At 40.0% G+C, this 57,671-nt stretch carries 48 protein-coding genes, 1 tRNA gene and 1 pseudogene (1 of these 50 running past the window's edge); 24 read left to right on the top strand and 26 right to left on the bottom strand.

Annotated elements, in window-relative coordinates:
- A protein-coding gene (locus tag BMY70_RS08925) for a CusA/CzcA family heavy metal efflux RND transporter (RefSeq protein WP_090334842.1) crosses the window boundary here: on the top strand, positions 1 to 2,046 show its end. 2,289 nt of this gene lie to the left of the window's left edge; the window shows 2,046 of its 4,335 coding nt (coding positions 2,290–4,335); its start codon lies off the left edge, out of view; its stop codon occupies positions 2,044 to 2,046.
- Positions 2,047 to 2,106: 60 nt separating this feature from the next.
- On the top strand, positions 2,107 to 3,303 hold the full coding sequence (locus tag BMY70_RS08920; RefSeq protein ID WP_090334841.1) for an efflux RND transporter periplasmic adaptor subunit: 1,197 nt from the start codon (positions 2,107 to 2,109) through the stop codon (positions 3,301 to 3,303).
- A 66-nt stretch (positions 3,304 to 3,369) separates the two neighbouring features.
- Here the strand turns inward: BMY70_RS08920 and BMY70_RS08915 are convergent, their stop codons facing one another.
- The 12 genes from BMY70_RS08915 to BMY70_RS08860 form a co-directional block, all read right to left on the bottom strand.
- Positions 3,370 to 4,044, bottom strand: a complete 675-nt coding sequence (locus BMY70_RS08915; protein WP_090334840.1) for an outer membrane beta-barrel protein — start codon at positions 4,042 to 4,044, stop codon at positions 3,370 to 3,372.
- Positions 4,045 to 4,154: 110 nt separating this feature from the next.
- Positions 4,155 to 4,706, bottom strand: a complete 552-nt coding sequence (locus BMY70_RS08910; RefSeq protein ID WP_177196989.1) for a DoxX family membrane protein — start codon at positions 4,704 to 4,706, stop codon at positions 4,155 to 4,157.
- Between the two features lie 145 nt (positions 4,707 to 4,851).
- Positions 4,852 to 6,108 carry an NAD(P)/FAD-dependent oxidoreductase gene (locus BMY70_RS08905; RefSeq protein WP_090334839.1) on the bottom strand — a complete coding sequence of 419 codons (1,257 nt, stop codon included), beginning with the start codon at positions 6,106 to 6,108 and terminating at the stop codon, positions 4,852 to 4,854.
- 188 nt (positions 6,109 to 6,296) lie between these two features.
- The gene (locus tag BMY70_RS08900) at positions 6,297 to 7,781 is read right to left on the bottom strand and encodes a RagB/SusD family nutrient uptake outer membrane protein (protein ID WP_090334838.1); all 1,485 of its coding nucleotides are present in this window, start codon (positions 7,779 to 7,781) and stop codon (positions 6,297 to 6,299) included.
- Between the two features lie 30 nt (positions 7,782 to 7,811).
- Positions 7,812 to 10,949: a SusC/RagA family TonB-linked outer membrane protein gene (locus tag BMY70_RS08895; RefSeq protein WP_090334837.1), complete on the bottom strand. Its 3,138-nt coding sequence runs from the start codon at positions 10,947 to 10,949 to the stop codon at positions 7,812 to 7,814.
- Between the two features lie 199 nt (positions 10,950 to 11,148).
- Entirely contained in the window at positions 11,149 to 13,746 is a 2,598-nt protein-coding gene (locus BMY70_RS08890) for a TonB-dependent receptor (protein WP_090334836.1), read from the bottom strand.
- Positions 13,747 to 13,855: 109 nt separating this feature from the next.
- Positions 13,856 to 14,308, bottom strand: a complete 453-nt coding sequence (locus BMY70_RS08885; RefSeq protein WP_090334835.1) for an SRPBCC domain-containing protein — start codon at positions 14,306 to 14,308, stop codon at positions 13,856 to 13,858.
- Positions 14,309 to 14,331: 23 nt separating this feature from the next.
- A complete protein-coding gene (locus BMY70_RS08880; RefSeq protein ID WP_229209543.1) occupies positions 14,332 to 15,804 on the bottom strand; it encodes a BNR-4 repeat-containing protein in 1,473 nt (490 codons plus the stop codon).
- A 141-nt stretch (positions 15,805 to 15,945) separates the two neighbouring features.
- Positions 15,946 to 17,763 carry a RagB/SusD family nutrient uptake outer membrane protein gene (locus tag BMY70_RS08875; protein WP_090334833.1) on the bottom strand — a complete coding sequence of 606 codons (1,818 nt, stop codon included), beginning with the start codon at positions 17,761 to 17,763 and terminating at the stop codon, positions 15,946 to 15,948.
- Between the two features lie 27 nt (positions 17,764 to 17,790).
- On the bottom strand, positions 17,791 to 21,264 hold the full coding sequence (locus BMY70_RS08870; RefSeq protein WP_229209542.1) for a TonB-dependent receptor: 3,474 nt from the start codon (positions 21,262 to 21,264) through the stop codon (positions 17,791 to 17,793).
- Positions 21,265 to 21,484: 220 nt separating this feature from the next.
- Positions 21,485 to 22,489 carry a FecR family protein gene (locus BMY70_RS08865; RefSeq protein WP_090334832.1) on the bottom strand — a complete coding sequence of 335 codons (1,005 nt, stop codon included), beginning with the start codon at positions 22,487 to 22,489 and terminating at the stop codon, positions 21,485 to 21,487.
- Positions 22,490 to 22,596: 107 nt separating this feature from the next.
- Positions 22,597 to 23,178: an RNA polymerase sigma factor gene (locus BMY70_RS08860; protein ID WP_177196988.1), complete on the bottom strand. Its 582-nt coding sequence runs from the start codon at positions 23,176 to 23,178 to the stop codon at positions 22,597 to 22,599.
- Between the two features lie 246 nt (positions 23,179 to 23,424).
- Between BMY70_RS08860 and BMY70_RS08855 the strand changes: the two genes are divergently transcribed.
- From BMY70_RS08855 to BMY70_RS08825, 7 genes are all read left to right on the top strand, one after another.
- Positions 23,425 to 25,413, top strand: a complete 1,989-nt coding sequence (locus BMY70_RS08855) for a maltotransferase domain-containing protein (RefSeq protein WP_090334830.1) — start codon at positions 23,425 to 23,427, stop codon at positions 25,411 to 25,413.
- Positions 25,414 to 25,531: 118 nt separating this feature from the next.
- Positions 25,532 to 26,737: a dipeptidase gene (locus BMY70_RS08850; protein WP_090334829.1), complete on the top strand. Its 1,206-nt coding sequence runs from the start codon at positions 25,532 to 25,534 to the stop codon at positions 26,735 to 26,737.
- A 162-nt stretch (positions 26,738 to 26,899) separates the two neighbouring features.
- Complete coding sequence (glgB, locus tag BMY70_RS08845; RefSeq protein ID WP_090334828.1) at positions 26,900 to 28,897, top strand: 1,4-alpha-glucan branching protein GlgB; 1,998 nt, start codon at positions 26,900 to 26,902, stop codon at positions 28,895 to 28,897.
- 210 nt (positions 28,898 to 29,107) lie between these two features.
- Positions 29,108 to 29,341 (top strand): hypothetical protein, encoded by a 234-nt coding sequence (locus tag BMY70_RS08840; protein WP_090334827.1) that lies wholly within the window; start codon positions 29,108 to 29,110, stop codon positions 29,339 to 29,341.
- 84 nt (positions 29,342 to 29,425) lie between these two features.
- Complete coding sequence (locus BMY70_RS08835; RefSeq protein ID WP_090335465.1) at positions 29,426 to 30,109, top strand: hypothetical protein; 684 nt, start codon at positions 29,426 to 29,428, stop codon at positions 30,107 to 30,109.
- 24 nt (positions 30,110 to 30,133) lie between these two features.
- Complete coding sequence (locus BMY70_RS08830) at positions 30,134 to 30,805, top strand: NUDIX hydrolase (RefSeq protein ID WP_090334826.1); 672 nt, start codon at positions 30,134 to 30,136, stop codon at positions 30,803 to 30,805.
- Between the two features lie 102 nt (positions 30,806 to 30,907).
- A tRNA-Arg gene (locus BMY70_RS08825) sits at positions 30,908 to 30,982 on the top strand.
- 733 nt (positions 30,983 to 31,715) lie between these two features.
- Here BMY70_RS08825 and BMY70_RS31260 read toward each other — a convergent pair.
- Both BMY70_RS31260 and BMY70_RS30845 read right to left on the bottom strand, forming a co-directional pair.
- A pseudogene (locus BMY70_RS31260) lies at positions 31,716 to 32,498 on the bottom strand (recombinase family protein); the annotation flags it as partial.
- Between the two features lie 64 nt (positions 32,499 to 32,562).
- Positions 32,563 to 32,724, bottom strand: coding sequence for a hypothetical protein (locus BMY70_RS30845; RefSeq protein ID WP_177196987.1), 162 nt, complete (start codon positions 32,722 to 32,724; stop codon positions 32,563 to 32,565).
- Between the two features lie 421 nt (positions 32,725 to 33,145).
- Between BMY70_RS30845 and BMY70_RS08815 the strand changes: the two genes are divergently transcribed.
- The gene (locus BMY70_RS08815; RefSeq protein ID WP_090334825.1) at positions 33,146 to 34,543 is read left to right on the top strand and encodes a site-specific integrase; all 1,398 of its coding nucleotides are present in this window, start codon (positions 33,146 to 33,148) and stop codon (positions 34,541 to 34,543) included.
- A gap of 531 nt (positions 34,544 to 35,074) precedes the next feature.
- On the opposite strand, the gene BMY70_RS08810 is transcribed toward BMY70_RS08815, so the two are convergent.
- From BMY70_RS08810 to qatC, 3 genes are all read right to left on the bottom strand, one after another.
- Positions 35,075 to 35,884, bottom strand: a complete 810-nt coding sequence (locus BMY70_RS08810) for a hypothetical protein (RefSeq protein ID WP_090334824.1) — start codon at positions 35,882 to 35,884, stop codon at positions 35,075 to 35,077.
- A 122-nt stretch (positions 35,885 to 36,006) separates the two neighbouring features.
- Positions 36,007 to 36,753 carry a Qat anti-phage system TatD family nuclease QatD gene (qatD, locus tag BMY70_RS08805; RefSeq protein ID WP_090334823.1) on the bottom strand — a complete coding sequence of 249 codons (747 nt, stop codon included), beginning with the start codon at positions 36,751 to 36,753 and terminating at the stop codon, positions 36,007 to 36,009.
- On the bottom strand, positions 36,750 to 37,943 hold the full coding sequence (gene qatC, locus BMY70_RS08800) for a Qat anti-phage system QueC-like protein QatC (protein ID WP_090334822.1): 1,194 nt from the start codon (positions 37,941 to 37,943) through the stop codon (positions 36,750 to 36,752). Before qatC ends, qatD begins: the two co-directional genes overlap by 4 nt.
- Before the next feature lie 130 nt (positions 37,944 to 38,073).
- Between qatC and BMY70_RS08795 the strand changes: the two genes are divergently transcribed.
- Complete coding sequence (locus tag BMY70_RS08795) at positions 38,074 to 38,466, top strand: transposase (RefSeq protein ID WP_090334821.1); 393 nt, start codon at positions 38,074 to 38,076, stop codon at positions 38,464 to 38,466.
- Positions 38,467 to 38,471: 5 nt separating this feature from the next.
- Complete coding sequence (locus tag BMY70_RS08790; RefSeq protein WP_090334820.1) at positions 38,472 to 39,386, top strand: IS3 family transposase; 915 nt, start codon at positions 38,472 to 38,474, stop codon at positions 39,384 to 39,386.
- A gap of 249 nt (positions 39,387 to 39,635) precedes the next feature.
- Here BMY70_RS08790 and BMY70_RS08785 read toward each other — a convergent pair whose 3' ends face one another.
- A complete protein-coding gene (locus BMY70_RS08785) occupies positions 39,636 to 41,003 on the bottom strand; it encodes an IS110 family RNA-guided transposase (protein ID WP_090334819.1) in 1,368 nt (455 codons plus the stop codon).
- A gap of 461 nt (positions 41,004 to 41,464) precedes the next feature.
- Here BMY70_RS08785 and BMY70_RS31255 point away from each other — a divergent pair, with 461 nt between their 5' ends.
- From BMY70_RS31255 to BMY70_RS08765, 4 genes are all read left to right on the top strand, one after another.
- The gene (locus BMY70_RS31255) at positions 41,465 to 41,707 is read left to right on the top strand and encodes a recombinase family protein (RefSeq protein WP_262485741.1); all 243 of its coding nucleotides are present in this window, start codon (positions 41,465 to 41,467) and stop codon (positions 41,705 to 41,707) included.
- Between the two features lie 323 nt (positions 41,708 to 42,030).
- On the top strand, positions 42,031 to 43,269 hold the full coding sequence (locus BMY70_RS08775; protein ID WP_090334818.1) for a Spi family protease inhibitor: 1,239 nt from the start codon (positions 42,031 to 42,033) through the stop codon (positions 43,267 to 43,269).
- 26 nt (positions 43,270 to 43,295) lie between these two features.
- A complete protein-coding gene (locus BMY70_RS08770) occupies positions 43,296 to 43,748 on the top strand; it encodes a hypothetical protein (RefSeq protein WP_090334817.1) in 453 nt (150 codons plus the stop codon).
- Between the two features lie 58 nt (positions 43,749 to 43,806).
- Complete coding sequence (locus BMY70_RS08765; RefSeq protein ID WP_090334816.1) at positions 43,807 to 44,367, top strand: hypothetical protein; 561 nt, start codon at positions 43,807 to 43,809, stop codon at positions 44,365 to 44,367.
- Between the two features lie 542 nt (positions 44,368 to 44,909).
- Here BMY70_RS08765 and BMY70_RS08760 read toward each other — a convergent pair.
- Positions 44,910 to 45,350 carry a hypothetical protein gene (locus BMY70_RS08760; RefSeq protein ID WP_090334815.1) on the bottom strand — a complete coding sequence of 147 codons (441 nt, stop codon included), beginning with the start codon at positions 45,348 to 45,350 and terminating at the stop codon, positions 44,910 to 44,912.
- A gap of 104 nt (positions 45,351 to 45,454) precedes the next feature.
- Complete coding sequence (locus tag BMY70_RS08755) at positions 45,455 to 46,825, bottom strand: hypothetical protein (RefSeq protein WP_090334814.1); 1,371 nt, start codon at positions 46,823 to 46,825, stop codon at positions 45,455 to 45,457.
- Positions 46,826 to 47,199: 374 nt separating this feature from the next.
- Between BMY70_RS08755 and BMY70_RS08750 the strand changes: the two genes are divergently transcribed.
- The 4 genes from BMY70_RS08750 to BMY70_RS08735 all read left to right on the top strand — a co-directional run bounded on the left by BMY70_RS08750 (position 47,200) and on the right by BMY70_RS08735 (position 51,713).
- The gene (locus BMY70_RS08750; protein WP_090334813.1) at positions 47,200 to 48,840 is read left to right on the top strand and encodes an ATP-dependent nuclease; all 1,641 of its coding nucleotides are present in this window, start codon (positions 47,200 to 47,202) and stop codon (positions 48,838 to 48,840) included.
- The gene (locus BMY70_RS08745; protein ID WP_090334812.1) at positions 48,827 to 49,993 is read left to right on the top strand and encodes a UvrD-helicase domain-containing protein; all 1,167 of its coding nucleotides are present in this window, start codon (positions 48,827 to 48,829) and stop codon (positions 49,991 to 49,993) included. The genes BMY70_RS08750 and BMY70_RS08745 overlap by 14 nt, the downstream gene beginning before the upstream one ends.
- A gap of 887 nt (positions 49,994 to 50,880) precedes the next feature.
- Positions 50,881 to 51,261 carry a response regulator gene (locus BMY70_RS08740; protein WP_090334811.1) on the top strand — a complete coding sequence of 127 codons (381 nt, stop codon included), beginning with the start codon at positions 50,881 to 50,883 and terminating at the stop codon, positions 51,259 to 51,261.
- A 140-nt stretch (positions 51,262 to 51,401) separates the two neighbouring features.
- Positions 51,402 to 51,713 (top strand): helix-turn-helix domain-containing protein, encoded by a 312-nt coding sequence (locus BMY70_RS08735; protein ID WP_229209540.1) that lies wholly within the window; start codon positions 51,402 to 51,404, stop codon positions 51,711 to 51,713.
- Positions 51,714 to 51,869: 156 nt separating this feature from the next.
- Here BMY70_RS08735 and BMY70_RS08730 read toward each other — a convergent pair whose 3' ends face one another.
- A complete protein-coding gene (locus BMY70_RS08730) occupies positions 51,870 to 52,658 on the bottom strand; it encodes a hypothetical protein (RefSeq protein WP_090334810.1) in 789 nt (262 codons plus the stop codon).
- Positions 52,659 to 52,930: 272 nt separating this feature from the next.
- Here BMY70_RS08730 and BMY70_RS08725 point away from each other — a divergent pair, with 272 nt between their 5' ends.
- The 3 genes from BMY70_RS08725 to BMY70_RS08715 are packed head-to-tail and all read left to right on the top strand — an operon-like array spanning position 52,931 to position 53,885.
- Positions 52,931 to 53,158, top strand: coding sequence for a DUF6965 family protein (locus tag BMY70_RS08725; RefSeq protein ID WP_090334809.1), 228 nt, complete (start codon positions 52,931 to 52,933; stop codon positions 53,156 to 53,158).
- 7 nt (positions 53,159 to 53,165) lie between these two features.
- Positions 53,166 to 53,357, top strand: a complete 192-nt coding sequence (locus tag BMY70_RS08720; RefSeq protein ID WP_090334808.1) for a hypothetical protein — start codon at positions 53,166 to 53,168, stop codon at positions 53,355 to 53,357.
- Positions 53,358 to 53,390: 33 nt separating this feature from the next.
- Complete coding sequence (locus BMY70_RS08715; protein WP_090334807.1) at positions 53,391 to 53,885, top strand: nuclear transport factor 2 family protein; 495 nt, start codon at positions 53,391 to 53,393, stop codon at positions 53,883 to 53,885.
- A gap of 226 nt (positions 53,886 to 54,111) precedes the next feature.
- Here BMY70_RS08715 and BMY70_RS08710 read toward each other — a convergent pair whose 3' ends face one another.
- Together BMY70_RS08710 and BMY70_RS08705 are read right to left on the bottom strand one after the other, a co-directional pair.
- Positions 54,112 to 55,074, bottom strand: coding sequence for an NAD(P)-dependent oxidoreductase (locus BMY70_RS08710; protein WP_090334806.1), 963 nt, complete (start codon positions 55,072 to 55,074; stop codon positions 54,112 to 54,114).
- 9 nt (positions 55,075 to 55,083) lie between these two features.
- Entirely contained in the window at positions 55,084 to 55,506 is a 423-nt protein-coding gene (locus BMY70_RS08705) for a DUF2000 domain-containing protein (protein WP_090334805.1), read from the bottom strand.
- Positions 55,507 to 55,627: 121 nt separating this feature from the next.
- Between BMY70_RS08705 and BMY70_RS08700 the strand changes: the two genes are divergently transcribed.
- Positions 55,628 to 56,116 (top strand): Lrp/AsnC family transcriptional regulator, encoded by a 489-nt coding sequence (locus tag BMY70_RS08700; protein ID WP_229209539.1) that lies wholly within the window; start codon positions 55,628 to 55,630, stop codon positions 56,114 to 56,116.
- A gap of 74 nt (positions 56,117 to 56,190) precedes the next feature.
- Here BMY70_RS08700 and BMY70_RS08695 read toward each other — a convergent pair whose 3' ends face one another.
- The 3 genes from BMY70_RS08695 to BMY70_RS08690 all read right to left on the bottom strand — a co-directional run.
- Positions 56,191 to 56,868, bottom strand: coding sequence for a helix-turn-helix domain-containing protein (locus BMY70_RS08695; protein ID WP_229209538.1), 678 nt, complete (start codon positions 56,866 to 56,868; stop codon positions 56,191 to 56,193).
- Between the two features lie 39 nt (positions 56,869 to 56,907).
- Positions 56,908 to 57,114 (bottom strand): hypothetical protein, encoded by a 207-nt coding sequence (locus BMY70_RS31250; RefSeq protein ID WP_229209537.1) that lies wholly within the window; start codon positions 57,112 to 57,114, stop codon positions 56,908 to 56,910.
- Between the two features lie 292 nt (positions 57,115 to 57,406).
- Positions 57,407 to 57,671 (bottom strand): integrase core domain-containing protein (locus BMY70_RS08690; RefSeq protein ID WP_143072073.1); only part of this gene is annotated, 265 nt, incomplete at its 5' end.

Here is a 57,671-nt window from a genome sequence, read left to right as displayed (position 1 = left end):
TTTGAAGGTGAACGTCGTTTTGATCTTGTGATTCGTCTTGATACGCTACATCGGACAGACTTGAAAGACATAAGGAATTTGTATGTGACGATTCCAAACGGTGGTTCTGTTCCCCTGGGTGAATTGGCAGAGATTACCTATGAAGAAGCGCCTGCACAGATTTCCCGTGACAATACGAAACGACGGATCACGATCGGTATCAATGTTTTGAACCGGGATGTAGAAAGTGTTGTAAATGACATTCAGGCAAAAATTGAAAAAGGAGTGATTCTGACGCCTGGGTATTATTATTCTTACGGAGGACAGTTTGAAAATTTGCAGCAAGCACGCCAGCGGTTATCAATTGCGGTACCAATCTCATTGCTGCTGATTTTTGTTCTGCTGTATTTTACTTTCAAAAGGCTGACCGAAGCGCTGATAATTTTTACAGCCGTTCCGCTTTCCGCAATTGGAGGAATCTGGGCGCTGTGGATACGCGATATGCCGTTTAGTATTTCTGCCGGTGTAGGATTTATCGCACTTTTTGGGGTGGCGGTTCTAAATGGAATTGTGTTGATCAGTTATTTCGATCAGCTCGAAAAGGAAGGAGTCGGGTCGCTTCGGGAACGGATTGTAGCAGGTGTCAAGGCTCGATTCAGGCCAGTAATTATGACGGCAGGTGTGGCATCACTCGGTTTTTTACCTATGGCATTGTCAACTTCGGCCGGTGCAGAAGTGCAGCGCCCACTGGCAACTGTCGTGATCGGCGGCTTGATTTCCGCGACTTTATTGACCTTGATCGTGCTTCCCGTTTTATACAGTCTGGTGAAGGAGCGGGTTGAAAATCGGAAAAGGGCGGGTCGGGTATTAGTTTCAGGAATGATCCTGATCGTTATACTTTCTTTACCAGAAGCAGAGGTTCAGGCGCAGAGAGTTTTGTCACTTGATCAGGCTGTAAAGGAAGCAACGACTCAAAATCTTGCTGTTAAATCAGGAGAACTAATTGTTGAAAGACAGCAGGCTTTGGTCGGTGCTTCATTTAATCCTGCGAAAACAGATCTGGATGTACAGTATGGCCAGACACAGGCCAGAAATTCAGATTACACTGCTACGGCCATTCAGTCTTTTGCCCCGATCAGTGTTTATAAAACTCAGAAAAGACTTTCAGAAGCGAATGCCCAAAGTGCAAGGTATCAATTAGATGCCGATAAATGGCGTTTGTCAAATGAAGTAAAACGGGCTTACTATCAGCTGGTTTATGATCAGAAATTGCTCGTTTTTCTTCGTGAGCAAAGTGATCTTTATCAGCAATCTTCTCGTGCAGCCGATATTCGTTTCAAAACTGGTGAAACAAACCGACTGGAACAGGTTACGGCGCAAAGCCGCTATCAAAATTTGTTGCAAAGGATCAGAAGTTCACAGAGAGAACAGCAGATCCATTATGCTTCGCTAAAACTTCTTCTTCACACGCGGGACAGCATTTCGATTGATACAAATACTGTTTTTAAAAGACTCTCAGACAATTTGGTGATGCCGAATTTAACGGCCGACTCAAATCCGTTCCTGAATGTTTTGCAGCAGAACATCACTAACAGCCAGATTCAAACGCGCCTTGAACAAAGGAATACTCTACCGGATTGGCGCATCGGCGTTATCAATCAATCGATTGCAAAGGAAAATAATTTTAATGTGCTGCATGCCGGTTTATCGTTTCACATCTTTAACAAAGCACAAAAAGCAAAAATTCAATCCGCTAAAATTCAGGAGCAAGTAAACGAAACTCAGTTGGCTTCGGTAAAAGAGCAACTGATTACTGAGCTTGAATCGATGGAAACAAGGCAGAAAAATCTGGCAGCTACACTTCAATATTATGAAGAGTATGCACTTCCACAGGCTGATCTCATTCGTCAGACAGCATTATCCACTTTCAAAGGTGGCGAAATTGGATATCTGGAATTTTTTGCGGCGATCCAGCAGGCGTATCAATTGCAGGAAGAATATCTGGTCAATGTCCTTGATTATGATTTTAACCTGATCAGGATAGAAGAAATTATCGGAGAAAAGTAGGCGTAACTCATAAAAGCATTGCCGGGAAGCAACCGGAATCAAAAATAATTTGCTATCGCAATGAAAACATTTAAAAGAATTTCGCGAAAAGGCCTTTGGTACACCGGCCTCATTTCGACAATTTGTTTTGCAGGAATTTCCTGTGAATCTAAAAAAGAAGAAGCTGAAGCTGACGAAAAAAAAACGCTTGTTGATACGTCACAGATTGATCAGATTTCGCTGACACAACAGCAATATCAATCGATTGGTATTCAGGTTGGTAAAGTTAAAATGGAAACGGTCAGCGATGAGGTGAAGGCAAATGGTATCGTTGAGCTTCCGCCGGAAAATCAAGCGACTCTTAGTTTGCCAATCAGTGGAAAAATTAATTATATGAAGGGAATTCCTGGCCAGCCTGTAAGAAAAGGAGAATTGCTGGCGACGCTGGAAAGTTTTGAATTTATACAATTACAGCAGGATTATCTTCAAAATGCAAGTCAGCTGGCGTACCAGGAAAAGGAACTGGAACGTCAGCGTACGCTGAGCAGTGAAAACGTAGGGGCGCGGAAAAATTTTGAACAGGCCCAGGCTAATCATCGTTCGACGAAAGCTTTGCTGCAATCGCTGGAAGCGAAGCTGAAAATTCTTGGCCTCACCACTGAAACCTTAAATAAAAAAGGAATCACTCCGTCTGTTCGCATTATCTCTTCGGTGAATGGTTATATCACGGCTGCGAATGTAAATCTTGGAAAAGAGGTGGCAGCAGGCCAGTCGATGTTTGAGTTGGCTGATAAAACGGATATGCATATTTCTTTGACCGTTTTTGAGCAGGATGCTCCGAAAATCAGGAAAGATCAGGTGGTAATGGTGCAATTCAACAATGGTTCGCAACCAGTTAAGGCGCATGTGCTGATGGTTGGCAAAGTGCTGGAAGGAGAAACGAGAACGCTGAACGTACACGCGCATATCGATGATCGTAAGCAGCAAGAAAAGCTTGTTCCAGGCGCTTATGTGAATGCTAAAATCCAGACAGGTAATCGGCAGGCGACGATGGTTCCGGCTGCGTCAGTGGTAAGAAAAGGAGCAAGTGGTTTTATTTATTTCGAAGAAAAACCGAAAGAATTTCGTCGCATTCCAATAGAAATCGGAAGTGCGACAAAAGACAATCTGGTGGAAATTATCTCAGATACTATTTTTGAAAACCAGCAATTAGTGACGAAAGGGGCCTATCTAATCGATGCTGAATTTGCAAAACGAAGCGAGCCGGCAGGGGAATAATTTTATGCAAGTCTGCTGATCATTAATCCAGATATCAATGCAGAAAACGACTGGAATTACGAGTTTCTAAAATGTAATCCCAGTCGTTATCTGAATATTTCTTGTTTTAATATCGTCGTAATAGTAATGATCTTCGTATTGGTGTTTCATTTTGTAAGTACCTATCCCTTCATTTAATCTGATTGATAGCGGTATAGAGATTTTCCAAATATCAAATTCTACTCCCATTCCCGCCAAAACACCAACCCGATCCTGAGAAGTTTGCGAGTGCATGTCTATTTTTTCACGACCAGGAAAACACATGGCTGGTTCGTATCGGCATATCGTTCCGTTTATATCAATATCAAATGAAATTCGTGATCTGAAATTTAGCCCGGCCTCTACAAACGGACGAATTTTACCGGTCAAGAAAGTATACCGCAGCAGTAATGGTATATTGATAGATTGAATTTTATAATCATATGATGTATTGTTCTCCCTATTTGTTCGTATGTAATTACTCCAGTTTGGCTGAACATGAAAGGATAAACCTGATTTTTCTGGTGACAATTTGTAGGATAGATCAAGCCCAAGAGCTACACCCTTCACGGTTTTGATTTTTTCGTACGAAAAAGTTTCACCAAAAACATGAATTCCACCCATTAAGCTAAAATGCACTTTTCGTTCTGAAACCTCTGTTTGCGCCAGTACCAGATTCGTCAGGAAACATAAAAGCAGAGTTGGTAAAAGTTTGTTTCTCATATCGTTGAATTTTGATTTTATTCTTTACGACACAAAAAAAGATCATATAGTTGTAGGGATAGCTAAAATGTGAGATGCAGTTGCATCTGGCAGGGACTTACCTATTATGATCAATGAACCACCGTCATATTTTTATAAACATTCGGAACGCGTTTCCCAAGCGTACTGCGCAGGCTTTGTGGTTTTGCAACAATTCTTGCACCTGTCCACGTCGATGCGATCACCATTCCGGCAGCAATCAGAATAATGTCCTTGATTATATATTGTGCAGCAAGGGTAGGTGCGTGAAAAGGTCCCGGAAATAATTCAGCCGGGAAAAATAACAGAGGAGACATGGCCCCGATCATTTGAACAGCCAGAAGCCATACACCGACACGCAAAAACATTCCGGATAAAAAACAGAATCCAATTATGCACTCAAGCGTTGCAACAAATATCATGGCGCCGTGACCTGAGAAAATTCCTAACGTTAGAACGTTCGTCGTTCTTGTCGCAAGTGATTCAATAGGACTGATGCCGTTAAAATATTTGAGTATCCCAAATGCAACAAAAACAATTCCCATCGAAAATCGCAGGATACCTATACTATGAGCAACCAGCCATTTGTTGATATTTGTGTCGAGTTTGTCAAAGCGGTCGAAAAGATTTACAAGCGTTCGCATAGCAGGTTGATTTAACAGATGTTCATTGATGACATGATATACCATCTACGCCAAAATCTGATAAATAGATTGTCGCTTGTGAATCAAGTTTACAACCTGTTAGAGAATATTCTTCCAAGTTTTAACTATGCCGTTTAATTCGCTGTCAATAATTTTTTGGCCTGAATATCATTCTCAGCGATTGATCATTTTTTAAATAGGAGACAAACCAGTTATAGAGCGTTTTTACCCGGTTGCGATAATGGATCAGAGAAACCAAGTGTATAAAAAGCCACGCGATCCAGGCAATAAAACCTTTGAAATGGATTTTTGGCTTTGGTAAATCAGCCACCGCCTTACTTTTTCCGATAATCGCCATGGAACCTTTGTCCTGATAGCGGAAAGATTGGAGACTTCTCCCTTTTTGAATATTTACAAAATTTTTAGCCAGATTTATTCCTTGCTGCAAAGCTACCTGAGCTACTTGCGGATGTCCCATTTCATAGGCAGGATCGGTTGTCTGAAAGCTGGTGTCCCCGATTGCATAAACAGATTGCATGCCAATAATTTCATTATATTCATTCACGTTCAGTCTGTTTCCACGGCCGTAACATTCAGCCGGAATTCCGTCGAATTTTTGTGAAGTGATTCCAGCTGCCCATAGAAGATTGTAAGAATTAATCGAATCTCCGTCTTTAAAGAAAACTTGCCCGTCAACGAAATCACTGACCCTGCATTTTAACTTAATTTTTACGCCCATTCTTCTTAGCTCGTCGTGGGTATGTCGCTGCGACTTTTCACTCATGTGGGATAATAACGATTCGCCGCCATCTATCAGATAAATTTCCGTTTTGATACCTTCAAGTTCAGGATAATCATTTCTGAGAATGCTGTTTCTCATTTCGGCTAAAATCCCGGAGATTTCAACGCCGGTAGGACCGCCGCCGGTTACTACAATTGTCGTCAATTTCTCTTTTTCAAGTTCGTCGGTTGTTACAGTAGCTTTTTCAAGACGCTGAAGCAGGATATTTCGCATTGCCATGGCGTCGTCCAAAGTCTTCATTGGAATAGCATTTTCCTGAACATTTTTCATGTCAAAAAAATTGGTTACCGTTCCGCTGGCCAAAACCAGGTAATCATAGGTAATTTCCCCTGTAGTCAGAAGAACTTTTTTTTCATCCGGGAAAACCTTAACAAGTGTTCCAAGCCTGAATCTCAGATTTTTAATTTTGTGCATAAACATCCTGAAAGGATAGCTGATGCTGGAAGCTTCCAGAAAGCATGTAGCAACCTGGTATATCAGGGGTGGGAAGAAATGATAATTGTTTTTATCTACTAATATGAGTTCAATACCTGGCTTGTTACTTAGCTGTCTAACAAGATTAATACCTGCGAATCCACCTCCGATAATTACAATTTTCATTTCGCTTACTTTAATGGGTTAAGATATAATTGTTTGCATATTAGTTATAAATGCTGTGCCATTCAGGTTTTTGACGGAATAAAACCTCTTATGTAACTTAATTTATAATGGTTTTGCGAAAACAAAGACGCCGTACGGATCTGATTGGCGATCTGTACGGCGTATGAATTTTAATAATTAATAGCTTCTCAATATCCTTCGTTTTGTTTCCAGAAACCCGGATTAATCAGCATTTCATTAAGTGGGACCGGGAACAATAAATCTCTTTGCGTGATACCGTTTGCAAGCGGAATATCATGTGATCTTATAAACTCGTTCATTACAGGAATGGCACGTTCCGTACGAATCAAATCAAACCAACGTAAACCCTCACCTGCAAATTCCCAACGCCGCTCATTTTCCAGAGCAATTTTCATCTCTGCTTTTGTAGCTGGTGTCACGGGGGCAACTTTTGCATTTGCGCGAACCTGATTAAGTAACTCAATGGCCTGGACGGGTGGAGTTCCTGCTTCCTCGTTAAGAATTTCGGCGTACATCAGCAAGACATCGGCATAACGGATAACCGGAAAATTCCGGCCATAGTCAGAGCGGGATGTAACAGCTGCATCTCCTTTTTCCAGAAATTTAGTGAACTGAACCCGACCGGATGTGGCACCAGTTTTTGTATCTGTATAGCCTGAATCCAGCGTGGCCTGTTTTCTGACGTCCGTTGGCGCATAAGATGCCAGCAGGGCAGGTTCTACCTGGCCTTCAAATCCGCCCGTGAAAGAACTCCACTGAGAAGGAAACTGGAAAGCCATTTCGGATGGCAGCGAGCTCCCAAGTCCTTTGCCGCCAGAAATATATTGTACTTCGAAAATATGATATTTGTTTTTTCCGGCTATTGTAAACAAATCCCGGTAAAGCGCAGGCGTAGGAAATAAGGATGTCCCAACTGCCATTACATCAGCAAGCTGCGCTTTGGCGAGAGCAAGTTTATCTGTTTGCTTCAATGGATAACCAGCCATTGTTAGGTATACACGGCCCAATAATGCTTTTGCAGCATATTTCGTCGCCCGTCCTTTTTCGGTTGCGGCATAAGAGGCAGGAAGATTTTCCGAAGCGAAAGTCAGGTCGTCCACTATCAGTTTGTAAATGTCAAGTGTCGGAGAACGCGGCGTATTTTTTGCTTCTACAAAACTCAGGACTTTTTCCACCAAAGGAACATCACCCCAATAGCGAACCAGATCAAAATAAGCCATTGCACGGAAAAACCGTGCTTCTGCCTTAAACTGTGCGACACGGGCAAATTCGAAACCTTCAATTTTAGAGAGCACGATGTTTGAACGGTAAACCACACTGTACAGCTGAGTCCATGCTGTCTGAAACGCAGCCGTTTGAGAAGAAGCTATAAAAGTACCGACTTCTTTATAATCGCGCTGCGCACCACCTTCGATTTCATGTGTATTATCAGAACGAACTTCCGACAAATACCAGTTTGAAGACACAGGAACGGGCAGCCAGGCGTTGTAAATTGCCAGTACACCCTGGTTGACCTGATCTTCTGTTTTGTAAAAATCGTTAGCAGTATTATTCGTCAACGGCGTGATGTCCAGGATATCTTCACTGCATGAAATTAGTGCTCCTGAAAGGCCGATCGCGAGAAGACAGGGAAATATATTTTTGATTTTCATGATGTATCTGATTAATGCCGAAGCATGGAATTAAAGATTCAGGTTAATACCAATCGAATAGGTTTTTGACTGCGGATATCCGCCGTAATCGCCTCCCTCGTTGTTGGCAGCTTCGGGTGTAAATCCGCCTGAGTATTTGTGCCAGATAAACGGATTTTCTACCGAAACATAAATTCTTGCTCTTTCAAACCATTTCATTTTTGGTACGTTGTAGCCGAATGTTATGTTTTTGACGCGGATGTAATCAGAGCTGTAAAGCCATCTTGTATCATAATATGAACCGGTGGAAGCGTTGATATTTGGCGTCATTCCATCACCCGGATTTTCAGGTGACTTCCAGCTGTTTTCCCATTTCGCAAGTTTGTTGTAAAGATAGCCCATTCCAGGACGGTCAATAGAGCGGCCAATCATGGAGTAGATCATACCTCCAGTCTGCGCAGTTGCCAGAATATTTAAATCAAAATTACGGTAAGAGAATGTGTTGGTCAGTCCATAAACAAATGCAGGAAGAGGTTGTCCTACTTTCGTGCGGTCGTTATCGTCAATTTTTCCGTCGTTATTTACATCACGATATTTTGAATCACCGGGAAGCGTTTTGGCCATTTTAGGATTCGCATCCACATCAGCCTGATCTCTGTATACTCCTGTGGCGTCATACAACTTGAAGTAACCGATCGGCTGTCCGACTTCGATCATGGAGGTCAGACCAGAGAAACCAGACGGAATTGGCGTATTGTCATAACCAAGTTGCAAAACGCGGTTGCGGTTGTAAGACAAATTGAAGTTGGTTCCCCATTTGAATTGTCCAAGTGTATTTTTAGTATTGACAGACAGTTCAAACCCTTTATTTTCAATATCACCGATATTCTGCCAGCTTCGGGTAAATCCGGTCAGGGAAGAAACAGGTGCCTGCAAGAGTAATTCAGATGTTTTTCTATTGTAATAATCCGCTGCAACGATGATTCGGTTTTTGAATAATCCGAAATCTACACCGAAATTGTAGCTGCTTGTTTGTTCCCAGCCCAGTAATGTGTTCTCAAAGCCAGAAGGCGCATAACCTGTTTGCTGAGCACCATTTAAAGCATAATCACTGTTTCCCAGCAAGGAGAATTGTGCATTGTTCGGGATGCGGTTATTTCCGGTAATACCATAACTGGCACGCAGCTTGAAATCGGTAATATTTTCAATATTCTGCATGAAACTCTCGCTTGATACGCGCCAGGCAGCGGATACAGCAGGAAATGTTCCCCATCGATTCGACGAGCCAAATTTAGATGAACCGTCGCGACGCAAACTTGCAGAGAAAAGATATTTTTCCTTGAAGTCATACTGCACACGCGCGAAGTAAGAAAGTAAAGCCGTTTTATCTTCGGAAATGTTTGACGTCGAAACGGTTGAAGATCCCTGATTGAAAAGATTCGTCCAGTCGTTAGGAAGGCGTGTATGGTTTTGGCGGTTACCATATCCGTGCGTTCTTTCAACCGAGTATCCCAATAATCCTGAAATATTATGTTTGCCAAATGATCGGTTATAGTTCAACGTGCTCTGAAATAAAAACCGGTAGTCGGTAGAATTTTGTCTATCCGAAGTAGAGGCATAACCAGCATAAGGAGCAGCAGCCCAGTCGCGGATTGCGTTGGTAGGAGTGAAAGTATTTGAAATGGTGGAATTATTGTCCATACCACCGGTAATCTGCAATTGCAAACCGCGCGCCAGAGTGGCGTGCATATAAATATTTGTGTTCAAACGATTTCTGGTCTGATCTACTTCTGTTCTTTCCAGAACAGCAATGGGGCTCACATAACGGCCAGACCAGGGATAAGTCCCATTCGGTTGAGCGCCCACGTAATACCCGGTTCCCAAAGGTGCAACTGGTGGCATTTGAACGGCATTCATTCCCTGGCGATCTTTTCCGTCAACTTGTCCTCCACCCGTGATCCATTCGACAGAAGGCGATAAAGTCAGGCCAACTTTGATGAATTTGTTAATATTTGCATCAATATTCGCTCTGACGGTTGCGCGTTTGTATCCTGTGTTAATGATCACACCTTTTTGATCCATATAACTACCGTTGATGTTATACGTCACATTATCCGTTCCTCCGTTTACGCTTAGCTGGTAGTTGGAAAGCACGCCTGTGTTTCCAAAAAATGCGTCCTGCCAATCGACATAATCCAGACTGTCCGTCCCGTAAGCCCATTTCGGATCATACATTAAGCCTGTATTGGGATTATTGATTCCTATGCCCAGTTCCTGCGCCCGGAAAGCCATCGGATCCGCTGCGGTATAAGGTTTTTTTAGCGAAATTCCACGGCTCACCCACGCTGCATCGATTCCCTCCTTGCGCTGCTGAATCCATTGCTCGGGACTCATCATATCCAGCCGACCTTCAACGCGGGAAATTCCCTGAGTCATATTAAACTGAATTCTCGGCTTTCCTTTTACGCCTCTTTTTGTTGTAATAATAACAACGCCATTCGAGCCTCTTGAACCATAAATCGCTGCGGAAGAAGCATCTTTCAAAACGTCAATTGTTTGAACATCCGATGGATTTATACCATTAAGTGATTCCACAGGAACGCCATCAACAACATACAAAGGATCATTAGAGGCATTTAAAGAACCTGTTCCACGTACACGGATCTGTAAAGCAGCACCTGGTTCTCCCGTGGTGGTTTGTACGTCAACGCCGGGAAGTTGTCCAGCAAGAACATTCTCCAGTCTGGAAACAGGTCTTTCTTCGATATCGCGGGAAGAAATACTCGCTGCGGCACCGGTCAGGTTTGCTCTTTTTGAAGTTCCATAACCAATCACGACAACTTCCGATAATGATTTGGAATCTTCTTTTAAAGCGATATCGATTTTCGAGCGCCCGTTTACAGGAATTTCCTGCGGTTCATAACCGATGAAAGAAATTTTTAGCGTGGCATCACCGGGGGCACTGATCGTGTAAGTGCCATCGACATTGGTTGAAGTTCCTACGGTCGTTCCCTTCACCACGATGTTGACACCGGGTAAAGCTTCATTGCCTTGAACTCCTGTAACTTTTCCGGTTACGTTGGTCTGTGCAAAGGAGGATAAGGCAGCGGTCATCATAAAACAGATCAGCAGAAATGTTTTATAAAAAAGCTTTTCAAGCGCCTTTTTTGATGAGTAGTAAATATGCATGGTTTGATGCGATTAGATTTACTTCAAATGTCAGCATTGAAATTAACCGCACCTTCATGTAGACTCCTGTATAAGTCTAAATATTATTAGAATTCTTCAATTGTATTTTTTGTCAAATGATTGCAAATCAATGTTACCGGAATTGTTGAAAACAAACTGCGGCTCCATTTTGGTTGAAGCCGCAGTTTCAGAAAAAATTTCAAAATTTAAAGCCTATTCTGGTAAACAAGAAAGCGCCGTTGCTACCCATCTGAACCGGATCCCATGCGCCTCCTGATTCTGTCAGGTAAGGTTTAGACATATTTGGGTATACATTTAGGATGTTACTTCCACCGATAGAAAGGGAAATGTTTTTACTGAATTTATAATTTGCAGTTACGTCTGTCTGAATTTTTGGTTTGTAAATGTCTGTATATTCCGCTTCCGTATACTCCTGGTTTGTCTCTTCGTTAATAGAGCCATAATTCCAGTTTGTCAGTTTTATTTCGCCAAAACGAACGAATCTTACCATCAGACTTAATTTGCTGACTGTGTAGTCAAACGTTAAATTTATCTTGGATGGTGGTGCAGAAGCGAGTACAAAACTGCGTTCTCTCTGATTGAAGTATGTATCTTCTTTCCCGATCAGCGCCGGACTTGTATTAATCGGCCCTAATTTCATCCAGTTGAAGTTAGCAGCCAAAGTGGTACTGAAACGGCCTCTGCCAAGAGCTGTCGAGTGAGCGACGATCACGTCAATTCCTTTGGTCGTTGTATAAGAAAGTGCATTGGTAAAAAACTGAGCCTGACCAACATTTAATGATTTCAATAACGGACCAATCGCCTCATCTTCGTCGCTAAACTGACCTGTAAGAACGACACGGTCTTTTACTTTTACATAATATCCGTCAACCGTAACAGACAAGGCAGAGCCTTTTGGAGTCACCGTGACACCCAGGCTCGCATTTTGGGAAGTTTCCTGTTTAAGCTCTGGAATTCCAAGTGCTTTTGTGACGGCACTGTTGTTATTTGCCAGAAGTACCTGTACCGCCTGACCATTCACAAAATTGGTGAAAGTCGAGTTAAAATATTTCTGAGCCAGTGAAGGAGCACGGAAACCTGTACTAACCGATCCACGAACAGCAATATCATCCGTGATCTTGTATCGGGCTCCCAATTTGCCATTCAGTGTGCTTCCAAAATCGCTGTAATTCTCAAAACGAACCGCCGCATCTACCAAAAGTTTTTTTGTTAAGTCAGCTTCTACATCCAGATAGGCACCAAAGTTTGACCGGCTGCGGTTTGTGATATCAGCCGGACTAAATCCAGGAAATCCCTGTGAGCCGCCTGCGAAGTTTTGATCATACGTTGTGTATGAAGCTTCTTCACCCGCAAAAATCTTGTATCGTTCGGTGCGGTATTCTCCGCCGAAAGCAATATTCAGGCCGCTTAAAACTGATTTGTAAAATCTGGTGAAATTAAGGTTGGTTACGTTTTGTCCCAATTGGAAACCTCCCGCTTCAAATGAGGTTTGTGATTGTGCTCCGAGGGAAGTATTCAACGAATTTTTTACTGAAAAATCAAATTTGTTGAAGCCATAGGTATTGCTCAAATCGATATCCCACTGCTTCCAGACGCCGCGTACGCCAACGGTTGCGGCATTGTCAGTAATTTTACTCGCAATAATTGGATCGAAACCGTTGGGGTAAATGGAAGGGATATTTTTAACATCATCCGCAAAACGTGTCCAGGCATATGCATCGCCGGTCCGGGTATTGTGACCGCCAAAACTGTAAACCTGGAAGTTTTTTCTAACCGGAATTTTTGCATTGTAATAAATCGCAGCATTTTTCATCTGCGGATCTCCATATTGTCTGCGACTGATTTCGTCAAGCGGACTGGTATTTGCGCGGTTGGTATGATCACGGAAATTGTAGTCAGCAGTTACGTTTAGAAAACCTGTCTTTGCAATTTTCAAACCATAATTAAGGTTGACATTATAATTCTGTCCATCAAAATTTTTGTCGTCAAAACGATATTTGGCTTTGTACATCCCAGCGTTGACATTCGCTGTCAGCTGACTAACCGTTTCTTTTAAAACGATATTAATCACACCTGCGATCGCATCCGAACCATACTGCGCAGCAGCTCCATCTCTCAGAATTTCTATTCTTTCAATGGCAGCCGCCGGAATAGCATTCAAATCAGTTCCTGTATTTCCACGGCCCCTTGAACCAAACAGGTTAACTAATGCCGATTGGTGGCGACGTTTTCCATTGATAAGAACCAGCGTTTGATCAGGTCCCAAACCGCGGAGGGAAGCCGGATCTACGTGGTCGGCACCATCTGAACCAGTCTGTCTGTTTGAATTAAATGAAGGAGCGGCAAATTGCAAAAGCTGATTGACATCAAGCTGGCCTTGTTTGGTGGTAACTTCCTGAATATTGATCACGTCAATCGGAGCAGGCGTGTCGGTAGAGGAACGATTCATATTTCTCGAACCTACAACCGTTACCTGGCTCAGTAAGGTCGCATCTTCGAGCGTGAAATTCTGAATTTCCTGACCGTTAATTTCTTTTTCGATTTTGTTATAACCAACGTAAGTAACAATTAAAGTCGCACCGGAATATCCAACTGATAATGTATAAACTCCGCTTCCATCAGCTGTCGTACCGTTGTTGGTTCCCTTTTCAATAACAGAGGCTCCAATTAAGGGCTCTCCGTTAGCATCTGTAATTTTTCCCGATACTTTAAACTTTTGCGCGAATGCTGAAAGTGAAAGCAAAACAAGAAATAGTGATAAATAACTTTTAGTCATGTGACGAATATTTAGTAATAAAAGGGCAAATTAAACTAATAATAGTTTATGCTTTTTTATAATTACTAAATAATATTTCCTGTAAAGCTATTTGTGCAGAACGGTTACATTATTGTTTTTCAACCAGTTTCTTGATTTCATTCAAAATTGGGTTCCAGCCTATGCCATTATTAAAAGCTTCCTGATACCGTTTTTCGCCGTCGGCAACCATGTTGTAATCGCCTTGTGTTACAGTCAAAATAGTCCTTTCGTTATCAGTCGAAAGTAAATAGGTAACTTGAAGATAATTTTCGGAGATATCGTCAATGGTGGAATTAGGATCGATTGTTGTATAGGTTAATAACTTTTCCGGTTCGATTTCAACGATCTCCCCTTTGACGAAAACCATCTCCTTTCCTTCGTAATTTCCTTTCCATAATAACGGACTGCCAACATTCCAATCGGATACCGTTTCACAGCCGAACATATATTGTTTTGTTTTTTTCGGATTGATAAGTGCATCCCAGACTTCTGAGGCGGGAGCATTAATGACGATCGTACTTTTTACAATTAGTGGTTCCATAATCGGTGATGGTTTGGAAAAAGTCAGGGCTTTAAAATTGGTGAAAACATCTCATCGCTGCCATCTCTGGGCAGTTGATATACGTCGCCGTTTTGATTGGTAAAATACAAAAAAGATTCCGAAGGTTTTCTTCCGTTTCCGTCTGCCCAGATTCCATAGAAATCAGCGTGAGCATGTAAAGGTCTCCTTACATAAGAGTGGTTCATCAGACTGTTTTTGGTCATTTGTCTTTTATTTTTCCAGGTTTCCCCACCGTCAATACTTTCCCACATGGCAACTTCCCCGCCGGGATTATAGGCCTGCGGACCATCGATACTTGGCCCGATGATTTTCACTACCCTGTCAGATTCAACATAAATTGAACCCATGTCATAATTATTGTCTGAAGTCGTTGCTACGTGATGATCCCACTTATTTTTTTGATGTCTGAAAACTGTCCATGCTCTCGGATTGTTCATCGGACCGGCTTGATAGCCTTTACTCGAAATAACAAGAATAGCCGGTTTGTTTTTTTTATCAAAAGTGATGTCCAGCAAATAACAATTTAATTTTTCGGTTGAATAATCTTTTACCAGTGCGATGTTTTTCGTCTCTGTGACAGGAAGCTGAGCGGTTTGCCCATCGCCATTTTGCCAGGTATTTCCAAAGTCGGCGCTTTCCAGATAATGAAGATTTGTCCGGTAGTTTAATCCTTTTCCTTTCGGGTGATAATCAAAGGCAACTCCAATTTTCCCATCGGATTCCGCACTGATCTGATAATGGCCGTCTTCAATATGTGCCAAAACTTTCCACTCGTTCCAATGGATGCCATCAGCGCTGGTGTTATAGCCTATCACGCGGTTGCTTGCTTTGTTATATTTTGTAAACAAGGCAATAAAACCCTTTTCTTTTACAAAGTAAACCTGGAAATAGGAGAAATTATTGAATTCCTGCTCGGCCCCATTTATCTTTTCCGTTGCTTTAATTGTTTCGAAATCAGTGATATCAAATGGTTTTTTACTTTTATGGATATAAGACGGACGGGTGATTCCGTGCGAGGTTGAAAAGATCCAGATATATCCTTTGTCATCAATTGAAATTACCGGATTGTCATGTGCGTCGGTCGTTTTTTTATCCAGTAAAATGGTCGGGTTTGCTATCTTTTTTGTCTGATGATCAAAATAGGAGACGTTGTGAAGCAATGTGGAATTGGAACTATCAGTCCCGCCAAAACAGAAAAAAGTTTTATCTGCCGCTTTTGAATAAATGGCGAATGGACGGTGATTGGCGGGATATGTTGCCAGGCCACCGCTATATTTATAAACGTACTCATCATTCGAAGGCTGATTCATATACCAGATCCCTTTGAAGCCATTCGCTTTTTTTAGAATAAGTTCGGCTGCTGCAAACTTCGCATCGGAGTCTTTTGTCGGTGTATTTTTTTCTTGTGCATTAACAGAAAGATGAGTGATGACAACAAAAATAAAAGCCAGAAAGGGTAGTTGATTATTATTCATAATGCATGGAAATAGAAACATTAATGTATAACGTCCTGTTTTTTCTTGGAAAATATAAATGCAGACGAGACTATAAAAGAAAAACCTTACAGCCAGTTACCTGGCGTGTAAGGTTTTTTTTGTTTTATCAACAGACAACTATTATTGATAACCAGGGTTTTGAACGATCTCTTTGTTCTGGTCTCTTACCGATTGTGGAACCGGATTCATATACATTTTCTTGTGGAAGACGTGCGGGTGATTAAGTCCGACAACCTCATAAACCCATTTACCTTTATTGTCATTGGGCGAAGTGTTCGTGATTTTCATGCCGTGCAGATCTTTGTTCATTACATCTTCCGCAACAACCCAGCGAATGATATCGTAAAACCTTTTCGATTCGAAACAAAGTTCGATACGCCGTTCCCTGCGAATCGCCTGACGCATCTCATCTTTGCTCAGGCCAGCAGGAAGATCCGGCAAGGCAGAACGTTTGCGTATTGCATTGATCGCTGAATAAACAGAAGCGTCGGCCCCGGCAACCTCATTCTGAGCTTCGGCATAGTTCAGCAATACCTCAGCATAACGATAATAAATATAATTCTGCCCGCTTGACGCACCACCTCTTGGTTTTAACGGATTGATCTTCTTTTTGAAATAATAACCTGTATTACTTACATCGTCCGTACCAAAATCGATCTGATTTTTCGACGGTTTTACTTTGTCGATCCGGGTGTAAATGGTATCAACTTTTGCCATCCAGTCTTGTTTGTATGGCGCTCCGTCGTAGACGATGAAATCGTAGAAACGTTTTTCACGGTTTACGTAAGGGTTCTGAGGATCGTAGCCGGAAGTCGGATCGGAGATCGGTTTTCCATTTGCCATCGCAAACTGATCAACAAGTTCCTGCGTAGGATCGTAATTTCCCCAGGTATAATAAACGCCGTCGATCCACACCGGTCCGCCATATTGTTCATAGTTAGATCCCATAATCACCGCGACAATCTGGCGATCCCAGATTACCTCGGAATTGTACTCGTTTTTCTCCCACCACAAGGCTGAGACGTCAGGGAATAAGCCGTAAGTTCCGCCATAAGTATCCATAAATTGTTTGTTCGTAGCCACCGCTTTTTTCCAGCGTTCGGGATCATTGTTTCCAAAACTGATCATTTTATTAGGATCGGCACCGGCCGGAGGATTTGCAGTATTGAAAGCCGGGCTCGCAGCATATAGTTCCAGCCAACCCTTTAAAGCCAACGCTGCGCCAAGTGTCGAACGTCCTGCATTTGCATCACCGTTATTATATTTTACAGGCAAAGCTTTGTTTTTAACAATCGCGTCCAGTTCAGAAGTGATAAAATTAAAGGTTTCTTCGAAAGTGTTGCGCTTGTTGTAAAGCTCTTCTTTTGCCATTGTATTTCGGTCCAGCGTTTTGGTCAGAATCGGCAAACCACCAATATGCATAAACAATTCGCTGTATAAATAAGCCCTCAAAAACCGTACTTCGTCTGTGCGTTGTCTGATATAAGTTTCTGAGAAATTAGCTGCATTTTCAGTAATTTTTTCAAGAAATAAATTACACTTACGAATTTTGTAATATCCTGCCGACCAGGTCGCATAATCTGTTGCGTGATTGGTGGTATTACTCACAGTTGCACTGGTATTGTATTCCTGATCCATGGGCGATCCCTGATTTACCGATGGATCGACGATTCCCTGTTTCCAGCTGTATGACCGCCAGTAAAAACCTGCATCATTATCATCGGTAAAGTTGTCCAGATTTTCCGGCGAGTTCCATTTATTGGAAAGATCGTGATAAATGTCATTCAGGAAAATATCAGCGTTTCCCTCTGATGTCCATTGTGTTTCATCGGTCAGCCGATTCTTGATTTCGTTATCCAGAAAATCTTCTTTACAGGAAATCGTGCTGAGACAAAAGCCGAGCAGGGCTGTAAAAATGATTTGTTTCGTATTTTTCATATCAGATTATATTAGATTGGTCAAAAATCAGAAAGTAACATTCAAACCGAAGACGTAAACTTTTTGGTTAGGATAAGCCGTTTCGCGATCGGTATAACCCACTTCCGGGTCCATGAAATTTAGCTTGCTGACTGTAAAAAGATTTTGTCCTGATGCATAAACCCGCACCGACTGGATCTTCAAAGCCTGGATCACGCTTTTTGGAAGTGTATACCCGATGATCGCAGTTTTTAAACGAACGTGCGCGGTACTTGTCCACCAGAAATCCGATGCCTGCGTGTTATTGGCATAAGGTGCTTGTGTAGCTCTCGGATAACGTGCTCCCTGATTTTCAGGCGTCCAGCGGTTATTAAAATATTCGTAGCTGGAATTACTGTTGTTATTATTGAACGGAATTGTTTGAAACTGGCGGATATCAAGGCTGGCAAGTGCCGATCCCTGGAAAAATAAACTTACATCGAATCCTTTCCAATTGGCTGTCGGCGTGATACCATAACTCAGGAACGGTGCAACCGGCTTGCCAATAACTGTCTCATCATTCGCATCGATTTTTCCATCAGGTTTTCCATCCGGACCGCTCAAATCTGCATAACGAATATCACCAGGATGTAAAACTCCGAATTGCGCCACATTATAGCCATCTTTTGAATCTATAATACCGTCATCATTTTTGTCGTCCGCAGTACTGAAAATACCCATGGCCTTGTATCCGAAAGGAGTGCCAAACGGACGTTCAGTTCTGCTGCGGTTTGGATTGTTGCGGGTTGCTGCTGTCTCAAAGATCTGAACCATCTTGTTTTTAGCATAACTCATATTTCCATTGATTCCCAATTTCAGGCCATTCGAAAATTTGTATTGGGTACCAAGGCTGAATTCAAATCCGGTATTGGTCATAATTCCGGCATTTTCGTCAGCAAGTCCAAGTCCGTACTCAATTGGAACAGTCACAGCCGGCGGCAAAAGCATCCCCGTTCTTTTCTCATGAAAATAATCTGCTTCGATATTCAGCAAACCTCTCCATAAAGTTGCTTCAAAACCAATGTCTGTTTTCGTAGCAATTTCCCAGGTAATATTTCTGTTGGCTTCGTTGGGAAGGAAAGATCCCTGAACCATCGAACCCGCGCCCAGAGCGTATGCATTTCCGTATAAATTATATCCTGTCAAATATTGAAAAGCAGTACCTGCAAGGTTTCCTGATTTTCCCCAGGAGCCTCTTAGTTTAAGGTTGTCGACCATCGGAAGACTTTTCTTAATGAAGTCTTCCTCCGACATCACCCAGCCAACAGAAAATGCGGGGAAGTAACCATATCTTTTTCCCGGTGCAAAATAGTAATGGCCGTCATATCGACCCGACGCCTCGAAAAGATATTTTCCGGCATAGGCATATCCAACCCGGTAGACGTAACCGATCTGGCTGCCGGTTGACGATGTTCCTGAGTTGTCAAAATCATTTTTATTGGAACTGCCCATATCCAGTTCGTCCACGTTGATCGCGAAATTATTTCTGCGGGCAGAAAATATTTCGTACGTGTTATTTCTGGCTTCCGCTACCAGTAGCCCTGTGAAATCATGTTTGCCGAATGAATTGTGATAATTCAGATAAGCCTGGTAGCTAAACGTCTGCGTTTTTCTGTATTCCTGTCTCAAATAGGTAAAAGCGGGCGCACCGCCTTCCGATGTAGAAATTTCTCTTTTATAGGTATACGGCGTTACGTTCGTATTTTGGGTGTAGTAATAAAACGGCGTGTGCCAGCCCTTCTCAGTTCGCTGATTTGGGTCATAACTGAAAGTCCCTTTGATACTTAATCCCTTCACCGGAAGTTTCTGTTCGATTGCAAGCGTGGTCAGCAGGGTATTGTTAGTATTTTTTCGATAACCTGCATTTAAAATACCTACCGGCGAGTTTCCTGCAAATTCTCCCCAAAGACCGTTGCTGTAATACAAGCTTCGGATCGGAATGTATTTGAAACCATTTCTGAAAAGGTTGGTTGCGTTGACCGCGTCATCGACAGATTTTGTATTTTCAATAGAGCCGATCAAAGCCAACGTTACCGTTGTTGTTTTCGTTGCCTGCGCTTCCAGGTTCAGATTATAATTGTAACGCGTATACCTGACAGGATCGAACATTCCTTTTTGCTGTAAAAATCCAAGTCCCGCATAGTATTTGATTTTCTCTGCGCCGCCGCTTAATTGCAGGTTGTAGTTTTGCATAGGAGCGTGCATATTGACCAGTTTTTTTGTGTCGCTGATCGGGTAGAGGTCCGGATCTTTCGCATTTAAACTGGTATAATTTTCGATCAGATCAGTGGCAAACGGGAGTTGTGTTCCGGTTGGGTTTTCATTGGAATAGGCTTCATTTTTAAGACGCATGTAATCCTGAGCGCTCAATAATTTTGGATAATAGGTTGGCGTTTGCGTTCCATAGTAACTGCTGAAAGTCAGGGAAGGAGCACCCGTTTTTCCTCTTTTTGTTGTGATTAAAACCACACCATTTGCACCGCCCAAACCATAAGGAGCCACCGCAGCAGCATCTTTCAAGACTGAAATTGTTTCAATTGCAGTCGGGTCAATCTGGTTGATATTGTCCCGGATAATTCCGTCGACTACAATAAGCGGTTTATTATTCCCCGTTGTACCGATCCCGCGGATGTGAATTTCGGGAGAATCTGCTCCGGGCTGGCCGCCATTTGGACGCATACTGACACCTGCAACTTTTCCAGCCATGGAATTAGAGATATTTGGAACTGGAGTTTCCGCAATTTCTCCTCCTTTGATCGAAGCAACGGATCCCGTTAACGTAGATTTTTTCTGAGTACCATAACCTACAACAATCACCTCATCAAGTGCTTTCGTATCTGCCAGCAAGGAAACGTCAACCGTCGTGCGATTTCCGACGGTAATCTCCTGTGAAACAAAACCAACGAAAGAAAAGATTAAAACCGCATTTGCGTCCGGTAAGTCCAGCTGATATTTTCCGTTGATATCGGTAGTAGTTCCACGCTGAGTCCCTTTTAAAATAATACTCACCCCAGGTAGGCCGTCGCCGGATTCAGCTTTGACGGTACCGGATATACTCACGTCCGCTGTCATCGTTGTTTTTTTGGTTTCCTCGGCAGGAATTTCATTTATCCTGGAAAAAGATTTGGATAATAAAATCTGGTCTTCATTGACCCGGTAGGCGATTCCTATCGGCAAAAACAACCGGTCGAGCACGAACGATAATTTTTCCTTGTTCGCAGAAATCGTCACAGCCCGTTGCATCGTAACAAGGTCACTGCTGTATGCAAAACGTATTTTTGCTTTTTGCTCAATCTTCACCAGTGCCTCCTCTAATGTTACATTTCTTAGTTCCAGCGAGATTCCGCGGTTCAGAAGATCCTGAGCCGGCGTATTGTGCGCATAGGCCATTGCCGACAGCAGACCGATGCAAACGAGTTGATAGAATGTTAATCGCATGATTTTGAATAGCAATCCATGCCGTGGATGAAAATGTTTTTTCATAATTTTACTGTGAATTGATTGAAATGTTGGAAACAACGATCCTGAAAATCGCCGCAGGGCGATCTGAATGAACTGCACGTTCTTGGATATCTGATCAGTTTATAATCAGGAGTGTCGCAACCACTCCTGATTTTTTTGAACAGACATTAATTCTGGTTAAGTAATTTGTCTATGTCATAAGTTGTTATATTTAAGTAAGTTAAGGTTCCTGCATTAATAGTTATCTTGCACATCCCTCGCCCTTCAAAATCACTTTATCTGCTTCGATCTCATATGTTGTCCCCAAAAGCGTTTCGATCATTCCAAGGATTTCGGGAAGCTTTTGATTATTGAAATCGACTTTCAGGCGGCATTTTTTAATTTCAGGATTTGCAAATTCGATTTTGATACGGAAAGTTTGCTGCAAACGAATGGCAACCTCGCTCATAGGCGTTTCATTAAAAACAAGGGAGACGGACTGCCAATTTTCATTGATCGTTTCATTGTCAGGTGTAACATTGAAAGTCATCCGATCGGAAGTTTTTTCAAAAACAGCTTCTTGTTTGGGTTTTAATACAATAGTTTCAAATTTGTTAGCTGAATTTTCTTTGCTGACTGCAACACTGCCGGTAACTACTGAAACTTTGTAGCTCGGCTCGTTTTCATTGGCTTTTACATTGAACGTCGTCCCTAAAACCTGTGTTTTTAATTTGCCGCAATGAATGATAAAAGGATGTTCTATGTCCCGCCGTACGTCAAAGAAAGCCTCTCCATGAAAGTCAATTTCGCGGTTCTTACTTGTTGAAAATGAAACTGGATGGGAGATAAACGCTCCTGGTTTAAGCCAGATAACACTTTTATCCGGTAAAGTGTATCGGATAATTTTTTTCTCCTTATTACTGAAAGTGATTTGTAGCGAATCAGTAAGAACGTTTTCTGTTACAGCCTTTTCAGTTTTCGGGGAGGTAGAATAAGCAAAGAAAAGTCCGGCAAAAAGAACAGCGGCTGCAGCATAATACCATAACTTCCGAAGCGGTAAAATTGGCGTATTTGTCTCATGTTCCGTTTCTGAAATTTGGAGTTGAATGCGTTCGTACAAAACCTCCTCATCACAAGCTGAAAAAGTTTCTCCGGATTCAATGGTAAGGCTCTGGTACCATGCTTCGACAAGATCACGTTCGTGACTGCTGCACTGATTGCTCAGATATTTTTTTAATAACTCAGAAGAAGGAATTTTGGGATCCATTTTAGGTGTATGATTTACACTTATAGAAATAGCTTTATTATACAGTCTGCTATTTCGAGGAATATCCCTTACTTAAATATGAATTTATTTTTAAAAAATTGAATTCCTTAGGCAAAAGTGATGCTTATGAGTGCCAAAGCGATGTAATCTTTCATCTCAATTCTCAAAATCCGCAAGGCCTTGCTAATATGAGCTTCAACGGTTTTTTCCGAAATTTCAAGTGTCAGCGCGATTTCTTTCAGAGTGTAACCTTTGCGGCTGAGTACAAAAACCTGACGACATTTTTCAGGAAGTTTTAAAAGCGACTGTTCATATAACTCACTTAAAAGATTATAGTCCAGATGTTCTCTGGTGTCGTCATCAGCGGGTGACTCTACTTCATCAATAGAAAAAAGGTGTTTTTTCTGTTCCTGGTAGTAATGGTTTACAATGTTATATTTCAACATGCCCTGCAAATAAGCCTGAGCATTTTTTTGAATATCAAATTTATTTCTCCCAATCCAGAATTTGAAGAATACTTCCTGGACCAGATCTTCTGCGGTTGTTCTCGCGCCCGTTTTCCGAATGGCTGTGTGTACCAGAATACGGACATGCCGACGGTATAACTCACTAAAAGCAAGTTCATCGTTTTGTTGGCAGATCAGTTTCGTCAGCTCTTCGTCAGAAAAATAATGGTAGGTAGTTGTCAATTTTGTCAGGGATTTAATACCGGTTTATCTACGACTTCTATTATTATTTAAATGAAATCAATCCTTCGGGCGCGATATTTACTTCATAAGGATACCAGGAATATTTTATACTTGTCATATATACACTAAAAAGTCGGTGAATAATTTGGCGCTGGAACGATTTCAGTACAGAATCATTGAAATTTACGAATAAGTCAATATTTGTGAATATTTTTAGTAAAAATTGAAAGTAAATTATTTTTAAGTATGTATCAGGATCTTGAAATAACAGAATATATAGCTTCGGGTTACAACCCGGTAATTATTGAAAATGTAATTCCCCAAATTGATCATGGAAAATATCCGGTAAAGGTTATTGAAGGAGATACCGTTTTAGTACAAGCCGATATTTTTTCCAACGGTATCAACAGTTTGGCTGCAAGAATTTTTTTCAAACATGAAAATGAAGACAAATGGCAGGAAACTTATTTGAAGCCCATAGGAAACGACCGTTGGGAGGGGCAATTTGTGGTGGACAGAACTGGTTCATTTCAATATTTCATCAAAGCCTGGATTGATCCGATTGCGACCTGGCAAACCGAAATTACCAGAAAAGTACATCAGTATATTTCGTTCAAGGATTTACTTTCCACTGGGAGGACGCTGCTGGAAAATATGGCGAAACAGGCTTCGAAGGAAGATAAGGCATTGATCAAAGAAGCGGTCAGGATTTTCAAAGATGAAAAAAGAGCTGATGAAGCCGGGCAAATGGCGATGAGCTTTCGTTTCACAGAATGGCTCAATCGTTACCCCGATATGAGCTTATCGGCCAGAACGGCTGATTTTGGAATAATTTCCTATTCAAAAAACGTAGAATTCAGTTCCTGGTATACCATGTTCCCGCGTTCCGCTGCGGATAAAGCAGGCAGCCACGGCACCTTTCAGGATGTCATTTCGTTGCTTCCCAGAATTGCCAACATGGGTTTTGATGTATTACATTTTCCCCCTATCCATCCCATTGGGCTCAACAAGAGAAAGGGCAAAAACGGAGGAAAAAAGGTTGAACGAAATGATCCGGGTTCGCCTTACGCGATTGGAGATTTGTCGGGAGGGCACTACACTATTCATTCAGAATTAGGAAACATTGAAGATTTTCAAAATCTTGTATGCGAAGCAAGGGCACTTGATATTGAAATTGCACTTGATCTTGCTTTGCAATTTTCTCCGGAGCACCCCTGGGTAGTAGCGCATCCTGACTGGTTTGAAAAGCTCAGTCGGGATCCTGCCGACGGAATAATTTTGCCTAATTCAAGTCAGCCCGATTTTCTGCAAATCATAATTGATCAGAGTAACTGGGTGGAAATCAAAGACGCTGTTCTTGAAATCATCAATATTTGGATAGGGTGGGGCCTCAGGATTATTCGAATAGTTCAGCCAGATTTTCACCCGGTGGGATGGTGGCAGCAAATTATCCGTGAGGTCAATAAAAGCAACCCTCAAGTCCTCTTTTATGCCGGAACCGTAACACGCCCGAAGGTGATGAATTATCTTGCGAAATCTGGGTTTGCTTTATCGGATTCCTATTTCATGTGGAGGAATTCAGGTTACGAATTGCAGCAATATATTAATGAAATAGCTTACTCTGAGCAGAAGGCCTTTTTCAGACCCATTTTCCGGGTAAATTCGCCGGATATAAATCCTTATAACTTGCAGTCAGGGCATGAGCCGCAGCAAATAATCCGATTTTTTCTTGCAGCTACACTCGCAGGATGTTATGAAATTTATGGGCCGGTTTTTGAGCAACTTGTTTACGAGGCCCTTCCGGGTAAGGAAGAATACTGGAATGCTGAAAAGTATGAAATCAGAAATTGGGATTGGGAGAAAGAGACTAAAATTACCTACCTGATCACGATGATTAACAAGATCAGAAGGGAAAACCAGGCGTTGCAGCAAACCAACCGGATCCACACATGCGCTGTGCAGAACGACCAGATTTTGTCTTATTTTAAAGGCCATGATAACGGGAACAGAATCCTTTGTGTTGTAAATCTGAACGCACATCAGCGACAGGCCGGAATGGTTCAGGTTCCGTTGCATTTAATTAATAAAAACCACGATGAAATTTTCATTGCCCACGACCTGATTACGGGCGCACGATATCATTGGAAAGGTGAGTGGAATTACGTCGAGCTCGATCCGCATATACTTCCTTTTCATTTGTTACGAATCGAGGATTATCATGGAGAATACCATTAAAAAGTTGGTAAATATTGATAAACAGCAAATATGTATTGGCTTTTTATTTAAAAAAAGATGAATTTGGTGGTTGCAGAGAATTTCTGCCAAATTTTCACTCTTATTTTAGGTTTACCTTATGAAAAAGCTGTTACTTCTCCTCGCTCTTCCTTTGGTATCGCATGCTCAGACAGCTCCAGATGCGATCAAAGAAAAAGCTGCCAAGATTCACGCAAAAGCGTTAACGATCGACACACACGCGGATGTTCCTATTAATATGATGAAAGAGGGATTTGATGTGGCTGTGGAGCACGATTACGCAAAAGATGGTTCCCAGATCGATTTTCCAAGAATGAAGAAAGGCGGTATGGACGGCATGTTTTTCGCTGTTTATTTGGGTCAGGGGAAACGTTCGCCGGAGAACAATGCCGAAGCTAAGAAAAAGGCGTTGGCTATTTTTGATAAAATACATGATGCGGTAAAGAAAAATCCGGAAGTAGCCGGTATCGCGACTACACGCGCTGATGCTTATCGCTTGCAAAAAGAAGGAAAAAGAGCTGTTTTTATAGGTATGGAAAATGGCTGGCCAGTAAATGACGATCTTGCCAATCTGAAACTTTACTACGATCTGGGACTCCGATATATCACTCTTTCCCATTCAGCCAACAACGATATTGCCGATTCTTCGACTGATCCGGATGGCCCGGAATGGAATGGTTTGAGTCCTTTTGGGGAACAAGTTGTGAAAGAAATGAACCGTTTGGGAATGATGGTAGATATTTCCCATGTTTCTGATTCTACTTTTTATGATGTTATCAAACTAACAAAAGTTCCGGTTATTGCTTCTCACTCGTCATGCCGCGCGCTTTGCGATGTGCCCAGAAACATGACGGACGATATGATCAAAACGCTGGCTAAAAATGGCGGTGTTATTCAGATCAATTTTGTTCCGGGATTTGTGAAAAAACCGTCGATGCAGCAAGAGTTATCGATGAAAGCAATACGTATGAAATTGCGTCAGACAGATCTTTCACCAGAAGATAAAAAAGCTCTTTTTGAGGAAATGAAGGCGAACGCAAAGAAATATGAGTCAGATATGCCGACGATTAAAGACGCTGTTGATCATATCGAACACGTGATTAAACTGACAAGTGTTGACCACGTCGGAATTGGTATGGATCTTGATGGCGGCGGTCGTGTTCAAGGCCTTGATGATGTAAGCCAGATTGGCGTGATCACCGAAGAATTGGTTCGGCGTGGCTACTCGGCAAAAGATATCGAAAAGATCTGGGGAGGAAATATTATGCGCGTTTTGGAAGCAGTTGAAAAAGGTAAAACGATGTAAAGAAAGTACTTTGGCATTGGTTTTTTAGATGAGATGTGAAATAATAGATACATTTTAAGAAATAGTTTAATAAAATTGTAAATTGAAGCGATTACATTAGGGGTTAGAAGTAACCCGGTGATCGATACTCTCATCCGATTATTGTAAATTGAATATTAACCAATGACTAAGTCAACAAGTAAAAATAAAAAGAATGCGTCCCAAGCGTCTTCGGCAGAACAGGACTTGGTTTCGGTGGAAAAACGTGAGTTGAAGCCAGTAGAAACCATTTCCCGTTTTACTGATTTCGACATTCATTTGTTTAAACAAGGGAAACATTTTAAATTATATGAAAAGCTGGGTTCCCATGTAATGGACGTACAAGGCGTCACGGGAACATACTTTGCTGTTTGGGCTCCCAACGCCTCATCGATTTCGGTGATCGGAAACTTCAATGGCTGGAATAAAAGCGAACATGGCCTGGCACCGCGCTGGGATAGTTCGGGAATATGGGAAGGTTGGATACCCAATATCGGCGTTGGCGAGGTCTATAAATACTTTATTGTTTCAAACGACGGGCAACATCTGGAAAAATCAGATCCTTTTGCACTTTGGTGTGAAGTTGCCCCAAGAACTGCTTCGATTGTCTGGGATACCTGGTATGAGTGGAATGATGCGGAATGGCTGAAAGTCAGAAAAGAAAAAAATAAACTTAATGCACCAATTTCGGTATACGAAGTTCATTTAGGTTCTTGGCAACGGGACCCTTCGGACCCTGAACGTTTTTTGACGTATAAAGAAATAGCGGAAACATTAGTTCCTTATGTGAAAGAAATGGGCTTTACACACGTCGAGCTCATGCCAATCATGGAACATCCATATCCGCCATCCTGGGGATATCAGATTACAGGATATTTTTCATGCGCATCCCGGATGGGAACACCGCAAGAGCTCATGTATCTAATCGATCGTTTGCATCAGGAAGGCATTGGGGTTTATGTTGATTGGGTTCCGTCACATTTTCCAGGTGATGCGCACGGACTTTTCCGTTTTGACGGGACTGCGCTTTATGAACATGAAGATCCAAGAAAAGGGTATCACCCGGATTGGAAAAGCTACATTTTTAATTACGGCCGTAATGAAGTTCGTTCATTCCTGATCAGTAATGCTATTTTTTGGATGGACCGGTATCATACGGATGGTCTCCGTGTGGATGCTGTCGCGTCTATGCTTTACCTGGATTACTCAAGAAAACATGGTGAGTGGATTCCAAACGAATTTGGCGGGCGTGAAAATCTTGAAGCGATATCGCTACTTCGTGATATGAATATTGCGGCATATTCTGAGTTTCCTGACATCCAGAGCGTTGCCGAGGAATCGACTGCCTTTCCAGGAGTATCTCGACCGGTCTTCGTTGGCGGACTTGGCTTCGGAATGAAATGGATGATGGGCTGGATGAATGATACGCTTAAATATTTCGAGAAGGATGCTGCTTTCCGTAAATGGCATCAGGACCAGCTGACATTTAGTTTGGTATACGCGTTTTCGGAAAACTTTATGCTTCCCCTTTCGCATGATGAGGTGGTTTATGGAAAGAAATCCCTGATCAATAAAATGCCGGGGGATGAATGGCAGAAGTTTGCGAATTTGAGATTAATGTTTAGCTACATGTTCACACATCCGGGAACAAAACTTTTGTTCATGGGTGGTGAGTTTGGACAAACGTCTGAGTGGAACTTTCAGCAAAGCCTTGATTGGCATCTCCTTGAATTTGCACCGCACAAAGGAATGAAGGAATGTGTGAAAGCTTTGAATGCGATTTACAAGTCGGAAATTGCGCTCTCCGAGTATTCATTTTCAAGCGAAGGTTTTGAGTGGATCGATACACAAGACAGAGAAAACTCGGTTCTGGTATATGCAAGAAAAGCATCAGATCCTGCGCTGAACATTGTCGTCGTGTTAAACCTTACCGCGGTGCCAAGACCTGACTACCGGGTCGGCGTTCTATCAGGTGGATTATGGGAAGAAGTTTTTAATTCGGATGATACTTTATTCTGGGGAAGCGGGCAGCTAAATTCAAAACCAGTTAAGGCTGAGAATCAGCTATGGCACGGGAAGGATTTTTCTGTTAAACTCAACCTGCCGCCGATGGCAGCGATTATGCTCAAAAAGAAATTGTAATCGGAATATCGTTTTTGTACAACTTCGTAATATGTCGCCGTTGAATAAAAAAATGTCTGGTTTCATTAAAGAAATCTAAAAATCACCAATAAGTTAAAGGCAGAGACATCTCTGCCTTATTTTTTTAGACTATATTTGAAAATCTATGTATTCAGATATAAAATCGATATTTGAAAAATAGAATTTATAACATCAATAAACGAAATTACCATGACAAAGGAAATCGAAGACGCGCTCTTGTTATTCCTTACGGCGGACGACAGGAACTTTATTGAATTCCCTGCGGAAAGCCAGGATCAATTTCAGGAAGCGACAGAATTGTTGAGAAAAAATGGTCTTGTGACCGTTACAACGATGGAAGAAGGGGGTATTAATGTAACCGCAAGTCTGACAGACTCCGGCCTGATTGAAATTTATAAATTACGAGAAAAGAGAATCGTCTGATGAGGCAAAAAGGTTGGATTAAACGGCGAATGCTTGTTTGTTTTTACATTTCTTTACCTTTACGCCAGCATAATTATTAAAAAAATGAAAATTGTAAGACTAGCAGTAGTATTATTTTTATTGAGTACAGTTGCGACCTACGCGCAATATACTTCCCGCGTTACCTCCGGAATTGACTTAGGGACAGGTTATTATGATAAGGAATGGGCTCCTTCTGTGATGTATCATCAGGAATTAAGTGTGAAGGCTTTTCCATGGTTCAATTTGGGTTGGGGTGTCCGTACGGCTGCCTATTATACAGGCGACAAGTCTCTGGTGCCGGACAACATCCAGTCGAAAGGTGACTCATTGAAGTTTGGAAGAATTACATCCAATTCTTTAAGTGTACTGCTAGGGATTTCTCTGAAATTTGGAAACTTCGATATCGGGGCAAACACCGATATTATGGGAATTGCCATAGGTGTAAAGAGAAACGCATACTATGCAAAGAACGCTTTTCCAACTGGCGAAAGCTCGGACTATTACAATAGCAATGTCCCAAGTTCACCAAACTTTTTTAATGTAGTTCCCCTTGCGGTAGAAAAAAATAGTGGCCAGTCAGAGGTTTTTGTAAGGTACTGGATTAATGAAAGAGTTGGCGTAAAACTTGGTTACGTCCATGGCCGTCAAACCTATAAGACCGACGTAAAACTCGACAACAATCAGAATATGTTTTCGACGACATATGACATGCCTTACGTAGCAGTATCTTTCCCCTTATATAATTAGTTGATCACCTGAAAGAAGATTTGTATGAGCGAAAAACTCGCTGATTCCCACAAATACAATTTGTGGAAAGGCAATCTTGAAAAGAACGGCCTCGACATTCATGGAATTGAAGAGGTATATTCCCGAAGAAACGGGAATGGTGAAATTCTTTTTTCGTTATTGATGACCGATGCTACAACTCCCGAAGGCGACAAAATTCCGCCAATTTGTTTTTTGAAAGGGGAAGTTGTCTGTGTTTTGATATGTTTTATTGAGAAACAAACAAGAGAGAAATTTTTACTGCTTGTGCGCCAGAGAAGAATTTGCGACGGTTCTTTGACTTACGAACATCCCGCCGGTATGCTTGATAGTGAAAGTGACGCGGCGTCCGTTGCGGCTCGTGAAGTGTATGAAGAAACTGGCATTAGTATTTCCAAAGATGAACTTGTCGGATTAAATAGCGAACCATTTTTCCCGTCAACCGGGACTAGCGACGAGGCGATGTATTTATTTTACAGTGAAATAGAGCTGACATCAGAACAAATCGCCACCTATCACAATCAGTCACAAGGACTAATCTCTGATCATGAGGTGATTACGACGCATGTTGTTCCATTCGTTGAAGGTCATAAACTTATAACCAATGTGAATGGGATTCTTTTGAATTACATGTATCTGAAAGATGTTGGAGACTGGGATCTGATGAAAAAAATATAAGGAGAGAAATAGAGATATTATTTTGAACATTTTCTGTCGATAGTTGACAAGAAATCAAAATACAAACTATATTTGCACCCCGTTAGAGGCCGTAAGCCTTACGCACCCATAGTTCAATGGATAGAATTTCGGTTTCCGGTACCGACGATATGAGTTCGAATCTCGTTGGGTGCACCATACGAGACAAGTCGTTTTTTTTACGATTTGTCTCGTTTTTTATTGACTCTAACTCGCTCTTTTTCTGATAGATAAGGAGCAGTCCGGCATTAATTCTGGGAGTTCGATGTTCTTGTCCGTCAAAAACGATTTTTTCTGGAAACATCGAACTTATTATTCTTCTTTTGTCTTCGACGGTTCCGTTTATGTATAGGGATTCGAGCTCAGATACCCGTTTAAGTGCATTCGGGAGCAGAGCGCTTATCTCTGAATACTTATCAGATAAATTACTCAGTCTTTTTTCAATTTCTTCGATTCGTGTGTTTGAGGTGGTTTTGATCTCTAAAAAATCATCATCAGCAAGGTTACCATCGACTCTCATCATTCTGGCATTTTGAAGTCGATTGTTGATGTTTTCAAGTTCCGCTATACCTGCTTTCCTTTCCTGGTCTTGCGCTTTTGTTTGACTTTTAAAATCATGCTGTAGGGCCATTGAATAAAGTTCGAGCCTGCCGGGTTTGAGAACATACTTTTGTATCTCCTTTAAGAACAGCTCATTGGTTGATTCCGCTTTAAATCTGACACCACACTGGGTTGTACAGTGGTAATAATTGTAGTAGTTATACTTGCCCTTTGAAGCACTTCCCGTTAGAACTCTGCCGCATTTATAGCACTCCAGAAAGCCACGCAATGGAAAAGAATCATGAGAAACCACTTTGGGTTTATTAAACGGGTTTTTCTTTCTGCCATCTATGATATCCTGTACCTCGGAAAATAGCTGCTCGGATATCAACCCTTGATGCTGTCCCTTAACAAAATAGCCAGGTTCGTCTTTATAGGGTGGTATGAAGATTTTGCCACAGTATACCGGGTTTCTAATGGCGAGCCAGAAAGCATTTTTACTACATTTTAGACCTTTTTCTTTGGCCATTTTCCAGACCTGCTCAGTGTTGAATCTCCCCGTTGCAATTTCACTGAATGCCCAGAAGATGATTGGTCCGACGGTGGGGTTGATAACGATACACTTTCTGTTTTGCTCGTTCACCTTGTTGCTGTAACCGATAGGAGCACTAGCCATCCATCTTCCTTCTTTTTTCGCACGCCTCATTCCATGGAAGACGTTAAGGGCTCTACGGTCATTTTCAACCTCAGGTGCAGCCAGGTAAAATGCGAGCATCATTTTATTTTCTGGAACAGAAAGGTCAAGCGGCTGTTCGATAGCCTGAGGTTCAGCTCCAAGTTTTCTAAGCATATTGATCATTTGATAAGCATCACCGGCATTCCTGCTAAACCTGTCCCACTTTGTAAACAGTACCAGTGTCGTTTGCTTTTTGTTTGCCCTTAGAGTTTTAAGAAGCTTTTTCCATTCAGGTCTCTCAAAGGTCTTGGCTGAGTGATCTTCAAATATTACGCCATTAACAGATATTGAATTGATGCTGCAAAATCTTTTCAATGTCTCTTCCTGACCTCGTTGAGAGTATCCTTTGTCAGCCTGTTCGTCAGTGCTAACGCGGATGTATAATATTGCGGTTCTCATGATTTTTCACATTTAAATCAGACAATTGACTATCCACATCGCAAAAATAACAAAGTTAAATTCTTCATTTAGCCTTTGTTAGTTGATTTACAGCGATTCTGGCAAATTGATGGATAAGTTTGACAACGTTTTTTGCTTCTTCTAAACTGATTGACTCGCCGTGCTTCTTTAAAATTTGTATTACCTTTTCAGGATCAAGCCCTGTTTCCGTTTCTTTTACCTCCATCACACACCTCCCTCGTATTTACGTTTAGGGCCGGGCTTGCTTACTATAAAGTATAATAGCCCCCGACTTATCACAAATCTATTGGATACAGTTGAGATGATCCTAAGGGAAATTGGCGTAGGTGGTGAAGAGGGCTTAGTTGCAAAAAATGTGGTTTGGACTATTACGAGTAAATGCATTTTTTTTGACGGAAATAACATAAAAACTTACTGATTATGAGTCAGTAAAAATATGGTTTTTCTTCTTATTGTATATTTGTCTGTTATTATTCAATATGCTGATAATTAGACATTTATAAAATATTTTTGTTTTTGTTTGTTGTCTGTTTGTCGTCTAATCCGTAAATTTGTATTGCACATTGTATTGCACATAAAATTGAATGAATGTTCAATCAAAATGGTAGTATCATGAAACAGGCACAGTGAATTTATTCTTCGACACCAGGAGGGATGATAATAAGATAAAGCTTAACGTCATCTTTGAAAGAAAGCAGAAATTGTTTTCAACAGGCATCAAAGTAAGCAAGGCGGAGTGGGAGCGGTTAAAGAAAAATGCCGAGAAAGATTCGCCGGATGGTAAAATCAAGGATGATAATTTTCTTGACGTTTGGCACAAGTTGTGGAGCAGGGAGACTGACCCAGTCGGCATTGTCCCTTTTGCAAGTAACATTACCAGACAGCTAGGTCCTAATTTTACATTTGATCTGTTCCGTGAATCATTTGAAAGTTACGGCAAGACGGAAGCTCTACCAGTAAGGACTGAGTCAGACGACGTGATAAGCATGCTTGATTTAAAAGCAAAGGCGATGGAAATTGAAGAACGTCTTGGCTCAGCTGCGAGTTACAGAGATACGGGGATTTCCTTGTGCCGGTTTATTTCGTCATTCAGCGACACTGAAAGAACCAGATTTCTGAACATTCCTAAACCTACTAAACGGCATACACAAAAACCTACTACCATTTTGAGATTTGAGCATGTCACTCCCGATTTTTTAAAGGCCTATGAACAATGGATGCTTCTCTATGGTCGTGCTGCAAAAAAGAAGAAATTAAAAAAGGGGGAGGCTGCTGCTGTCGATACTCCGGCAAGGCTTACGACGGTGGGAATATATTGCCGGCAATTACGTAGTGTTTTTAATGATGCAATCAGAGATAAGGTTGTAAGTTCAGAGCTATATCCTTTTGGAAAGGGTGGATATATTATCCCGGCTGGTGCAAATATTAAAAAAGCTCTATCTAAGACAGATGTTATGAAAATCATCAGCTATCAGAGCGAGCCTGGTTCCTACGAAGAGCGAGGCCGTGATCTGTGGGTATTTTCTTATCTGAGCAATGGAATGAACATTACGGATATCTGCAGTATCAAGTGGAAGGACGTAGACAGGGCTGGGAATAGCTTGTCCTTCGTTCGACAAAAAACGGCACGAACGAGAAAGGGCAATCAAGTCCGGATAAAAATAAACCTGTTTGCTGAAAGCTGGAACATTATAAACAGGTATACCAACAGTACCGCGCCGGAATCATACGTATTTCCGTTTTTGGATTCCGGCATGACTGCAAAGCAGAAGAAGAGTACGGTCTCGCAGATAGTAACGATGACCAATCTGCATATCCGAAGTATTGCTAAAAAGTTGGATATAGCGATGGATATCACAACTTACGCGGCCAGGCATTCATTTGCTACGATATTGTTGCAGTCAGAGGCGCCGATTGCGTTTATATCGCAGTCCCTCGGTCACCAGAACATTTCCACTACGCAGGCTTATCTTGGATCGTTTGATGATGAGAAGATGAAGAAGTACCTAGAAGCTTTGATTTAATAGCAATTATGTTGTTACTGAAATTAAGCAGGAGCGAAAATAATTAAATGGTCAACAAAGTTTGCTGGGAATTCCTGCGAACTAAAGCTGGTTTGGACCAACCTGTCTTTAATTTAAACGGTACCGATATACGTATTTACGAGCTTTGGATGTTGGTTAATAACTGGGGAATTCTGGCGGCATAATTTTCGAAGGAAAACCAAGTTGGGTCAGTTTTAAGTTAATTTTCAAGGTGCAAAATTGATAGGATATTAGATAAAATTGATTTGCTTTTTGCATGTCATAATAAATAATAACCATGATGTGACTTGCGCAATCCATGGTTATTATTTGTCTTTATTTTTGGTCGCCTGGTTTGTGTTTATGTGGTCTTAAGCCAGGATGCTTTGGCTGAGATTCTGGTGTGACTCGCCTTCTTTCATCTGGTGTCCCATCTGGTTTGTTAGGTTTAGGTCCAGGCTTAATTGCTTCAATTGTGTTCATAATCTGATTTGTTTATTTTTTATTTTAATATTGTTTTATTAAATAGGTTTAAAAAATCGTCTTAATTATGGCTTCAACTCCTGAAATAAGTTCGTCAACTTCCTCCTGTTTTGGTTCTCTTGTTTTATTATGGTCACACAAGTTTCTTATATCACCTAAAAGTTGAATTTTTCTCCAATTTGGTGTGTCATAAACACCTGCATTTTTTAAGATGTCATTAAAATCAGAAATCGAAGGGTTCTTTTTGGAAGTTGTTAAATTATGATTCCCTAGTACTTCGGATAAATGTTTTTCAAGAACTACACCTGCAATGGCACCCGCACCCCTAGAGAATTTGTTTTTATTGAGTTCTCTTGCTGAATCAAGTTCGCTATCAAATAGATCTGCCTGTACTAACTGTCTAATGTCAAAAAGAGAACTCTCAAATCGTCTTTCTAAAGATTTCAAAATATTTAACTGTTGTTCAAACTGACTTATTGCTGCGTCTGGTCCAACTTTTTTTTCTCCATAACCACTGTTAACGGTTAAGTTTTGTAAATAGTCTTCCATTACATAATTACCGTATTCAATAGCCTTTCGTGTCTTTGGTTTTTCATATAATCGAACAAAGTCGTTCCGTCTATCTGGCATTAATTGTTTTACCAACACAAGCGATTCTGAGTACCAACTTTGATATTCTCTATTAAATGGCAATATGTTTTCAATGAATTCTTTTACCTTCTTCTCGTCTTTTATCGCTTCTCTAAGTTGCTTTTCAAAATTATCTTTATGGCAAGCATACCTTATGGAAAGATCTAATTTTTCACCTTTATCAATCAAATGTTGTAAATCACTTTTATATTTTTCAATGTTTTTCATATAATAAAATAGCGTTCTGGTTGAATTTTTCGTTAAAAGGCGCTTTGGCTAAATAGATCATTTGAAGTTTATACTAATTCTCTAAGCATTAACGCCCCTGAATGACATTCCTAATTTGTTGCCTACTTTAAAAGCATAGTTTTAAAATTATTGTATATCACAGACTTAAACTCTTCCTCTTGAATATTATATAATTTGCTTCCTTCTTTTACAGAAAATTTAATAGAATCAAGTCTATTTTTAATCTTATTGTTAAATGTAAAGGGAGCATCAGACTCGGTCAACACCGCGTCTTTCGGAATTTCGGCTATGAGATGCTGTCCTTTCTTTGAGGTTACCATACGATGATTGAACGAGAAATAAAAACCATATTTCAACGCGCTTCTTAATTCGTTTATGTTTCCGGAGAACCAATGAAATATCACTTGACAATTGGTATTTTTTAGGTGCTTGTGAATTAATTCAATGGTTTCATTTGCCGCATTTCTGGAATGCACAGTAAGTATTTTGTTGTCCTCGGCACCCGCAGCCACTAGAATTTCTTCGAAAACCTTTTTCTGTAGCATGTAGTTGCCTCTATGTTCAATTGAGCCGTCCAAACCCACCTCTCCAACATATTTGGTCAATGGAAGCATTTGTTTAAAAATATCAATTTGATCGTGGTAAGTGCTTACTAACTCGGGATGTAAACCTAGAGAAATCCTAATATTTTTGGATTGAGCAAAAAGTATAGTGTTAGGTTTGAATAGAAATGGGGCGTTAGTTACACTAATTGACTTGATCGGCAATCGATCTTCTTGCGTCGGATTCTTATCGATTTCCTTCAACAAGTCAAGATGACAATGTGTGTCAATATATATAGTGCTCATATTAAAACCACCTCTTTGATTAGTTTATCTACCTCCAAAAGTGCTCTGTTATACACGTCAACATATTGATCGACTTGGTCTCCTAGAGGCCCGGTGTTCCTAATTGCAGCTGTTAGATAACCGGGGTTTAACTTGGCTTTTTCGATCATATATTTGAACGCGATTATGTCTGCACCTTCCGCTTTCGAAATTCTCAGTCCCTCTTCTTTGAAAATATTTCTTCGATACCTGAATTCATCGGAAATCCCGGCTGATAGATATGAAGCCTGCCTTATAATACACGGAACACATGATCCACAATGCAAATTACCCAAACCCTCAAATCTTCCGGAGGGGTGACTGCAAGACATCGTCGGCGTAATTCTGACGAGATCTTTATTCAAACACTCGAGCAACATTTCTCCTTTAGTTTTAAACTGATAGGGGTTTTCGATAGTCACTCCCAAAGATAAGTTATCAAAAAGACTTTGCATCAAACCGAAATAGTGAGGATGAGTTGTCCTGGTGCTATGTGATCCTGTTCGCAAGGGGGTCAAAGGAATATTAAGGCTGATCATTCCATTTTCTGGAACTATCAACTTTGAACGATCTTTCAAACAGGATGCGCAGATTGCTCCCAACGTTAAAAACATAAATGATCTACCCCTTTCAGTATGATCTTCACTATTGAACAAACCTGCTTTGGGTACCTTTATAAAGGCGAATACTCTCTGGGCGGAATTTTCTTTATAATGATTATTTAAAGCTTCTCCACAACCCTTTTGATACGGAGAAACATCAGCGCTCTTCGAATGCCCAACCAGTAATGGTCTTATATTTTTTTCCAATAAGTCTATTGCCCCAATGAAACTATCCATTCCACCAGAAAACAAACAAACTGTATCCGTTTCATACGGCATCATAAATCTTTTTAGCTTACTAACTGGGGCTAAAACAGCGGAATTAGCAGACCGTTCCCTGAAGGTTATGGACCAAATATCGCCAGTCAAAAACCGGAATATTTTTTCTAGCGACCGTCGTTCAGAATTCCACAACCCTAGGTTACTAACGGGAATGAATAATTCGATTATTCTTGTCCAGTTATCCTCGCTGTGATGCTCCCTTCTAATTCTTGTATCTGCGGCATACATTGTACAAGCTATCACTAAAAGATCCATGGATACCTCAGAAGGTACTAATCTAAGACGCATTAGAGATTTTAAAAAGGCTGTTAGGCTAACTTCCCTAGAATCAAAATTCTTGAAAAGAGTTAGTTTAGCCGTTTTTAAATAATTAGTCTGGTGTATTGTCCTGAAATAGCTTTACACAAAAGCTAAAAGGATGAAAGCAAAAGAGAAAAAAGTTACTGTAAAAAATCGAAAACCGTATGAACGACTAAGCGATACGGAGAAGAAAAAGATTGTTCATGAAATTAACTCCGGACTAATTGGCCAGAGAGCTGCTGCTCGGAAATATGGTCTAAATCGAAAAACGCTTGGTACATGGGTTGCTGAATTTTCTTCGTTTAATGCTAGGCCACGCGAGGTGGCAGAAGAAGCCATCGGCAATATGAATGAGAACTCAAAGACCAGGATTCTGGCCAAACAGGTACAGGATTTAACGAAGCAACTTGAAAAGGCTAATTTGAAAATTAGCGGACTGCAAACTATGATCGAAGTGAGTGAACAGGAACTTCATATTAAGATCAGAAAAAAGCCTGGTTCCAAACAGTAAAAAGGATGCGGCAGAAACATCCGGAAGAAAGCCTCGGAAGTCTCTGCGAACTGTTTGGTGTGACACGTCAGGCTTATTACGACGCAGCAGAGCACGAAAAGAAAACATCAATAGCTCACATGCTGATTTTGTCTTTAGTCAGAGAATACAGGAGCAACATTCCTTTTATTGGGACCAGAAAACTTCTTTTCCTACTAATACCTGATTTAAAACAGCATGGTATTAAAATCGGAAGAGATCAGTTGTTTGAACTGCTACGGTTTCATGGTCTTTTGATCCGTAGAAGGAAGCGTATGGTAAAGACCACTGATTCTCATCATTGGCTAAAAAAGTATCCTAATTTAATCAAGGGACTGGAAGTAATTGGACCAAACCAGTTGTGGGTGAGCGATTTAACCTATATAAGAACTCTCGAAGGATTTAGTTATCTAAGCCTGATAACAGACGCATTTTCGAGAAAAATTGTAGGTTATTCTCTTTACCAAACGTTAGAGGCGGTTGGCTGCATTAATGCGCTAAAGATGGCAGTTGAAGGACGAAAATATGACTCGCCCTATTTTCTAATCCATCATTCTGACCGCGGAATTCAGTACTGTTCTGCGGAATATGTAAGTATTTTGGGTGACGAAAATATTGCGATTAGTATGACTCAGAATGGTAGTCCATATGACAATGCACTTGCGGAACGGGTAAATGGCATCATAAAAAATGAATTTTATCCGAAGCGGGTTTATCAAAATCACAAAGAAGCATCGAAGGCCATCTCGAGAATTATTCAGATATACAACGGCAAACGGCCACACGCGAGTGTTGATTATTTAACTCCTGAACAGGCACACGAACGCGAAGGACAGTTATCAAAGCGCTGGAAAACTTATCGCAAGAAAAAGAAAGACGTACCCGAGTCCTATGAAGCATAATTCGATCTCCACATTGTTTCTTATAACCCCCCGTTTTAAATGAGGGGGGATTACAAGAAACAATGTTCAAAGCCAATAGAAAATTTACTTTAAATTTAAATTGGCAAATGGCTTACATTATACTTGTAAAGTAATCACAGTATTAAGAAAATCTAGGTGTAAGATTATGGTAGTACTAACAAAAAGATGCGTAAAGTTAAATCAGGATTATCAATCGGAATTGTAAGGTTTTTTCTGTACAACTCCTCGTTAATTAATTAATAATGAAGCTCTTGCGAAAAGAGTTTTAAGTTCGCTTTGGCTTAACTTTAGTGCATCTATACGTCTCTCGACTTGTTTTAGCCCAGCTGCTTTTGTTTTTTGATTAGTTTCTTTTACCTGCTGTTTCTTATATGGTTCTGCTTTGGTAAGCATATTCCAAATGATAACAGCAAGCTTTCTGGCAGTAGCGGTTATAGCCGTTATCCTACCTTTTTTATAAGCGATTCTTTTAAAAAACGGAGTTAATTCGTGGTCTTTTTGATTACCAATAGAATTGGCTGCCTGACGCAGTGCTGACGCTAAGTAAGACTTTCCAGATGGTGTCCGGCTACTGATGATCCGACCGCCGCTTATTTTATTATTTGGGACCAGGCGGAGCCAGCTGGCAAAGCTTTTTGCTGATTGGAATTTATGTATGTCGTCGCCCATGGTAGTCAACAGACAAAGCACGGTACTATAACTAATTCCAGATATAGCAAACAAATCCGTTTTGAAATACTGCCAGGCAATAGAAGAGACGTCAAATACAGGAGCATTTTTACTGCTTTTTTTCTTGCTTCTATTTGGCTTTTCTTTATCGGATTCCAACAGTGTATTAACAGGAGCAAATTTTAGCAAAGCCTTCTCAATAATTTTGTCGCATTCTTGAAGTGCTTTTTCATATAATCTGTAAAAATCCAGTGATGCGCTAAGTTCGAAAAGCAGTTCATCGCGCCACCAACCTTTCAGAGAATCTGCTATTTCCTGTTTTGACTTTTTCATCCGGATATCAACTAGAGATGCCAGATAATGTGGATCCCTATTTCCGGATAAAATAGCATCAATGATTGCGAGACCGGATTTTCCCGTAATATCCCGAATAGCCACATCTAACCTGACGTTCATTAACCGAAGCGCCTTTTGCATTTTGTGCGTATACTTTGCAATTTGTTCTACTATATGCTGCAGATGGTAATAATAAGTACGAAGTTCCTGAAGAAAATCACTGAGTAAAAAGCTGCCAGACAAAAGACCCAGAGAATGTAATTTCTGGATCCAGATGCAATCAATTACATCAGTTTTCCGGCCTTGCACATTCTTAGTTTGGCTTCCGCCTACTAAAAGGACTATGAATCCGGCCTTCTGTAACGCATTAAAAAGGGTTTGCCAGTAACTTCCGGTGCTTTCCATGGCCACCGAAGTTATGCCGTGATTTTGAAGGTGCGTAATAAGCAGTTCATGATCTTTTGTGTAAATTCCAAATGAGCGTACATTTTCCTTATTTTGGTCTACGGCCACCAGGTGGCTACGAGATCCAACGTCTATGCCCGCCGCATTGTAATTAATGACTTGCAGTGGCAATGATTTCTTTTCCATAACATTTCGTGTTAAAATAATGAAATAGCTTCATGGAAATGTATTTTAAGGATATAAGATTTTTCTGTACGGGATTCTCAAACAGAGATCACCAACTAATTCAACAAATATCTCAGCAATAACCGAGACAGTATACATTCCAGCCCAGATTTCAGGAAGGACTTTAAGGTACCATTAAACCTAAGAGCTTATTTATGAAGCTAGAACAAGATAATGAAATATCGAAAAAGTTTCCCAGTTGTCATTCTTATTCAACGGAATTTGTGCAGTCTAACGATTTCAGGACGATACAGCATAATCACAATGCTTTTTGGTAGCGAGTTCCGACGAGCATCTTTTGATAAATTTTAAATTCTTCAAATTCCAAGAAAGTGGTGAGATTTACACCTAGCCAACGTCTCACTAGAAAAAAAGCTCTACCGAACCTGCGGTACTTTTCGTTCAATCTTTTAATTTAACCCTTGGTTGGGCTATATAATCGGTTTGCCAGATCAACCCAGGCACTGGTTAATGCTATAAAGGAGTTTCAGTGTATGGGAATTGATTTTATATCTTATCAGGAGAATATCGATACCACTACACCGACCGGTGAACTGATATTTCATGTGTTGGCTTCTCTGGCACAATTTGAAAGCTCATTGATCAGCCAGCGGGTAAAAGCCGGTATGGCCAGGGCAAAAGCACAAGGGAAACAGATATCCTGAAACAAGTTACATCCAGGCAAACTACAACAAATATTGAATTTACAAACATCTGGATTATCAATGAATCAGATTAGTATTAGGTCTGGTGTCGCTTACGGAACTGTTTATAATTATCTTGCTAAGGCAAAAAATAATTTTAAATACTTGGATGAAATTGGGCATCTTAACTATCACATGACTATAAATACTATTAATACAAATAGATGATTAAAGTTATAATTTTAATTTTTTTAATTATATTTTATGTTATCATTATAAATATAATTAAAATAAATAATAAATAGGTTACATTTGTTTATCCTTCAAATTTAAACAAACGACCTATGAATATTTTTTTGCGTTCAACATTTTATATTGTTATTTTATTTGCGTCTCTCCTATTTTTATCTCAATGTAATAAAAGTGATATATCAACCATTCCTGATGTCAAGGAGGTAAATAAGGACAACTTCACAGTGTCGATGCAGGAAGCTACGGAGGTGGCTCAACGATATATTTTAGCACAAAATCAAAAAAATAATACTTCATCCGCTAAAATTGCAGCAACATTGGAGGTGACAGGGCAAGAAACAATTGTGGATTCAATTGATAAAAAACCCCTTTTTCATATAATAAATCTAAAAAAGGGTTTTACAATAGTTTCTGCGGACATCAGGACAATGCCAATTTTAGCCTATTCGGAACAAAATCAGTTTGACACCAAAGATATTCCAAAGGGTGTTTTGCTTTGGATGGAATCTGCAAAAGTTAAAATCAGAGATGTTAGAAAGAGAAATTTGGAAGGGGGTGATATTATAGGTAAAGAATGGAAAAAGTATTTTTCTGATAAAAATGGCAGAATCATGGATACGAATTGCTACGAATGGTATCAATACGGCCAATTTCAATGTCAGAACCGTCAAACTACTTTTGGCCCTTTACTAACAACACATTGGGGACAAAAGAATATTTCCACGGCTGAGCTCAGTACGTCAAAAAACTGTGATGGCTGCGGCCGAATGTTGGCTGGGTGCGGTCCTGTGGCAATGGCTCAGGTCGATGAGTTTTACCACCCGTCGACAAGGCCTCGATATTCAAATACTTCTTGCACAGTGTCTACGCCTGAGCAGACGAGTTTAGCACTTTTAATGAAAAAGATGGGAACGTATGCTCAATCACAATACGATTATGCTTTTTCATGCAATACTTTTACATGGCCAGGAGATGTAAAGACGGGATTTAGTATGCTGGGATATTCTAATGGTGGTGGAACCGACGAAGCATATAGCTTCCAGAAAATCAAAAATGATTTGACGGGTAATCATCCTGTAATATTTTGGGGGTCGACATGTTTAACATGTTTGAGTGATTACCATATCTGGGTTTGTGACGGTTTACAACAAAATCATTACAGCGAATTTAATTGTTCAACCAAGCAATGCAATGAGTGGACATATACATACTTACATATGAACTGGGGATGGAGTGGAAGTTATGATGATTGGTATTCTTTCGGTGCATATAACCCTGGCGGTCAAGACTATAATGGGAATTTACATGTAATTACAGGAATAAGGCCTTAAGTTAGCGATTATAAACTTTGTACATTATGTTTTACCGTTATCAATTAATCATTCTATTTTGGCTATTATTGGGAAGTTGTAATAAACCCTCTCCTGGGTTTGATACTGGCGGCCCCATAACACAGTATTTGTTAGGAAGCTGGAAGTTAGATAAGGTAGTTTCACCGTCAAAAACTAAGATTGGCAATCAAATCGGTTATACAAATACCTTTGAATCAAGTAATGAGGGCAATGGAAATTTTGATAGAGTTTACAGAAATGATACGCTGATTGATACATATTTCTGGAGCCGAGACCCCTGGCCAATAGCGGACGCCACTAAAATGACTGTGCTGGTTACTTATAGAGGTGGTTTAAAGCGTTTTTTTAAAATATACCGCGAACTCGGAAAAGATGATGTGTTGGAGACTTCGGCGTATTTGTCTGAAATTGGTAGTGCGCAAGATTCGGTGAAGTATTATTACAGTCGCAAGAACTAAACGTAAGAGCAGACCAGCTTAACTCTTCATTTAAGCTGGTCTGCATAATTAATTATCTATGAGCCACCATTATAGATGTATTATCATCACGTTTTTATTGATTTTGTTTCAAGTTCCTAAATTGCTTGCTCAAATAGACACCACTAGCACTATACCTGATTATTGGACAGATCATCGTGCGAAGGCTATATATATTGAGGCTTTAGGGACTTCACTCGGTTACTCACTACACTACGATATGCGCTTTCGTCGCGGTCATCGTGGCTTAGGAATAAATATTGGATTAAATAGACCTTTAGAATCCGGGCAGACGAAAACATATTCAATATCTTTAATTGTCAACCATGTAAGTTCCAACCAACGTATTGCATTAGAAGTTGGTGGTGGTTTTCTCTTGGCATATAGGCGGCGGATATACGATGACGTAAATAATCGTATTCACCGTACTAGTTCTTTCTATTATCCTGCAGTGGCCAATCTAGGTATCCGTTTTCAACCTAAACGGATTGGGCCAGTTCTAAGATTATTTTGGTCTCCTAATTGGAATATTGATAAATCATCTGCACAGCAAGTTACGCTACGTTGGTTCGGCGCATCGCTGGGATTAGGTTTTAATTAGCACTAAATACTTTAATCCTTTAACGACACCTAAGGACATTCTGTACTATCGGTTAAAATTACTTGAATAAGAAAGGGAAAACTTCAATAGCTATCCCATTCCATTCCTATACTTAGGGCCACTAGTTATAAACCTCATATTGTGAGTTCACACAATCATTAATTAATACGATTTATATATGGTCTTTAAAGAAATTGTAATCGGTAACAAATGCTGTAAAGTTTAGATGAATAAAAAGTTCAGCTGAGAATCTTTAAATTAAAAAAAAAGACTATTGGTAAATAGTTAATAATATGCATAGAGTACTGCACGGGACTGCTGTCCCTACTGGCAGGCTCGGCTAGGATGAGCTTTATAATAATGCTGCTCTGGGAAAAACTGGTCTGGAAGATTTTTTCTTGTGAGTGCATATCAGTTACTTCTTTTATGCTGCTTTACCAATAGGAATCGAATTCAGAGATCAAGTCAGCTAAATTCACTATATAGCTTAAACCGACAGTTATAAAATAAAGGGATATAGCCCCCCAGCGACTTTATAGGAACTATAATATAAAATTTTTAACCCATACAAATAGCCAAGAAACTATTAGGAAAATGTAAAAGGCGGGGAAGGTTTTTGAATTTGAAAATTCAAACTTCTTATGTCGAACTTCATAGGCCGATATAATCAATTTTAAGCCAAATTCTGATTCAATTTCTTTAGCTCGATCCATATAAATTTCCATGTATTTAGACAATCTAAGTTCATTATTAAGACCAATAAACAGGAGAAAAACTGCTACTGCAGATAATAAAAGGCTGGACATGTCGAGCATCAACATTTTTGATCCAATTATACTTATTACAGCACCTTGAACTGTTATTATGAAAGCTATATCTTGCCTTCGTAAGAGAGTTGTATTTCGATATTGATTAAGAGCTTCTTCATATTCTGTCTTAGCTATTTCCCAGTTTAAATGTGCATCACCGCCTGTGGAGTTCATAGATTTACACGGATTTAATTATGCTACCTTACAGTAGATTACCTTATTTCCTAAAATTAATTTTTTTTATACCTAAAGTTTTGTAGAATAATAAAAATCCAATGTTAAGGCCAAGTGACTTCCGCAAATGCGCTGTCATGTTGGTCATCATTGTCCTCTAATCTAAATTGTTTAACATTAAATGGAATACTTTTTCCGTCCGATAGAAAGAAGGTTCCAGTGACTTCAAGAACAACCTTATCATTTCCATGAGGATTTTTTACTAAGTATACATATACTCTACGTAACTTGTCTTTAATTAATTGATTTAGAGCAATATTAGGTGCACGTTGCATGGGCACTAATAAGTCCTGTCCTTTGGGAATGGGACAGGGATCCCATGATCCACCACGTTGTGCCGAAAACAACAACGTTTGTTGGTCCTCAGTTGAAATTGTAATATTTAAAAGTGTGGGTCCTTCTTTATCATCGGCCCATGCTGGCACATGATAATTAATTTGACAACTTACTATTTGAACTGGTGCTGGCTTAACGTTTACTGATAGTGTTTTTTGTATTTTTGAACCAAAGACGTCTTCTCCCGATAAAGTATAAGTCTCATTCGCTGTTGGATAAAAGTCGCGCGATCCTGAAGCTGAAACTGGTTGGTTGTTTAAAGTGAGATTGACCAAACCGGAGGATTCCCAACCTAGGTTTACAGGTTCACCTGCAAAAATTTCAGTTTTATCCGATATAAACTTATTTAATTTGCCTGGAAGAACTGCTGGGAATTTATCTGAAATAATATCTTTAGTTAGATATAGCCTAACTATCAATGGTTTACCCGGAACCAAAGTTATAATAACTGATTTATCACCTGCATCAATAACTCCACCCTTCTTAAATGGGTTTTGTGCATTTGGTGTCGAGATCCTGCCATTTGTAACTTCCAAAGATCGGGCAATGCCAATATCAGGAATGCCATTAACTGAAACCCAAGTAGCTCTAAATTCCACTGTCGTAAGATCGATAGGTACTATCTCAGTAACAATGCCTTTCTGCTTTAACTTAGCATTTATATACATACAATTAGACCAAGCTTTAACAACTTCTATTTCTACATATTGCCTTGCTCGTGAAAAAGATTGCTCATAAGAAATTTTCACTTGTCTTGTCTTACTATACTCGCTGCGCCACTGGCTGTAACTAGATTTATCAAAGTTTCCAGATCCAATAAATGGAAGAAAAGTTCCTGCGACCGGGCCGGGAATCAAGGTTTCCAAGCTTATTCCTGCTGATAAAACATCATTTTCACTTTTAAAATCAGCATTGTATAAATATTCATAAAAATCACTGCGAAAAGAGCTGCTTGTATTTAAATTTTCATAATTGTAAAGCCCTGTTCGGATTTCACCGCATGGTAGGTCTTGTGAATAGCATACGATTTGTTGAATCAATAAAGAAAATACAAAGAGTGAAAGGTAGATCGTTTTCATAGTTAATTAGTTAAAATGAAAGAATATCAAAAGTTAGATTCTTTTCAAAAAATTATTTTAACCGTTTAATAATTAGATCACTACACTATATGATTTCTATAATTTACACATTTTTAACAAATAATAAGTTAAATAGACGTGAATGATTAGTACGCTAAAACCGTGGTTTTGGGAGAATGCTTTTTACACATTTTCACTACTTCAAAAGAAAAGATGTAGCTATCATAAGATAAGAGAATCGATGTTTGACAAGTCTTTGACTATCAATATTGTTTGAAGTATTTAAGCAAATAAATAATTTGCCAAAATACCAACTATCTTTATTTTATATTTACTCTCTATTGATATAATACAAATAACGTAAACTAGGCTTCATGTACATTAGTAAGGTCATTATTAAAAACTTTAAGTCGTTTCGTCAGGCCTTTTGCCTTGATCTCGATAAAGGATTAAATATACTTGTCGGAAACAATGAGGCAGGTAAATCTACAATTCTGGAAGCTATACATTTAGCTCTCTCCGGATTATCGAACGGCAAATATCTTAAAAATGAGCTTTCTGAATACCTATTCAACTACCAGGCTGTACAGGACTATCTAAACAGTCTCAGGACGAAAACTCCACTTCTTCCTCCAGAAATTAGTATAGAGGTATTCATAGCAGGTGATTCTCTTCCTTTTTTTGAAGGTGATGGTAATAGCACAAAAAAGAGCGAATGTGGAGTGTGTCTTAAAATTGCGCTTTCGGAAAAATATAACGAAGAATATAACGAATATGTATTTAATGGTGAAATCTCTGCATTACCGATTGAATTCTATGAAATAAGTTGGACAACGTGCGCGAGGGATCACATAACCCCAAGGAAAATTCCAATTAAGTCCGCTTTAATCGATTCCAGCAGCAATAGATTTCGGAATGGGTCGGATGTGTATGTATCACATATTATAAAGAATCATCTTAGCGAACCTGAAAGAAATGGGTTAGCACATGCACATAGGAGGTTGCAAGCAGCATTCGGAAGTGATAACTCGGTTGTTAAGGTCAATGATATTATTAGTTCTATAACGAAACGTGGGGCAAATGCAAAGGAGGTGAAATTAACAATAGATTTATCAGCCAAAGATGCTTGGGAGTCGAGTTTTGTCACATCGGTGGAAGATATACCTTTCCACCATATAGGAAAAGGGGAACAAGCAATAATTAAAACGAAACTGGCACTTGAGCATAAGAAGGCGAAAGAAGCAAGCATCATATTGCTTGAAGAGCCTGAAAATCACCTATCGCACTCAAAGCTTAATCAGTTAATACACGACATCCACGAAAAATGTAAAGAGAAACAGATTTTAATTTCAACCCATAGCAGTTTCGTTGCAAATAAGCTGGGCCTTGACAACTTGATTATTATTGACAATCGAAATTCTACTCGGCTTAGAGAGTTGCCAGACAATACACAGGAGTTTTTTGAAAAAATTCCAGGGTATGATACGCTAAGGCTTATCCTTTGCAAAGTAGCAATTTTAGTCGAGGGGGACTGTGATGAATTGTTGGTTCAAAGAGCCTACATGGATAAAAATAATGGCAGGTTGCCTATCCAAGATGGTATCGATGTCATTTCCGTTGGAACAACTTTTCTGCGTTTTTTACAGATCGCCGATAAGATTGGTAAAGAAGTACGTGTAGTTACAGATAATGATGGAAAGCCGGAAGCAATAAAGAAAAAATACAAAGACTATTTGCCGCCAAATACTAAACCAGGAATTACCATATGCTTCGATGAAGTCGTTGATTTTGGGAATTTAGAAGTTGGTGGTCAAAAATTTAATTACAATACGCTGGAGCCAAAATTTCTTAAGTCTAATGGAGTGAAAACTCTCAATAAGATTTTTGGAGGAATAGGGACGGAAGATGAATTACATTCATACATGCAATCCAACAAGACCGATTGTGCTCTGAAAATATTCAGTACCAAAGAGCCTATAAACTTTCCTCAATATATTCTTGATGCAATCGTATAATAATAACAGGTTGGTATTATCAGTCGCTGGCTCTGGGAAAACCACTTACCTGGTTAGAGAAGCTATTAAAATACAAGAGCAAAATATTTTGATCACGACTTACACCGAGGCTAATGAGCGTGAGATAAAAAAAAAGTTTATAGAAATACATGGTTTTATCCCGTCCAATGTTACAATTCAAACATGGTTTTCATTTTTGCTTCAACATGGTGTAAGACCTTATCAGGGCACTGTATTTGAAGGTGAAATCAAAGGAATGCTACTAGTTAATTCAGCATCAGGTATCCGATTCGTTAATAAGCATAAAATTGCTGTTCCATATACAGAAGAGAATGATTTTGTGAAGCACTATTTTTCCTCCAACTTCAAAATCTATTCAGACAAAATTTCGAAGTTCGTCGTGAAATGTAATAGACAATCCGGAGGAGCTTTATTAAATCGCTTGTCTAAAATCTATCAGCATATCTTTATCGATGAAGTTCAGGACTTAGCCGGTAATGATCTCGAAATTCTCCTTCTTTTCCTTCGAAGTGGGATTAGGACTGTCATGGTTGGAGACCCAAGACAAGTGACTTATTTAACCCATCATGAGCGGAAATATAAAAAATATACTAATGGTAATATTAAGCAGTTCATAATAGAAAAAGCGCCAAAGAGTTGTTTCATTGATGAAACAACTCTTGCATGTTCTCATAGGAATAATCAGGAAATATGCAGTTTCTCGTCTAAGCTTTATCCGGAACTTACAGCCAGCACAGCATGTTCCTGCATGGAATGCAGATATGGAGAAGGAGATCATAGAGGCGTTTTCCTTGTAAAGAGTTGCGATATTGATTCCTATAAAAAAAAGTACGCTCCGGCTATACTAAGATATTCAATGTCCTTAGAGTCAGAATGGAACTTTGGTAACTGCAAGGGACTAGGATTTGATCGTGTCCTTATTTTTCCCACGGGCGCTATCACCAAATATCTTCAAGATGGACAATTGAAGAAAACTGTTAAGGGAAAAAATGGCACAGAGGAAGCTAATTCTTTTGATAAGGCTAAATTTTATGTGGCATTAACGAGAGCTAGACATAGCGTGGCTATCATTAGCGATTCGTTCTTCGATAAGCATATTGATGGTATACAGGAATGGGAACTGGAAAAGTGATTCATATGGGAGTTTAATACATCGACTTATAATTCAATCTAACGAGGTATTTCTAGGTAAATCTCGAATTTGCCCATTCTACTTTTTCAGTAAATCATAATCTTTTAAGCCAGGGGAGTAGTCAACTTACAAGTATGCCTGATTTATTATCACAGAACATCCGTTTATAGATGCCAGAAAACCGTGGTTTTTGAGAGACTTACCTAGATGAATTTCTTTATCAAAAATTCAGGTTATTCGGAGACTTGCTTTATAAATTACTGGCGGAAGAAACCGGAGTCATTATTGAATTTCAATTTGTCTGTAAAGACACTTAGAGAATACCTGCCTAAACTTGGCGCTTTCAATTTTGATTATAATTCCGCAGTAACAGATTCGAAATAAACATCAAATTAATTTTATATAAAATTTTAAAATGTCATAGAATATCGAGATATACTAATTCGATTTACAGAAAAGTTTAAACAGAACTTGTACCTTAAAACAAGCTATACACTTAAAATTCTTTTGACGAATATAGTTTAAAGACTTAATCGCCTCTTTTACAGATTATCAGATACGTAAAATTTATTTCTTGAAATTTTCTTTACGTAGCCCCTTCGTACAAGTTTAGTAAAATATTGGCTTCTAATTTTGACATCAATTAGTAGTAATAATTGTATATTTATAATTTCGAAACGATGGAATCAAAAAAATAGCTCACCACGTTTTTTATCAAACATTTAACCTTGTACAAAAAGTTGGATATGATTGAAAGGAAAACAAAGCAGAATCTTTAATAAGGAGCTGTAGCATATTGATGGCTGGCGATTTTCTGAATATGCTCCAGTGAAAACAATCTATTAAATTTTTAATCTCAAAATAATATTTGGTAACAATTTTATTAAATGAAAACAACCCTTATCGCGGATGATCATCATCTGGTCCAAAAAGGTTTACGAATAATGCTAAGGGAGGTATTAGGTGCTGACAATGATGTCGAGTTTGCATCGAATGGTGATGAAGTTCTTACCAAGCTCACGCACACACATTTCCATATGCTGATTACAGACCTAAACATGCCTGGAACAGATAGTTTAGAGATGGTGTCCAGCGCTTTGAAAATAAATCCTGACTTAAAAATTCTGATTGTTACAGTTGCTCCTGATGCAATCTTCGCACCAAGATATCTGCGCGTCGGTGTTAAGGGTTATGTAAGCAAAGAAGCATCCGATGATGCTTTAAGTGTGATGGTTCATAACATTCGCTACACTTACAGTCTCCTTTGATTTCTCTAAAAAGTTGTATTCATATTTTTGTATTGCTATCAATGCTTTAAATTAATGATCATTTTTTCTCGCAATCCTCTCTCACAAATCCGGAGAGGTTGCGAGAAAAAATGAGGTGTTTCTAATCCAACCACCTTATTATGGCCATTGAAAATTTAAAGATTGAAGCCCTGCAGAAGTGGGTATCGCTTTACAAGCAATTGGGAAATATCTCAGTAACCGCTCGCAGATGTGGTATTGCCAGATCTACTTTACAGCGCTGGCGGTCCGCCGCGCGGCTTAAAAGGCAGGACGAAGAGAAGTTGGTTGACCGATCACATCGCCCAAAGCGGTTAGGCTGTCAAAAGTTTAGTAATGAGCAAGAGACACTTGTGCTTAAAATTCGAAATGAGTTTAACTATGGAAAACTAAGAATTTGCTCTTGGCCTTGTTTTGCAGGAAAAACCAAATAATGGGAAAGCATGACGAAGCTCAAATAGAAACAAAAAGCGGTCATAGTGACCGCTTTTTGTTCTTTTGCAATACATTCAATTTAAAATAACATGTTAAAATAACTTTCTCTATTGACTCATATGCTGCGGCCCTTCATATCAGGAAGAGAAGGTCTTTTAATTCTGGATAAATGCCACAGAATAAAAAGGTACGAAAATTCCATTTACCGATACATCGTGATCCGTGTTTCGAATCACTTTAACCTCGGCTTTGTAAACACCGTCAATGAATGCCAAGTATGGGATTGGCCGAGTTCCTCCATAGCCATATGTATGCCATCCATCAGTAGGATTAAATGGAGTGTTCCACTGTTGTTTAAGATTAATGGCTATTTGAACTGAGGCATTTGAAGAAGTACCCGATCTAAATGTAAGCTCGATATATTCTGGAAATTTATCACTTACATGTTTAGTTTCCACATTTGCCTGCACTCTCGCTCCCTTACCACTTGCTAAACTTACTTTATGCTTTACATTCAGCCTGTAACCTCTAAAACTATCAGTCAATTGAACAAATGTGGCCTCGGTAATTATTGAAGCGTTATTCGACTCGGAAGGTACAGATGAGTTTTCTTTTGTCTGCGAATATTGAACTTTATGTTTTGCCATATCTTGATATTCCTTTTGAGAAATACCTTCAATGGATAATTCATTTGAGTTAAGGTACTCATCGAGTGCAGACGCATCTTTTGATGCAACCTGTAAGGTTACCTTATTTAATCCTGAAGGGTCGGTAAGGGTGAGTTGTTTTTTTGCAAAAGTAATACCTGATTCCTTTTCCAGTCGAGCAATTTCACTGAGTGCACTTTTCTCAGTTTCAGGATCGACAGTTGTCACATCTTGATTGTCTTGGCAACCCATGAAAAATACCGAAGAGAATACAGCAATTTTAAACAGATGTTTCATAAATTTGATGGATAAAAATGAATAAATAATTACAATCTCACCCTTCGACCGCTAAATCCTGGGTGAGATTTTGTAAATGTATTTCTAATAAGCATTAGAAACAATTCTAATGCGTAAAATAATTTGTTCTACAAAAAATGAGAATATTTATTCAAATAGACGCAAAAGTACCGTAATGACGTCTTTTTTATCCAAAAGATCACTTAAAACAGGGTTGAGCCTCGTGATAGGATTTAAGAGAATGCCAATATTTTTTTATATCGATAGATCGTATGAGTACGCACGACGAAGAATTGAAAGAACTATTGGAGTTTTTCAAAACAGCCAAGTATCCAACAATTCCTTTTCGTTTGAACAAGTATATAATCGTCCATAACGTGGATGGCGTAATAGCAAAAAGTGTATCAGACATAAAAGGATACAACGGGTCTGAAAAAGTGCTCGATTCCTTATTTAAGCATTTGAGAGAGGTAAAAGAGCTTTGTTTAAAAGAAGCGTAACTTAACTATGTGGTTAACTAAAACGAGTGCTCCACAAGATGGGAGCTGGTTTCTTGCGATCAATAAGGAATTTTTAAATGCTTACGCTCCTTATGAATTTGTATTCTGGAATGGTGGGCAGTTCAGCTCAAGCGACACGTCAGAAGAGGTTGACTTTGAATACTGGGCTCCGCTACCGGTTCCGCCTGGGGTAAAATAATCGGAAAAGGAATCCCTTTCATTATGCAAAAAAATGAAAAACATACTTATTGGCAGTGGGCTCGTAATGTCACTATCAATCATGGCTGTCAAGGCCCAGGATGTTGTTGTTGCAGCGCAAGATCCGAAAGCTTTGTTTACAAGCCCGGATGCAGGTTTGCATAAAAACAAACAGGTAGTATATCATATCGTCAAGGATTTATTAGAAAGCAATCATTGGGAGCTGGCCGATAAATACATCAGTGAAAGATACATTCAGCATAATCCCAATGCGGGCAACGGCCGGCAGGCAGTGGTAAAGTTCTTTACAGAGATCCTGAAAGTAAAACCAACGCCGATTCCCGAAAAAATGAAGTCAAAAGTTGTATCGGTGGTTGCGGAAGGCGATTTGGTGACCGTGGCTTTTGTACGTAACTATAAGCATCCTAAAGATTCTGCCAGAACCTACACAACTACCTGGTTTGACCAATGGCGTATCGTAAATGGCAAGGCGGACGAGCATTGGGATGGTGCTTTGCTGATGCCATAAGTGAATGAATAGCTTGGTGAAAAAGTATGAAGAGCAAAGATGGTGTGCTCAGGATCGGCCTTATGAATGCCACTCTTAGCAGACGTTTACGTCAGCCCGTTTATTGTTCCAGATTCCGCTGCACCGTCATGTTACTACATTTCAGGAAAGTTAGAAGAAAACACATTGATCAAATGCTTAAGATGCACCGGAGAAACCGTTGTGAAAAGGGTATGCGCAGCGCGTGCTATAACATGTGCCGGTTAACAACCCTTGAAGGCGAGCCGAGATGATACTGCTCGATATTGTTAACGATTTGATTTGTGTTGCAGGCAATGGATTCCAGACTTGAAAACGCAACATGGGAGGAGATCAGTAAATTGTTGCCCGTGTAGGTCATCAACGGATTGTCTTGCCGCGGCGGCTCCTGTTCAAAAACGTCAATACCTGCACCTGGTATGATGTTGTCAATTAAGGCATTAGCAAGATCCGTTTCATCGACTAATCCGCCTCTGCCACAATTGATCAGAATGGTGCTTGGTTTCATCTGCACCAATTCCTGTGCGGCGATCATTTTATAGGTATCATCGTTCAACGGAGCCAGCAAAACGATGATATCAGATTTGGTAATCACTTCTGTAAAGGCCACATAGCCTTTCCGGGTACTTTGCACACCTTTTCGGTCCGAGATGAGAACCTTCATACCTAGTCCGGTCGCTTTTTGTTTTAGTAACCTTCCAAGATTACCATAGCCGATTATCCCCAGCGTGCTGCCGGCTATCTCTCCCTTAGGAGGGTGCAAAAGCGCGTAACTTCCGGTACCACTATCATTCCACAATCCGCTACGGATATCCAAATGATAGGGTAGGATGTTTCTCTTTAAAGAAAAGATGAAACCCAGAACATGTTCGACCACAGCATTCGTGCACCAATCCTGAACGTTGCAAACCACAATACCGTAGCGTGCGGCTGCCTTTTCATCTATCGTGTTGTAACCCGTGCTATTGGTGGTAATCAATTTCAGATCCGGAAGCTTACTAAAATGCGATTCGTTTAATACCGTTTTGTGGGTGACGGCAATCTGAGCACCTGAAAGACGTTCCAGTACCTGATCCGGACGGCTGGTTTGAAATTCCTGCCAGTTGCAATCGAAGGACATTTTTGGAAAATCCGCCAGAAAGTTCATCTTGTCCAATACAACAATCTTCATAGCACAATGTTAGCTGATTAGTGAAAGCCCCTTTGTGGCCCGATTGATTTTTTTTCTAAAACTAAATAGAGCAATACCCAAATAAATAATTTTGTCAGGATCTGCTCTCTGCATGCTGGCCATATATTCTTCATATGTTCTGGCTTGCTGAGCGGACGTGGAAAAATCAACCCAAAGGTCATTTTCTTCCCTCTGCTGAATGAAGTTCTGTCTGATCCGGATGATTTCTTCTGTGGTGGCGCCTAATACCGGGATCGGTAGCCTTGTTAAGCCCGAATGGACAATGCCGGAAGAATCAATCAGATCAGGCCCAACCAATCCTTTGATCTTATCACCGATCGAGATGGACAAAATACTGGCAACATTGGTCTTTGAACCCGTATCGATATGCTTGTCGATGATCAGGACACACTTTAGATTGTTGAAATCCATAGATAAAAATTTATCAACAAATTTAAATAACAGGATTATTTAAAAGGTAATTTTATTTTTTATTGCGATTTGTTCCTATTTTAGTTGATTAATTTGGGAAAAATTAATTTTACGGTGCTTTATGGAAATAGTAACGGGAAAAAATCCTTCAATGGCCCTTGATAAAATTGACAGGCAGATCCTGGGGCACCTTCAGGAAAATGCCAAATTCGATATGCAGCAGTTATCTGCACTTCTTCACATGACCAAGACGCCAATTTATAAACGGATAGTGGCATTGGAACAGGCCGGTTACATTTCCAAGTATGTCGCTTTGCTCGACCGGAAAAAAGTTGGATTCCCCTTGCTGGTATTTTGTGCAGTATCATTGAATATACAGAATGCAGACTACATTGCTAAGTTCAATGAGCAGGTAAAGCTGATCGACGAAATCGTTGAGTGCTATTTGACCGGAGGGGTATTTGATTTTATTTTAAAAGTAATTGTTAGTGATTTGGAAGCGTATAACAACTTCGCTTCCAATAAACTTGCAACCATTCCAAACGTTGGAAAGATTCAAAGCTCGTTCGTGTTAACAGAGGTAAAAAGCTCTACTGCTATTCCGTTTTGACTCTTTAATTCTAAATTATTGAATGGCTTGCAATCTTTGCTGTATGAAAGTGCTATTAACAGACCCTGTATTTTTTAGTTAAAGGTGTGTCCAAACCCCGGTGGTGAAAGCTGTGTTTTCATTTTAAACAAAGTGCTAACTGATGGTGGATTTTCAAAACCAAGCTCATATGCAATGGCAATTATTGAAAGGTTGGTGGTAGAAAGTTTTTCCATAGCCCTGTCAATGATCCTGTTGTGGATATGCTGCTGAGCACTTTTTCCGGTCAGGCAACTAAGCATATCTCTTAGATAGCCGGGCGAAAAATTCAGGTGATCTGAGAGATGCTGCACGGTTGGAGCCCCTGCTTTCAAAGCATGATCGTTATTAAAATACTCATCAAGAACATGATCCATCCTTTGCAGCAAATCACTGCTATTATTGTCTCTTATGATAAATTGCCGCTTGTAGAAACGAACACAGTAATTTAACAGCAACTCAATCTGAGTGACCATTATATCTCTGCTGAATTCATCTATTCTGCTGTTTAATTCTTGTTCAATCATTTGGAAAACAGACAGAACGACCGTTTTTTCTTTTTGTGAAAGGTGCAGCGCTTCGGTGGCAGTGTAGGAAAAAAAGCCATACCCTCTGGTCTTTTCAGCCTCAGGATGATTCAAAAAAAAATCTGGTTCAATAAGCAGGATACAGTCCCAATGATCCTGCTCATCAGCAGTACCACCAATCAACTCGCCAGGTGCTGTAAAGAGCATACCTGCCTGATCATAATCATAATTAGTATGACCATATTTCTATTTCACTTTGCCGGAAAGCCTGGTGCTATACGATATTTTATAAAAATTCTGAACATTTAAGTCATGCAACAGACCAATGTCTTTTTTGCTATTTTCCCTGCTGATAAAACTTATCAGCGGATGCTGGGGGGCAGGCAAGCCAAGTGCTTTATGTATAGCGGATAAAGAATCGGATTTGTGAGGGATATTTTCGTCCTTTTTCATTTTGTTGTCTGGTTTGCTATTTGAAAAGTAGACTACCGGCAAGAAGTCCTTTAAAATCCGGTACAGCCTGCATTTTAAAGGAAAGTGGCGTTTTGCAAGTGTGATGAGGCATGCAATCTCACATGAGACATTTTTATGCAACCTGAAAGGCTCGTATCGGACCCGTTTTTAAAGCCCGATCTGCTGCGCATGGGTTTTGCAGCAAAATAAAATATCATTACAAATTTTATCAGCCCACAGAATCAGACACTTACTCTTGCTTGATTCCCTGGATTGAGGTCCTCCCTGGTTTTCAGACGGTTGAAAGTAGAGTTTCCGGTGTTTCGTGATGTAAATTAACAAATTCTTTTGGAGTTAAATCGTTAAGCGTACTGTGCGGTCTGAAATGGTTATATTCCCACCGAAAGTCTTCGATTTTTCTTCTGACGTCGTCCAAAGATAAGAACCAATTAACCGAAAGGCATTCATCCCTGAACTTTCCATTAAATGATTCAACATATGGGTTGTCCGTTGGTTTTCCTGGTCTTGAGAAGTCGAGCGTTACGCCATTCGAATAC

This window comes from Dyadobacter koreensis (assembly GCF_900108855.1).
In the GTDB taxonomy this organism is placed as follows: domain Bacteria; phylum Bacteroidota; class Bacteroidia; order Cytophagales; family Spirosomataceae; genus Dyadobacter; species Dyadobacter koreensis.
The sequence above is the reverse complement of the archived record's forward strand: the minus strand, read 5'-3'. Positions and strand labels throughout refer to the sequence as shown.

What these genes read in the sequence shown, in the direction of transcription:
- BMY70_RS08785 (WP_090334819.1), bottom strand. Translation starts at nt 41,003, where the DNA reads ATGGAAAAGAAATCATTGCCACTGCAAGTCATTAATTACAATGCGGCG.
- BMY70_RS08760 (WP_090334815.1), bottom strand. Translation starts at nt 45,350, where the DNA reads ATGAACTCCACAGGCGGTGATGCACATTTAAACTGGGAAATAGCTAAG.
- BMY70_RS08885 (WP_090334835.1), bottom strand. Translation starts at nt 14,308, where the DNA reads ATGGAACCACTAATTGTAAAAAGTACGATCGTCATTAATGCTCCCGCC.
- BMY70_RS08795 (WP_090334821.1), top strand. Translation starts at nt 38,074, where the DNA reads ATGAAAGCAAAAGAGAAAAAAGTTACTGTAAAAAATCGAAAACCGTAT.
- BMY70_RS31250 (WP_229209537.1), bottom strand. Translation starts at nt 57,114, where the DNA reads ATGAAAAAGGACGAAAATATCCCTCACAAATCCGATTCTTTATCCGCT.
- BMY70_RS08855 (WP_090334830.1), top strand. Translation starts at nt 23,425, where the DNA reads ATGTATCAGGATCTTGAAATAACAGAATATATAGCTTCGGGTTACAAC.
- BMY70_RS08915 (WP_090334840.1), bottom strand. Translation starts at nt 4,044, where the DNA reads ATGAGAAACAAACTTTTACCAACTCTGCTTTTATGTTTCCTGACGAAT.
- BMY70_RS08705 (WP_090334805.1), bottom strand. Translation starts at nt 55,506, where the DNA reads ATGGATTTCAACAATCTAAAGTGTGTCCTGATCATCGACAAGCATATC.
- BMY70_RS08700 (WP_229209539.1), top strand. Translation starts at nt 55,628, where the DNA reads ATGGAAATAGTAACGGGAAAAAATCCTTCAATGGCCCTTGATAAAATT.
- BMY70_RS08910 (WP_177196989.1), bottom strand. Translation starts at nt 4,706, where the DNA reads ATGCGAACGCTTGTAAATCTTTTCGACCGCTTTGACAAACTCGACACA.
- BMY70_RS08755 (WP_090334814.1), bottom strand. Translation starts at nt 46,825, where the DNA reads ATGAAAACGATCTACCTTTCACTCTTTGTATTTTCTTTATTGATTCAA.
- BMY70_RS08830 (WP_090334826.1), top strand. Translation starts at nt 30,134, where the DNA reads ATGAGCGAAAAACTCGCTGATTCCCACAAATACAATTTGTGGAAAGGC.
- BMY70_RS08865 (WP_090334832.1), bottom strand. Translation starts at nt 22,489, where the DNA reads ATGGATCCCAAAATTCCTTCTTCTGAGTTATTAAAAAAATATCTGAGC.
- BMY70_RS08790 (WP_090334820.1), top strand. Translation starts at nt 38,472, where the DNA reads ATGCGGCAGAAACATCCGGAAGAAAGCCTCGGAAGTCTCTGCGAACTG.
- BMY70_RS08775 (WP_090334818.1), top strand. Translation starts at nt 42,031, where the DNA reads ATGAATATTTTTTTGCGTTCAACATTTTATATTGTTATTTTATTTGCG.
- BMY70_RS08835 (WP_090335465.1), top strand. Translation starts at nt 29,426, where the DNA reads ATGAAAATTGTAAGACTAGCAGTAGTATTATTTTTATTGAGTACAGTT.
- qatD (WP_090334823.1), bottom strand. Translation starts at nt 36,753, where the DNA reads ATGAGCACTATATATATTGACACACATTGTCATCTTGACTTGTTGAAG.
- BMY70_RS08750 (WP_090334813.1), top strand. Translation starts at nt 47,200, where the DNA reads ATGTACATTAGTAAGGTCATTATTAAAAACTTTAAGTCGTTTCGTCAG.
- BMY70_RS08840 (WP_090334827.1), top strand. Translation starts at nt 29,108, where the DNA reads ATGACAAAGGAAATCGAAGACGCGCTCTTGTTATTCCTTACGGCGGAC.
- BMY70_RS08720 (WP_090334808.1), top strand. Translation starts at nt 53,166, where the DNA reads ATGTGGTTAACTAAAACGAGTGCTCCACAAGATGGGAGCTGGTTTCTT.
- BMY70_RS08880 (WP_229209543.1), bottom strand. Translation starts at nt 15,804, where the DNA reads ATGAATAATAATCAACTACCCTTTCTGGCTTTTATTTTTGTTGTCATC.
- qatC (WP_090334822.1), bottom strand. Translation starts at nt 37,943, where the DNA reads ATGCGTCTTAGATTAGTACCTTCTGAGGTATCCATGGATCTTTTAGTG.
- BMY70_RS08715 (WP_090334807.1), top strand. Translation starts at nt 53,391, where the DNA reads ATGAAAAACATACTTATTGGCAGTGGGCTCGTAATGTCACTATCAATC.
- BMY70_RS08740 (WP_090334811.1), top strand. Translation starts at nt 50,881, where the DNA reads ATGAAAACAACCCTTATCGCGGATGATCATCATCTGGTCCAAAAAGGT.
- BMY70_RS08850 (WP_090334829.1), top strand. Translation starts at nt 25,532, where the DNA reads ATGAAAAAGCTGTTACTTCTCCTCGCTCTTCCTTTGGTATCGCATGCT.
- BMY70_RS08695 (WP_229209538.1), bottom strand. Translation starts at nt 56,868, where the DNA reads ATGCTCTTTACAGCACCTGGCGAGTTGATTGGTGGTACTGCTGATGAG.
- BMY70_RS30845 (WP_177196987.1), bottom strand. Translation starts at nt 32,724, where the DNA reads ATGGAGGTAAAAGAAACGGAAACAGGGCTTGATCCTGAAAAGGTAATA.
- glgB (WP_090334828.1), top strand. Translation starts at nt 26,900, where the DNA reads ATGACTAAGTCAACAAGTAAAAATAAAAAGAATGCGTCCCAAGCGTCT.
- BMY70_RS08730 (WP_090334810.1), bottom strand. Translation starts at nt 52,658, where the DNA reads ATGAAACATCTGTTTAAAATTGCTGTATTCTCTTCGGTATTTTTCATG.
- BMY70_RS08870 (WP_229209542.1), bottom strand. Translation starts at nt 21,264, where the DNA reads ATGAAAAAACATTTTCATCCACGGCATGGATTGCTATTCAAAATCATG.
- BMY70_RS08920 (WP_090334841.1), top strand. Translation starts at nt 2,107, where the DNA reads ATGAAAACATTTAAAAGAATTTCGCGAAAAGGCCTTTGGTACACCGGC.
- BMY70_RS08905 (WP_090334839.1), bottom strand. Translation starts at nt 6,108, where the DNA reads ATGAAAATTGTAATTATCGGAGGTGGATTCGCAGGTATTAATCTTGTT.
- BMY70_RS08745 (WP_090334812.1), top strand. Translation starts at nt 48,827, where the DNA reads ATGCAATCGTATAATAATAACAGGTTGGTATTATCAGTCGCTGGCTCT.
- BMY70_RS08765 (WP_090334816.1), top strand. Translation starts at nt 43,807, where the DNA reads ATGAGCCACCATTATAGATGTATTATCATCACGTTTTTATTGATTTTG.
- BMY70_RS08875 (WP_090334833.1), bottom strand. Translation starts at nt 17,763, where the DNA reads ATGAAAAATACGAAACAAATCATTTTTACAGCCCTGCTCGGCTTTTGT.
- BMY70_RS08810 (WP_090334824.1), bottom strand. Translation starts at nt 35,884, where the DNA reads ATGAAAAACATTGAAAAATATAAAAGTGATTTACAACATTTGATTGAT.
- BMY70_RS08710 (WP_090334806.1), bottom strand. Translation starts at nt 55,074, where the DNA reads ATGAAGATTGTTGTATTGGACAAGATGAACTTTCTGGCGGATTTTCCA.
- BMY70_RS08770 (WP_090334817.1), top strand. Translation starts at nt 43,296, where the DNA reads ATGTTTTACCGTTATCAATTAATCATTCTATTTTGGCTATTATTGGGA.
- BMY70_RS08895 (WP_090334837.1), bottom strand. Translation starts at nt 10,949, where the DNA reads ATGCATATTTACTACTCATCAAAAAAGGCGCTTGAAAAGCTTTTTTAT.
- BMY70_RS08725 (WP_090334809.1), top strand. Translation starts at nt 52,931, where the DNA reads ATGAGTACGCACGACGAAGAATTGAAAGAACTATTGGAGTTTTTCAAA.
- BMY70_RS08890 (WP_090334836.1), bottom strand. Translation starts at nt 13,746, where the DNA reads ATGACTAAAAGTTATTTATCACTATTTCTTGTTTTGCTTTCACTTTCA.
- BMY70_RS08735 (WP_229209540.1), top strand. Translation starts at nt 51,402, where the DNA reads ATGGCCATTGAAAATTTAAAGATTGAAGCCCTGCAGAAGTGGGTATCG.
- BMY70_RS08900 (WP_090334838.1), bottom strand. Translation starts at nt 7,781, where the DNA reads ATGAAAATCAAAAATATATTTCCCTGTCTTCTCGCGATCGGCCTTTCA.